This is a genomic window from Paenibacillus sp. LRG-1 (assembly GCF_057220305.1).
Window position 1 is genome coordinate 3,675,071 of record NZ_CM170126.1, and the last position, 57,671, is coordinate 3,732,741.

Annotated in this window: 55 protein-coding genes and 1 pseudogene (2 of these 56 running past the window's edge); 14 read left to right on the top strand and 42 right to left on the bottom strand. The window is 44.5% G+C overall.

The window, feature by feature from the left end:
- From accC to ACUUJN_RS16430, 14 genes are all read right to left on the bottom strand, one after another.
- Positions 1–661, bottom strand: partial view of an acetyl-CoA carboxylase biotin carboxylase subunit gene (gene accC / locus ACUUJN_RS16365; protein ID WP_023989250.1) — the 5' end (the start) only. The gene continues 683 nt to the left of window position 1, outside the view; 661 of the gene's 1,344 nt are visible here — the first part of the coding sequence; its start codon is at positions 659–661; its stop codon lies beyond the left edge, outside the window.
- Between the two features lie 61 nt (positions 662–722).
- On the bottom strand, positions 723–1,214 hold the full coding sequence (gene accB / locus ACUUJN_RS16370) for an acetyl-CoA carboxylase biotin carboxyl carrier protein (RefSeq protein ID WP_023989251.1): 492 nt from the start codon (positions 1,212–1,214) through the stop codon (positions 723–725).
- Between the two features lie 138 nt (positions 1,215–1,352).
- Positions 1,353–2,177, bottom strand: a complete 825-nt coding sequence (locus ACUUJN_RS16375; protein WP_053325695.1) for a SpoIIIAH-like family protein — start codon at positions 2,175–2,177, stop codon at positions 1,353–1,355.
- A 62-nt stretch (positions 2,178–2,239) separates the two neighbouring features.
- Positions 2,240–2,881, bottom strand: a complete 642-nt coding sequence (gene spoIIIAG, locus ACUUJN_RS16380) for a stage III sporulation protein AG (protein ID WP_023989253.1) — start codon at positions 2,879–2,881, stop codon at positions 2,240–2,242.
- A 16-nt stretch (positions 2,882–2,897) separates the two neighbouring features.
- Positions 2,898–3,668, bottom strand: coding sequence for a stage III sporulation protein AF (spoIIIAF, locus tag ACUUJN_RS16385; RefSeq protein ID WP_023989254.1), 771 nt, complete (start codon positions 3,666–3,668; stop codon positions 2,898–2,900).
- Positions 3,669–3,707: 39 nt separating this feature from the next.
- Positions 3,708–4,898, bottom strand: coding sequence for a stage III sporulation protein AE (spoIIIAE, locus tag ACUUJN_RS16390; RefSeq protein WP_023989255.1), 1,191 nt, complete (start codon positions 4,896–4,898; stop codon positions 3,708–3,710).
- 12 nt (positions 4,899–4,910) lie between these two features.
- On the bottom strand, positions 4,911–5,300 hold the full coding sequence (gene spoIIIAD / locus ACUUJN_RS16395; RefSeq protein ID WP_013310826.1) for a stage III sporulation protein AD: 390 nt from the start codon (positions 5,298–5,300) through the stop codon (positions 4,911–4,913).
- 8 nt (positions 5,301–5,308) lie between these two features.
- Positions 5,309–5,512: a stage III sporulation protein AC gene (gene spoIIIAC / locus ACUUJN_RS16400; protein WP_010345636.1), complete on the bottom strand. Its 204-nt coding sequence runs from the start codon at positions 5,510–5,512 to the stop codon at positions 5,309–5,311.
- Between the two features lie 12 nt (positions 5,513–5,524).
- Positions 5,525–6,043, bottom strand: coding sequence for a stage III sporulation protein SpoIIIAB (gene spoIIIAB, locus ACUUJN_RS16405; RefSeq protein ID WP_023989256.1), 519 nt, complete (start codon positions 6,041–6,043; stop codon positions 5,525–5,527).
- Positions 6,036–7,031, bottom strand: coding sequence for a stage III sporulation protein AA (gene spoIIIAA, locus ACUUJN_RS16410; RefSeq protein ID WP_023989257.1), 996 nt, complete (start codon positions 7,029–7,031; stop codon positions 6,036–6,038). Before spoIIIAA ends, spoIIIAB begins: the two co-directional genes overlap by 8 nt.
- Before the next feature lie 410 nt (positions 7,032–7,441).
- A complete protein-coding gene (locus tag ACUUJN_RS16415) occupies positions 7,442–8,695 on the bottom strand; it encodes an aspartate kinase (protein ID WP_071558530.1) in 1,254 nt (417 codons plus the stop codon).
- Positions 8,696–8,892: 197 nt separating this feature from the next.
- Positions 8,893–9,450 (bottom strand): elongation factor P, encoded by a 558-nt coding sequence (gene efp / locus ACUUJN_RS16420; RefSeq protein WP_023989259.1) that lies wholly within the window; start codon positions 9,448–9,450, stop codon positions 8,893–8,895.
- Between the two features lie 33 nt (positions 9,451–9,483).
- Positions 9,484–10,557, bottom strand: a complete 1,074-nt coding sequence (locus ACUUJN_RS16425) for a M24 family metallopeptidase (protein WP_023989260.1) — start codon at positions 10,555–10,557, stop codon at positions 9,484–9,486.
- Positions 10,558–10,638: 81 nt separating this feature from the next.
- Positions 10,639–11,220 (bottom strand): YqhR family membrane protein, encoded by a 582-nt coding sequence (locus ACUUJN_RS16430; protein WP_023989261.1) that lies wholly within the window; start codon positions 11,218–11,220, stop codon positions 10,639–10,641.
- 286 nt (positions 11,221–11,506) lie between these two features.
- On the opposite strand from ACUUJN_RS16430, the gene ACUUJN_RS16435 reads away from it, so the two are divergent.
- The 3 genes from ACUUJN_RS16435 (at position 11,507) to ACUUJN_RS16445 (ending at position 14,079) form a co-directional block, all read left to right on the top strand.
- On the top strand, positions 11,507–12,508 hold the full coding sequence (locus tag ACUUJN_RS16435; RefSeq protein ID WP_484668710.1) for an ABC transporter substrate-binding protein: 1,002 nt from the start codon (positions 11,507–11,509) through the stop codon (positions 12,506–12,508).
- Between the two features lie 250 nt (positions 12,509–12,758).
- On the top strand, positions 12,759–13,751 hold the full coding sequence (locus tag ACUUJN_RS16440; RefSeq protein WP_053325700.1) for a DUF1385 domain-containing protein: 993 nt from the start codon (positions 12,759–12,761) through the stop codon (positions 13,749–13,751).
- Between the two features lie 7 nt (positions 13,752–13,758).
- Complete coding sequence (locus tag ACUUJN_RS16445; protein ID WP_023989265.1) at positions 13,759–14,079, top strand: hypothetical protein; 321 nt, start codon at positions 13,759–13,761, stop codon at positions 14,077–14,079.
- A 117-nt stretch (positions 14,080–14,196) separates the two neighbouring features.
- Here ACUUJN_RS16445 and ACUUJN_RS16450 read toward each other — a convergent pair whose 3' ends face one another.
- The 3 genes from ACUUJN_RS16450 to mntR all read right to left on the bottom strand — a co-directional run bounded on the left by ACUUJN_RS16450 (position 14,197) and on the right by mntR (position 17,586).
- On the bottom strand, positions 14,197–15,186 hold the full coding sequence (locus ACUUJN_RS16450) for a patatin-like phospholipase family protein (protein ID WP_023989266.1): 990 nt from the start codon (positions 15,184–15,186) through the stop codon (positions 14,197–14,199).
- A 95-nt stretch (positions 15,187–15,281) separates the two neighbouring features.
- Positions 15,282–17,024, bottom strand: a complete 1,743-nt coding sequence (locus tag ACUUJN_RS16455; RefSeq protein ID WP_484668711.1) for a family 10 glycosylhydrolase — start codon at positions 17,022–17,024, stop codon at positions 15,282–15,284.
- Between the two features lie 136 nt (positions 17,025–17,160).
- On the bottom strand, positions 17,161–17,586 hold the full coding sequence (gene mntR / locus ACUUJN_RS16460) for a transcriptional regulator MntR (RefSeq protein ID WP_484668712.1): 426 nt from the start codon (positions 17,584–17,586) through the stop codon (positions 17,161–17,163).
- A gap of 252 nt (positions 17,587–17,838) precedes the next feature.
- On the opposite strand from mntR, the gene splB reads away from it, so the two are divergent.
- The gene (splB, locus tag ACUUJN_RS16465) at positions 17,839–18,903 is read left to right on the top strand and encodes a spore photoproduct lyase (protein ID WP_484668713.1); all 1,065 of its coding nucleotides are present in this window, start codon (positions 17,839–17,841) and stop codon (positions 18,901–18,903) included.
- On the opposite strand, the gene ACUUJN_RS16470 is transcribed toward splB, so the two are convergent.
- From ACUUJN_RS16470 to adhE, 9 genes are all read right to left on the bottom strand, one after another.
- Positions 18,896–19,612 (bottom strand): cytochrome c biogenesis CcdA family protein, encoded by a 717-nt coding sequence (locus ACUUJN_RS16470; protein WP_340958863.1) that lies wholly within the window; start codon positions 19,610–19,612, stop codon positions 18,896–18,898. The two genes, splB and ACUUJN_RS16470, sit on opposite strands and share 8 nt — an antisense overlap.
- Before the next feature lie 166 nt (positions 19,613–19,778).
- Positions 19,779–21,797: a methionine--tRNA ligase gene (gene metG / locus ACUUJN_RS16475; protein WP_023989270.1), complete on the bottom strand. Its 2,019-nt coding sequence runs from the start codon at positions 21,795–21,797 to the stop codon at positions 19,779–19,781.
- A 412-nt stretch (positions 21,798–22,209) separates the two neighbouring features.
- Positions 22,210–22,500, bottom strand: coding sequence for a membrane protein insertion efficiency factor YidD (yidD, locus tag ACUUJN_RS16480; protein ID WP_023989271.1), 291 nt, complete (start codon positions 22,498–22,500; stop codon positions 22,210–22,212).
- Between the two features lies 1 nt (position 22,501).
- On the bottom strand, positions 22,502–22,993 hold the full coding sequence (locus ACUUJN_RS16485) for a Fur family transcriptional regulator (RefSeq protein WP_013310843.1): 492 nt from the start codon (positions 22,991–22,993) through the stop codon (positions 22,502–22,504).
- A gap of 253 nt (positions 22,994–23,246) precedes the next feature.
- Complete coding sequence (locus tag ACUUJN_RS16490) at positions 23,247–25,469, bottom strand: copper amine oxidase N-terminal domain-containing protein (protein ID WP_068941536.1); 2,223 nt, start codon at positions 25,467–25,469, stop codon at positions 23,247–23,249.
- A 488-nt stretch (positions 25,470–25,957) separates the two neighbouring features.
- Complete coding sequence (locus ACUUJN_RS16495; protein WP_069079995.1) at positions 25,958–26,389, bottom strand: hypothetical protein; 432 nt, start codon at positions 26,387–26,389, stop codon at positions 25,958–25,960.
- A 723-nt stretch (positions 26,390–27,112) separates the two neighbouring features.
- Positions 27,113–27,871 carry a pyruvate formate-lyase-activating protein gene (gene pflA / locus ACUUJN_RS16500; protein WP_013310845.1) on the bottom strand — a complete coding sequence of 253 codons (759 nt, stop codon included), beginning with the start codon at positions 27,869–27,871 and terminating at the stop codon, positions 27,113–27,115.
- A 51-nt stretch (positions 27,872–27,922) separates the two neighbouring features.
- Positions 27,923–30,184, bottom strand: a complete 2,262-nt coding sequence (gene pflB / locus ACUUJN_RS16505) for a formate C-acetyltransferase (protein WP_025722256.1) — start codon at positions 30,182–30,184, stop codon at positions 27,923–27,925.
- A gap of 328 nt (positions 30,185–30,512) precedes the next feature.
- Entirely contained in the window at positions 30,513–33,125 is a 2,613-nt protein-coding gene (gene adhE, locus ACUUJN_RS16510) for a bifunctional acetaldehyde-CoA/alcohol dehydrogenase (RefSeq protein ID WP_023989274.1), read from the bottom strand.
- A gap of 258 nt (positions 33,126–33,383) precedes the next feature.
- Here adhE and ACUUJN_RS16515 point away from each other — a divergent pair, with 258 nt between their 5' ends.
- Complete coding sequence (locus ACUUJN_RS16515; RefSeq protein ID WP_013310849.1) at positions 33,384–34,100, top strand: Crp/Fnr family transcriptional regulator; 717 nt, start codon at positions 33,384–33,386, stop codon at positions 34,098–34,100.
- Between the two features lie 139 nt (positions 34,101–34,239).
- On the opposite strand, the gene ACUUJN_RS16520 is transcribed toward ACUUJN_RS16515, so the two are convergent.
- The gene (locus ACUUJN_RS16520) at positions 34,240–35,007 is read right to left on the bottom strand and encodes a DODA-type extradiol aromatic ring-opening family dioxygenase (protein ID WP_075154407.1); all 768 of its coding nucleotides are present in this window, start codon (positions 35,005–35,007) and stop codon (positions 34,240–34,242) included.
- A gap of 317 nt (positions 35,008–35,324) precedes the next feature.
- On the opposite strand from ACUUJN_RS16520, the gene ACUUJN_RS16525 reads away from it, so the two are divergent.
- Complete coding sequence (locus ACUUJN_RS16525; RefSeq protein ID WP_226887755.1) at positions 35,325–35,624, top strand: hypothetical protein; 300 nt, start codon at positions 35,325–35,327, stop codon at positions 35,622–35,624.
- Positions 35,625–35,749: 125 nt separating this feature from the next.
- Here the strand turns inward: ACUUJN_RS16525 and ACUUJN_RS16530 are convergent, their stop codons facing one another.
- From ACUUJN_RS16530 to ACUUJN_RS16555, 6 genes and pseudogenes are all read right to left on the bottom strand, one after another.
- A complete protein-coding gene (locus tag ACUUJN_RS16530; RefSeq protein ID WP_013371810.1) occupies positions 35,750–36,094 on the bottom strand; it encodes a winged helix-turn-helix transcriptional regulator in 345 nt (114 codons plus the stop codon).
- Between the two features lie 246 nt (positions 36,095–36,340).
- Positions 36,341–37,072, bottom strand: coding sequence for a ThuA domain-containing protein (locus ACUUJN_RS16535; RefSeq protein ID WP_023989276.1), 732 nt, complete (start codon positions 37,070–37,072; stop codon positions 36,341–36,343).
- 20 nt (positions 37,073–37,092) lie between these two features.
- Positions 37,093–38,061, bottom strand: coding sequence for a sugar phosphate isomerase/epimerase family protein (locus ACUUJN_RS16540; RefSeq protein WP_013310854.1), 969 nt, complete (start codon positions 38,059–38,061; stop codon positions 37,093–37,095).
- Positions 38,062–38,138: 77 nt separating this feature from the next.
- On the bottom strand, positions 38,139–39,221 hold the full coding sequence (locus ACUUJN_RS16545; RefSeq protein WP_013310855.1) for a Gfo/Idh/MocA family protein: 1,083 nt from the start codon (positions 39,219–39,221) through the stop codon (positions 38,139–38,141).
- Positions 39,214–39,981, bottom strand: a complete 768-nt coding sequence (locus tag ACUUJN_RS16550; protein ID WP_484668714.1) for a sugar phosphate isomerase/epimerase family protein — start codon at positions 39,979–39,981, stop codon at positions 39,214–39,216. Before ACUUJN_RS16550 ends, ACUUJN_RS16545 begins: the two co-directional genes overlap by 8 nt.
- 191 nt (positions 39,982–40,172) lie before the next feature.
- Positions 40,173–40,466, bottom strand: a pseudogene (locus ACUUJN_RS16555) (Gfo/Idh/MocA family protein); the annotation flags it as partial.
- A 166-nt stretch (positions 40,467–40,632) separates the two neighbouring features.
- On the opposite strand from ACUUJN_RS16555, the gene ACUUJN_RS16560 reads away from it, so the two are divergent.
- Complete coding sequence (locus tag ACUUJN_RS16560; protein ID WP_023989280.1) at positions 40,633–41,451, top strand: AraC family transcriptional regulator; 819 nt, start codon at positions 40,633–40,635, stop codon at positions 41,449–41,451.
- 85 nt (positions 41,452–41,536) lie between these two features.
- On the opposite strand, the gene ACUUJN_RS16565 is transcribed toward ACUUJN_RS16560, so the two are convergent.
- The 5 genes from ACUUJN_RS16565 to ACUUJN_RS16585 form a co-directional block, all read right to left on the bottom strand.
- The gene (locus ACUUJN_RS16565; RefSeq protein ID WP_484668715.1) at positions 41,537–43,021 is read right to left on the bottom strand and encodes an alpha-N-arabinofuranosidase; all 1,485 of its coding nucleotides are present in this window, start codon (positions 43,019–43,021) and stop codon (positions 41,537–41,539) included.
- 320 nt (positions 43,022–43,341) lie between these two features.
- Positions 43,342–43,620: a DUF6171 family protein gene (locus tag ACUUJN_RS16570; RefSeq protein ID WP_023989282.1), complete on the bottom strand. Its 279-nt coding sequence runs from the start codon at positions 43,618–43,620 to the stop codon at positions 43,342–43,344.
- A 96-nt stretch (positions 43,621–43,716) separates the two neighbouring features.
- Positions 43,717–44,037 (bottom strand): hypothetical protein, encoded by a 321-nt coding sequence (locus tag ACUUJN_RS16575; RefSeq protein ID WP_023989283.1) that lies wholly within the window; start codon positions 44,035–44,037, stop codon positions 43,717–43,719.
- A gap of 72 nt (positions 44,038–44,109) precedes the next feature.
- Positions 44,110–45,054 carry a Gfo/Idh/MocA family protein gene (locus tag ACUUJN_RS16580; RefSeq protein WP_484668716.1) on the bottom strand — a complete coding sequence of 315 codons (945 nt, stop codon included), beginning with the start codon at positions 45,052–45,054 and terminating at the stop codon, positions 44,110–44,112.
- Positions 45,055–45,217: 163 nt separating this feature from the next.
- Positions 45,218–45,907, bottom strand: coding sequence for a TerC family protein (locus ACUUJN_RS16585; protein WP_023989285.1), 690 nt, complete (start codon positions 45,905–45,907; stop codon positions 45,218–45,220).
- A gap of 351 nt (positions 45,908–46,258) precedes the next feature.
- On the opposite strand from ACUUJN_RS16585, the gene ACUUJN_RS16590 reads away from it, so the two are divergent.
- Together ACUUJN_RS16590 and msrA are read left to right on the top strand one after the other, a co-directional pair.
- Positions 46,259–46,876, top strand: a complete 618-nt coding sequence (locus ACUUJN_RS16590; protein ID WP_484668717.1) for a TVP38/TMEM64 family protein — start codon at positions 46,259–46,261, stop codon at positions 46,874–46,876.
- 179 nt (positions 46,877–47,055) lie between these two features.
- A complete protein-coding gene (gene msrA / locus ACUUJN_RS16595) occupies positions 47,056–48,027 on the top strand; it encodes a peptide-methionine (S)-S-oxide reductase MsrA (protein WP_028540577.1) in 972 nt (323 codons plus the stop codon).
- A gap of 105 nt (positions 48,028–48,132) precedes the next feature.
- Here the strand turns inward: msrA and ACUUJN_RS16600 are convergent, their stop codons facing one another.
- Positions 48,133–48,936, bottom strand: a complete 804-nt coding sequence (locus ACUUJN_RS16600) for a lipid II flippase Amj family protein (protein ID WP_028540576.1) — start codon at positions 48,934–48,936, stop codon at positions 48,133–48,135.
- A 151-nt stretch (positions 48,937–49,087) separates the two neighbouring features.
- Here ACUUJN_RS16600 and ACUUJN_RS16605 point away from each other — a divergent pair, with 151 nt between their 5' ends.
- On the top strand, positions 49,088–49,537 hold the full coding sequence (locus tag ACUUJN_RS16605) for a DUF2188 domain-containing protein (RefSeq protein WP_075154409.1): 450 nt from the start codon (positions 49,088–49,090) through the stop codon (positions 49,535–49,537).
- A gap of 66 nt (positions 49,538–49,603) precedes the next feature.
- On the opposite strand, the gene ACUUJN_RS16610 is transcribed toward ACUUJN_RS16605, so the two are convergent.
- Positions 49,604–50,308, bottom strand: a complete 705-nt coding sequence (locus ACUUJN_RS16610; protein WP_013310869.1) for a YitT family protein — start codon at positions 50,306–50,308, stop codon at positions 49,604–49,606.
- A 462-nt stretch (positions 50,309–50,770) separates the two neighbouring features.
- The gene (locus ACUUJN_RS16615; protein WP_069079999.1) at positions 50,771–51,661 is read right to left on the bottom strand and encodes a DMT family transporter; all 891 of its coding nucleotides are present in this window, start codon (positions 51,659–51,661) and stop codon (positions 50,771–50,773) included.
- A gap of 307 nt (positions 51,662–51,968) precedes the next feature.
- On the opposite strand from ACUUJN_RS16615, the gene ACUUJN_RS16620 reads away from it, so the two are divergent.
- The 4 genes from ACUUJN_RS16620 to ACUUJN_RS16635 all read left to right on the top strand — a co-directional run bounded on the left by ACUUJN_RS16620 (position 51,969) and on the right by ACUUJN_RS16635 (position 56,259).
- Complete coding sequence (locus ACUUJN_RS16620) at positions 51,969–52,370, top strand: YhjD family protein (protein WP_028540573.1); 402 nt, start codon at positions 51,969–51,971, stop codon at positions 52,368–52,370.
- Between the two features lie 223 nt (positions 52,371–52,593).
- The gene (locus tag ACUUJN_RS16625; protein ID WP_028540572.1) at positions 52,594–54,057 is read left to right on the top strand and encodes a spore germination protein; all 1,464 of its coding nucleotides are present in this window, start codon (positions 52,594–52,596) and stop codon (positions 54,055–54,057) included.
- Positions 54,050–55,141 (top strand): GerAB/ArcD/ProY family transporter, encoded by a 1,092-nt coding sequence (locus ACUUJN_RS16630; protein ID WP_028540571.1) that lies wholly within the window; start codon positions 54,050–54,052, stop codon positions 55,139–55,141. The genes ACUUJN_RS16625 and ACUUJN_RS16630 overlap by 8 nt, the downstream gene beginning before the upstream one ends.
- Positions 55,138–56,259, top strand: a complete 1,122-nt coding sequence (locus ACUUJN_RS16635; RefSeq protein WP_023989293.1) for a Ger(x)C family spore germination protein — start codon at positions 55,138–55,140, stop codon at positions 56,257–56,259. Before ACUUJN_RS16630 ends, ACUUJN_RS16635 begins: the two co-directional genes overlap by 4 nt.
- 14 nt (positions 56,260–56,273) lie before the next feature.
- On the opposite strand, the gene ACUUJN_RS16640 is transcribed toward ACUUJN_RS16635, so the two are convergent.
- Positions 56,274–57,671, bottom strand: the 3' portion of a protein-coding gene (locus ACUUJN_RS16640; RefSeq protein WP_023989294.1) for a transglycosylase domain-containing protein. Its footprint extends 1,128 nt past the window's final position; the window shows 1,398 of its 2,526 coding nt (coding positions 1,129–2,526); its start codon lies beyond the right edge, outside the window; its stop codon occupies positions 56,274–56,276.

The window sequence follows — 57,671 nt, forward strand, 5'->3', positions numbered from 1 at the left end:
TACCATGCTTGTCCGCTATGATCTGTATTTCCACGTGTTTCATACCGGTCAAGTATTTTTCTAGGTAGACACCCGCATTGCCAAATGCTTTTTGCGCCTCCTGCTGAGCGGTAGTGATTTGCTGAATGAGGTTATCCTCATCTTCGGCGATACGAATACCTTTACCTCCGCCACCTGCTGTGGCCTTGATAATTACCGGATATCCGATATCACGTGCGATGCTGATCGCATCCTGCAAATCCTCAACCAGCCCGTCTGAACCCGGAATAACCGGAACTCCGGCATCCTTCATGGTCTGCTTGGCTACGGCCTTATCTCCCATTTTGTTAATGGCTTCAGGAGAAGGACCAATAAACGTAATATTACACGATTCGCAAATTTCAGCGAAGTCTGCGTTTTCCGCCAAAAATCCGTAACCTGGATGAATGGCATCACATTCAGTCAATGTAGCAACGCTCATCAGATTCGTAAAATTAAGGTAGCTGTCCTTAGATAGTGTCGGTCCGATACAGTAAGCCTCATCTGCGAGACGCACATGTAACGAATCCTTGTCAGCTTCCGAATATACGGCAACTGTCGAAATATTCATTTCGCGGCAAGCGCGAATGATACGAACCGCAATTTCTCCACGATTCGCAATCAATACTTTTTGAAATGTCATGACTTTATCCTCCCTGGGAGTAGTCTTGCCGAACCCTCAAAAGAGGGTTCAAACAAGCTTTTTACTCCGGTTTCACAAGGAACAATGGCTGGCCATACTCGACCAACTGTCCGTTTTCGGCCAAAATTTCCACAATTTCGCCCTTCACTTCAGCTTCCAGCTCGTTCATCAGCTTCATCGCTTCAATGATACATACCGTTGTTTTTTCGCCCACTTTGCTGCCGATACTCACATACGGAGCCGTATCCGGAGATGAAGAACTATAGAAAGTGCCTACCATCGGAGATACGATTTTATGTAGATTGCTTGCATATTCCCTCGATTCCCCAGCAGTTGCAAGTCCAACATCGGACTGTACTTGTGGATTTGGAATAACAGCTTGTGGTGCCACTGCATAAGCAGGTGTTGCCACAGGAGCCTGTACCGTAACGATCTCGCTTTTGCCCGGTTTCCGGATCAACAGGCGAGTTCCTTCATTTTCAATTTCAAGCTCATGCACAGACGTTTCATCCACCAGCTTGATCAATTCCTTAATCTCGCTTAATTTAAACATCTCTATTAATCACTCCTTCAGCATTTTGCCGGTTGCTGATAACATTGTTGAAACAGCTTTATGTATTATATCACAATCATTAAAAATAGAAAGAGCCCGGAATAATGCAGAAATCCGGGCTTTTTCGCGTTTTTTGTCTTATTGTGTAACATACTGGACACTGATCTTATCCTGCGTTACATTCAGTTCCTTCATGACTTTATCGACAATTGTTACCGCTTGCTTAGCATCCAATTTTTCACTCAGAACCACTACTTTGTATTTATCAGCATCTTCCTCACGGACGACCGCATTGGCGAACTGCTGCTGAAGCTCTTCTTCAATTCCAGTAATTTTAGCCTGCTTATCTTCAAGTACATGTAATTCCTTTTGAGCCTCAGCAGCTTTCTTTGGTGTGCTGTCGTTCATTGCGGTAGTCAGTTCATCATTTTTCTTCTGATTTTCCACATCCCGTTCCAGCAAATAGTTGTCAATCACTGCTGCTGCTGTAGGTTGGGCAGCTTGATCGGTTGCCACTTGATCCAGTACCTGCTGGTCGGTTTTGGCTGTAGAGGTTGCTTTGTCGTCACTTTGTGCTGTCGCGTCCGTTTTAGTCGCAGTTGTGTTTTGATCGGATGTCGCCGGTTCAGTAGTAGGGGCAGCTGCCGTATCTTTATCGCCTTTTGAGTTTTCCGTTGCTGGGTCAGTTGTGGAAGCCGTATCCGATTTTGTGGAAGTTGCTGATGCTCCATCAGTTACTTCGCCATTCGTCACTACTTCATTTACCTTCAGTTCGTTCAATTGTTCCTCTGCCTTCGTCGTTGCTTCCTGTGCGGCATCCTGCTTAACCTTGCTCACTTGCTCACTATCGGCTACTGGTGGATTTGCAGGGCTCGAGTCCTCCGTAAACAAATAATACGCAGACAGCACGACCATTAAACTCAGCATGGACACCAGCCAAACGGTTTGTCTTTTATTATTCATGTTCCGTCCTCCATATTCATTAATGGTTTAAAATATAAACTTCTTTGTTCCTCAATTCCATATTATCCCTGCTTGCGCGGTACGACTGAAATTTTGTAGGAAGGTACATTTAGTCCCTTCTGTACAGCATCGACAATTAGCTGCTTCACTGTAGGGTTTTCTGCCCCCATAGCCACAACAAGCACTCCCCTCACCTGCGGTTTTACTTTTTTTGTCACAATCGGGGTGTGCTGACCACCTGATGACTCATAGGTGACAATCTCGCCATCACGTGTATATTGAGTAGTGTGCCGTTGTCCACCATTGGCGTCCGTCTCGTTGTTCTCTTCCTGCATATCTTTTACATTGCGTTGAACGATAACTTCTTCGGTGGAATCTACCGTAACCATGACATCGACGGTTCCTACGCCAACAATCTGCTCCAGCATCTGTTTCATATTGTCCTCAAAAACCTTCTCGATCCCGGCAAAGGAACTTTCTTCACCTGTTGTTGTCTCTAATGTAGGCTCATTTTTCATCACGCCAGGCGGCTCACGCCCTACGTTTTCTGGATCGACCTTTTTCACATTAACGAATGAATTAAAAAGCATGATCGCTACACCGATAAGGCCAAGTATAAGCAGCCAACGAAATGAGTTGAATCTTTTCGCCCCATCCGCCCCTCCACCCAGCCATCGCTCGAGCTTTTTCAGCCATTTGCTCATTTCTGCTCACCTCCTGTTACCATTCATGTGTTCCATCCTGCGAAGAAACCACCTGAACATTTTTGCTGTCTATCCCCCATTTTTCACGTAGAAGTCCTGTAATTAAGTCAAAAGCTTTCGTATCCGTTGGCTTTCCGTCCTCAGCAGTTTTATCAGGATTACGATCATCTTCTCGCGTTCCTTCATTAAAATCTGAAGTTTTTGTATGTGTCGGCTCCACACGAATATTCACTGTCTTTTCGGCCACAGGCTCCACCATAATCGGCTTAGCATCTGCACCAGGCGAGACGTCTGTGTTTTTCTTTTCTTTTTCTGGCTGCTGCTCCGCCAATTTGACCACTACCGACTGGACACCCGTTCCTGCCTCCAGCCCCGATTCCTTCTGTTGAATCTTTGCAAGGGTAACCTGGACCGACTGAATTGCTAACCCAGTATACTGTTCCAATTGTCCTTTCATTTCCTTAGCTACCTCTTTGCCAGCCCATTGCATGGAGCTTTGTTCTTGCTGTTGCTTTAACTGGCTGCCTTTTGCCAAAATCTCCTCCAATGTCGGTTCCCTCTTGCCTGTCTCAGCCTGACGTTGAAGATCCAATGCTCGCCCTAAAACCTCGGAGGGGCTGCTGCTCAGTAAGCGCACGACCGGAGACAGCAACGTCAGCAGAATAAGCAGGCTGAGAACGAGTTTGACATACCTTTCCATAGATCGGCTCGGTAAGATCATATCGACAAAAGAAGCCAGCAACACGATTAGCACCAGTTCCTTAAGCCAACCTCCCAGCCAGGTCACGTCACTCCCCTCCCCCCTTGTTGGTTTACGTGCATTGGTTCACCTCATCATGACCGTCATATTTCCTGCTGCGAGCATGATTGTAATCGCAAGGAAGGACATTAAACCCACTGCCGCCAGTGCCGCGAAAACATAAATCATGCTCTTGCCGATCGCATCGAGACATTCCACGATAGGCGTATCACCCAAAGGCTGCATGATCGCTGCTGTCACTTTATAAATGAGAGCCAGTGTCAGAATCTTGAGAGCAGGAAATGCGCACAGGAACAAAATAATAATGACTCCTACCAGACCAATGGCATTTTTAACGAGCAGCGAAGCCGAAATGACTGTATCTGTCGCATCTGCCAACGCCTTGCCGACCACCGGAACAAAGCTACCTGTAATATATTTGGCTGTGCGGATCGTTAATCCGTCAGTAACTGACGATGTCAAGCCTTGTACCGAAATGACTCCTAGAAATATGGTCAGCAACACTCCCAGCACTGCTACTCCAGCGTTCCGCAACAGATCGGCTAGCTGGGTCAGTTTGTATTTGCCTGTCAGCGAGTTGACCAAGTACAGCACAGCCGAGAAAAACAGTAGCGGGAAAACCAGCGTATGAATGACTGTTCCGACTGTGTTGATCATAAATACAATCAGCGGGTGGGTCACCGAAACTGTTACGACGTTACCCATCGAGGCTAACATGGTAAACAACAAAGGCAACATTGCCATCATGAAGTGAATCATACTATCAATCGCTTCTTTGGCATAACCAATCGCTACACTAAAGCTATTAATCGCCAGAATGATAATGACCATGTATACGATAGCGTAGGCCACTTTGCTGACCTGTTTGCTTTCAAAAGCACTTTGCAGCGTTTCCAGCACCATACTCATAATGCTGAGCATGACGATGGTGACGAGCAACTTGGCATTTACCCGGATTTCATGGATGAAAAAATCAGCTATAGCGCTCAATACACCCTTTATGCTGAACCCTTCACCGCCTGGAAGCAGCATGTCCATGAAGGAAGGCGTTTTCTGATCAGGGAAAAATCCGCCGTATTGCTGCATGAGCCCGTCCCAATAATGTTCTACTTCATCTTTGGGCATTTGCTCCGCCTGCTGTCTGATCCATTCGTTTGTCGGTGTATCTGCAAAGAGGACCGCAGCTGAGGCACACCAGAGACATAGCAGCAACATTGCAATTACTTTGAGATTCGGCATGCCCCCTAGCCTTTTCATGGCATCACCCCCTCAGGCGGGCATCAGCTTCAGAATGGTATCAATAATAATGCTGATAATCGGGATTGCTAGCACCATAATGAGTACCTTTCCGGTAAGCTCAATTTTGGAAGCAATCCCGTCTTGTCCTGCATCCCGAACGATTTGCGCTCCAAATTCAGCAATATAAGCGATACCGATTATTTTCAATACGGTTTTAAAATAGATCATATCCATGCCTGAAGACCGGGCCAGTCGCTCCAGTACAGCAACCACAGATCCGATCTTGCCAATCAGCAGCAAAAAAATGACGATTCCCGCAGCTGTTGCAATCAAAAAGGCAAACATCGGCTTCTGTTCCTTAATGACTAAAATGAGGACTGTGGCAATGAGGGCGAAGCCCACCACCTGAATGATTTCCATGTGTCCACCTACTGAAAAAGAAAGATAGATTTGATCTCTTGCAGAAGGTTATCCAGCATTCGCACCACCATGAACAGGACCACGACGAAACCAATGACCGTTACCCAGTGGGCCATGTCTTCTTTGCCCATTTGCTTTAATACGGTATGAATCATAGCGATAATAATGCCAATTCCGGCAATCTGGAAAATTGCGTTCACTTCTAAATTCATTCGAGCACCCCGCTAATAGATCAAAATGACGATCAATGCTCCGATCAGCAGTCCCAGGCTCCTGCTCATACGCTCGTACCTCACCTGATCTGCCTGCGCCTGCGCTTCCTCATGGGATAACTGTTGGATGGTCAGCGCAATGTGCTTGATCTGGTCTTCACGGTCGCTGGTTCCAAGACTGTAAGCAAGCTGCCGCATCGCTTCCTTCTCGGCTTGCTTCATAGAGGAACGGTTCCACGAGTCTTCAATAGCTTTATGCAAGCTTTCTCTGGCAGTCAAGCCAAAAGAGGGGTGCATCCAGCGTGAGGCTTGCTGAAACAGAGTGCGCAGCGGCTCTCGCAAGGGCTCTCCTGTCTTGGCGAAAGCATCTGGTAGCGGAGACACCCCGTAGGAAACCTCGGTGGTCAATCTTTGCAGCGCAAGAATCAACTCCCTGATTTGCCGCGGCCTCATCGCAAACTGTCTTGCCCGCTGCCAGCCTGCCAGCGTAGCGGCCAGTATAACCAAGGCTGCACCTAGCAGCTTAAGCATAGGAGATGCCCCCATTCTGCCCTTCTCCAGGCAGTGTAAGCCTGCGCTGCTTGGCATCTGCCAGCCGAAATGAGACGCCCCGGCTCGTCCGCTCCAGCATGACGTAGAGTTGAAACAGCTCTTGTCCTGTAGTTAATCCAGCAAACGCAGACCGGGTCGCCATTTCAGCCACATCGCGGCCATGTGCGGAAGCAATGACTGCAATGCCTGCATGAAGCGCTTCGCGCACCGCCTCCGCATCTTCCGGTCGTCCGATTTCATCAACAATGAGGACATCCGGTGACATCGAGCGGATCATCATCATCATGCCTTCTGCTTTCGGACATCCGTCCAATACATCGGTGCGAGGCCCGACATCAAAACCGGGGATACCTTTGTGACTACCAGCGATCTCAGAGCGTTCGTCTATAATGCCTACCTTGAGTCCATTCCGTCGCCCCCCGTTGCTTTCCATCCCTCCGTAACTGAGTTGCCGAGCCAAGTCCCTAAGCAGTGTCGTTTTGCCATGCTGAGGAGGGGACAAAATGAGGGTGTGCCGGATTTTCCCGGACATTCGATCTGCTACATAAGGCAATATCCGATCAGCTATGCCGGGAATTGCACGAGCAATTCTTACATTAAAGCTGCTTATATCCCTCAAATGCTCCACTCGTCCTCGGTTGAGCACGGTTCTCCCTGCCAAGCCAATACGATGACCGCCAGGGATCGTAATAAACCCTTTACGAAGCTCCTCTTCCATGGTATACAGGGAATGATTGCTGATAAAATCCAGCAGTCGGTGGGCATCCTCACGGTCAGGCTTATAGGCTTCCACATGGTTCAAAGTCAGCCGACCAGCAGACGTTACAAAATGATGATCACCATTTGCATTAATTTCCAACGGCCTTCCTTCCCTGACCCGGATTTCTTCCAGTTGCTTAAATACCGTTTCTGGAAGCCTTCCGAGTATACCGTGCAACGGTTCGGGAAATAATTCCAGCCATTCCATACCGATGCCGCCCCCTCACAGTTGTCCTTTTTCTTTAAGACAAGTCTATGGTTGACTCTCGCTTTTTATGCCGAAAATATATTGAAAACCTAGGCAAACTTTTGCTAACTCCTATCAACACTCAACAGACCTTTCTCCCGCTTGTTTAAGCACCATTCTCTAATTCGCACAATAAAAAAGGGCCTCTCAAAGCCTTGTCGGCTAAGGGATACCCTTGGGTAGAAAAGATAGATTCAGCAAAAAAAGAGGCTGCCCCTCAGTCTAACTCTCACTGATGGAACAACCTCTTAACCTACTGCTGTATTCTATGATTTATCAAACTATAAATAGAGGGCCTGTATCAACCTTTACCTATCATAAGCATCGTTCACATTAGACATATTCAGTGTCTAGATCTCACGTTGCAGTTATTAACGACGGTCCTGCGGTCCACCCACAAACGCTTGCTCCTCGGTGTCCAGGTTATAAGCTGTATGCAACGCCTGAATAACCTCATGAAGTTTACCCGCTTCAATTACACACGATACTTTGATCTCAGATGTGCTTACCATTTTAATGCTAACGCCTTGCTCTGCCAGTACGGCAAACATTTGCGCAGCAACACCCGGATGACTAACCATTCCTGCACCTACAATGGACACCTTCACCAGGTTTTCCTCAGACGTTACTTCACGGTACGGAAGCTCTCCACGAATACCTTCCAGCGTCTTCAGTGCTGCTTCACGATCCGTCAGAGCTACTGTAAAGGAGAAATCCGCTTTACCAGCTTCAACCCCGCTTTGTACAATAATGTCTACATCAATTTTGGCTGCCGCCAGTGTTCCAAATACTTTCGCCAGTACACCGGGGATATCGGCGACGCCCAAAATACTGATTCTTGCTACATTTTTATCATATGCAATCCCACTGACTACAACGCCTTGTTCCATTACTGCATCCTCCTTTACGACCGTTCCTTCATTATGGTTAAAACTGGACCGCACAATCAGCGGTACCCGGTTATGTTTGGCATATTCTACCGCACGAGGATGCAATACAGCTGCACCCAGATTAGCTAATTCCAGCATTTCATCATAAGAAATTTCTTTTAGCTTACGAGCAACCTTCACGATCCGTGGATCTGTTGAATATATGCCGTCCACATCCGTGTAAATTTCACAGGCGTCCGCTTGAATTGCCGCCGCCAGCGCAACCGCCGTCGTATCAGATCCACCACGTCCCAGCGTCGTAATGTCTCCCTCTGCAGACATCCCTTGGAAACCAGCTACAACAACGATCTTGTTGCTGCTCAGTGCATCCAGCACACGCTGAGGTTGAATATCCGTAATCCGTGCTCGACCAAAGTCAGATTCAGTACGGAAACCAGCCTGCCATCCCGTAAACGATACCGCTTCATGACCCAACTGCTGAATAGCCATCGACAACAAGGCGATTGAAATTTGTTCACCTGTCGTCATCAACATATCCAGCTCACGTGCAGGCAACTCCTCATTCAACAATTTGGCCTGGTCAATCAGTTCGTCTGTCGTGTCTCCCATTGCGGAAACGACCACTACACATTGATGCCCTTCACTCTGTTTCTCCACAACGCGTTTTGCCACGCGTTTCATGCGCTCCGTGTCACCGACGGAACTGCCTCCGAATTTCATGACATACAATGACAACGATATTCACTCCCTCAGACTCAACAGTATGTAACCTTGAGATGGCACCAAACGACTTGAACGTGACATCCTGCGGCATAACTTTAGTACAGTATAATACGAAAGTGCTGTACGGAGCCATTGTTTTTTAATATTAGTGCTTATAAAAATATCCCCTGCCCTTAACAAGGACAGAGGAAATCTAAAAGCTGCAAAATTTATGCGCGGGAAATGTATTTACCATCGCGTGTATCAATCAGCAATACGTCGTCCTGGTTGATAAACAATGGAACCTGAACGTTCAGTCCTGTTTCAACTTTTGCATTTTTAGTAGCACCTGTAGCGGTGTTACCTTTAATACCCGGCTCAGTGTCAATAACCTTCAGCTCTACGCTGTTAGGCAGGTTAATCCCGAGAATTTCACCATTATAGCTAATGATGTTTACATTCATGTTTTCTTGCAGGAAGTTAAGTTCCCATTTCAGTTGATCGCTGGAAAGTGTGAATTGATCATATGTTTCATTATCCATGAATGTATGCTCGTCTGCGCTCGCATAGAGGTAAGACACACCACGGTTTTCAATTTGCGCGCGGCCGATCGTTTCACCCGCACGGAATGTACGTTCAACAGTGTTGCCGTTACGCAGGTTTTTAAGCTTAGAGCGCACGAATGCCGCACCTTTACCCGGTTTTACGTGTTGGAAATCCAGCACCGTAAAAATATCTCCGTCTACCTCGACGGTCAATCCTGTTTTAAAATCATTAACGTTAATCACTAAAATACCCCTCCTACAGGACTGTTATCGTTATTAAACGACTGTAAATTCTTTGCTCGAATGTGTTAATACCTTGATGCCGCTATCTGTAATAACGATATCATCCTCGATCCGTACACCGCCCAATCCAGGCACATAAATACCTGGCTCGACCGTTACCACCATACCCGGCTCCAGAATATCATCGCTTACCTTAGACAGGCGTGTAGATTCATGTACTTCCAGACCCAGACCATGACCTGTGCTGTGACCGAAATTGTCTCCATAGCCATGGCCAGCAATAATATCCCGGGTCAGCGCATCCGCTTCACGGCCTGTCATGCCCGGCTTAATATGTTCGAGTGCGTGAAGTTGCGCCTTAAGCACAATATCGTAGATCTCACGCAACTGAGGCGCTAAATCCCCTTGTGTAGCCACTGTACGTGTCAAATCGGAGCAGTAGCCATCCAGCAACGCACCAAAATCAAACGTAATTAGCTCGCCTGCTTGTACTAACTTAGCACTGGCTACGCCATGAGGCAATGCCGAACGAACCCCGGAAGCCACAATTGTGTCAAATGAAGAGGATGTAGCTCCCTGCTTGCGCATGAAGAATTCCATTTCCAGATCCAGCTCACGCTCGCTGACCCCCGGCTTGATGTAAGGTAAAATGTGTGCAAATGTAGCATCTGCCAAATCCGCTGCCCGCTGCATCACTTCCAGCTCTTCTGCATCCTTGTACACCCGTAGCTTCTCCACAATGCCCGACACCGGAACCAGTGAAATAGGTGACAAATCTTCGCTATAAGCTTTATGCGTCGCAACAGTTACAGCGTCTTGCTCGAAGCCTGTTTCGCTGATCTGATGGGAAGACAGTAATTCTTTCACCGTTTCCATGACCTGTGCAGCGTGCTGCACCACCGTGAAGCCTTCGGCTTGTTCGGTCGCTTGTGTCATATAGCGAAAGTCAGTCAGCAAATAGCTATGGGATTCCGTAATCAGCACATAACCCGCCGAACCTGTGAAGCCTGTCAAATATCGACGATTGACAGGGCTAGTAATCAGCATAGCCCGCAGATTATGCTCGCCCAGCGCCTGCCGCAGCTTTAACACCCGGTCATTCTTCATCTTTCATTCCGCTCCCCTCTGTCAAATAACCAAATGCTATTTTAACACAGGGGATAGGCGCTTGAGAAGTTTTTGTTACGTTCAGCCCTCAGCTTTCTCAGGCTCGCGCTTTCTTTCATCCGTATACTCGACAGCAACGGTATATCCGATAAATAGTCCCCACAGTATAAACACACAAATTTCCGTATATAAGGAATTCCATGTTAACCGATCAGGAGCATTCATCATTCCTAGCTTAGGACCTGTTAATACAAATAAAACAACCCACCAAATCAGACCATACACAATTCCGGGTATAGGACCCTTAAATCTGCGCAGCAACAGAGTGTACACCAGTGAAGCTACGACGGATAATCCAATAAAAAAAAGTAGCCCTACCAGATGTCCCGCCATGGTGTTCATAAACGAATGCTTGAAAAAAGGCTCCGCGAGAAAGCCAGGCGCTACTACCGTAAAATGCAACTTATAAAACAGCCAGCGCAGCAATCCCCAGAGTAAACCCGCAAAAAAACCCAACTCAAGTGCAAAAGGAATGAGAGGCGTATGTATTTTGCCTGACTGCTGCCTGCCTCTACCACTGTCGTTATGATGACGTTGATCCTGAGATCCGCGAGACTGCTCCTGTTCATGTCCTATCTTGGGTATAGAGTAGGTTTCACTCATGTTGTTTAATCCCCTTTCAATATGCAAACTTTTTCCCATCGTAAAGACAATTGCAATCGGAAATGCATGTACGTCCATCGGATTCTGCATTCCATTTTGCTAGGTAGTATGCTCCAAGGGGGAATAGTTTAACAATGAACAGGAATGCTGAATAATGGCAGCTTTCCAATTGAGGGTACGGACCCGTTTTTTACATTGACAAAATTTCAATCCTCTATCATAATATAATGATGAAAATGATAATCATTATCATTTCCTAAAAACATATATACGGGAGAACGCTTCTATGAAAAAGGGATTAATCGGGATTTTATTGTTAATGGTTTTTACGCTCACTCTGGCAGGTTGCGGAGCAGCCGACAAAGCATCGGATAAAGATCAGACAGCCACGTCGGGTAGCAAACCGACTGACACAGCGACTGGTCCTGTGACGGTAAAGCATAATCGTGGTGAGGTCACGCTCAACAAGCCCGCACAGCGTGTCGTAGTGCTGGAATGGACATTTACAGAGGATTTGATTGCGCTGGGCGTTCAGCCGGTTGGTAATGCAGACAATGCCAACTACAAGGTGTACGTGACACCGGAGGCGGCTCTCGATAGTAGCGTGGTCGATGTTGGCACGCGTAACGAGCCGAATCTGGAAGCGATTGCTGCATTGAAGCCGGATCTGATCATTTCGAATGTTGATGGAAATGAAGCTATCTATGAGCAACTCAAGGCCATCGCTCCGACGATCGAATATAATCTGAACGATGGTAACGGCTACGATCATGATAAGATGGTAGAAATTTTTAATAGCATCGCAGTTGCTCTTGGAAAAGCAGACAAAGCTAAGCAGGTGCTTGCCGAACTGGATCAGCATTATGCTGAAGCCAAAGAAAAGCTCACCGCTGCTGGCAAGTCGGATTATCATTATATACTGACACAGGCTTTCACTTCGCAAAATGCGGCCAGCCTTCGTATGTTTTCAGATAACTCAGTCGTCGTGGCAACACTGGCGAAGATCGGCATGATTAACGATTGGAAACCGAGCAAAGTTGAACAGTATGGCTTTTCAACCGTAGGCATTGAAGCTCTGTCTGCCGTTCAGGACAGCAACTTTATCTATATTGTTCAGCCGGACGATAATGTTTTCGGCGCACCCATGAAAAATAATTCGGTCTGGAATGGTCTAAATTTCGTTAAAGAAAAACGTACCTATTCACTGAGCGGTACGACATGGACATTTGGCGGCCCCCTCTCTTCAAAAGGGCTGGTTGACCAGGTTGTCGGGGCAATTACGCAATAAGTTGTCTCCAAATATTCATTCGGTTTTATAATGAGTAGCATTTATGTGAGCAGTCTGAGCTCCATAAATGCTTTTTTTATAAGCCTGTGGCATGAGCTTTCTCCACGATAAGAATTTCTACCTTCTCCTTTAAAAGCAGAATCTTAGCTTGGAGTGGCCTAATTACTACACTCAGTTTCATCTAACTAGATATTCCCTTCCAAATTCGATACAATATACAAAAAAGCATGTATTAAGAGAGGTGAGACGGTTGTCACAAGCATCCAAGCCTGTGAGCTACGGCGGTCAGGCAGTCATTGAAGGTGTCATGTTCGGCGGCAAGCGTGTCAATGTCACGGCAGTTCGCCGCAAAACTGGCGAAATCACATATTTGGAAGTACCACGCAAGGAGCAATCCTGGGTATCCAAATTCCGCAGAATTCCTTTATTGCGGGGGATTGTAAGCATCATCGACTCCAGCGCCAAGGGTACCAAGCATTTAAACTATTCAGCCGATGCGTATGCTGATGATGAAGTAGATCCGGAAGAACGCGCTGAGCAAAAGAAAAAAGAAGAATCTCGCTGGAGTCTGAGTATGATGATCGGTGTGGCGGCAGTCGGTATTTTGTCATTCCTGTTTGGCAAAATTGTATTGACTCTCGTTCCGGTTATTGTAGAGAATTTCCTGTTCGGAAGCTTGTTTCACAGCCAAATTTTGCATAACCTCGCAGAAGGAGCTATTAAGCTGATTCTGCTACTGGCTTATTTGTGGAGTATTTCCCAAACTCCGTTAATTAAGCGACTGTTTCAATATCACGGCGCAGAGCATAAAGTAATTACAGCATTCGAAGCAGGGGAAGAACTAACCCCGGCCAATGTACAAAAATACAGCCGTCTGCATTACCGCTGCGGTAGTAGCTTTATTATGCTGACCGTGATCATCGGAGTACTTGTCTATTCCCTATTTACCTACGATAATCTGTGGGAGCGCATGGGGCAACGGCTTCTACTGCTTCCGATCGTACTGGGGCTTTCTTTTGAATTTCTCAAGCTGACCAATGCTCTTCGTGAAATTCCGTTACTTCGTTATTTAGGTTACCCCGGTCTGTGGCTGCAACTACTTACCACCAAAGAACCGACTGATGATCAAGTGGAGGTATCCATTGCCTCATTTAAGCGTATGCTTGAATTGGATGCTGAGTTGGAAAACGTACCTGTAAAGGAGACCTTCAACAGTCCGGTCCTTGATCCTGTGAAAGGATGAGTGAATAATGAACAGACATGCCGTTATTTTCTGGCTTACCCTTGCTTTGGGTGCATATGGGATTGTGGATATGCTATGGAGAGGAAGCTGGGGCTTTCTCATGAGTTTACTAATTCCCGTCCTTGTTTTTGCAGTTATATTTCTGCTATACAAATACCTGCCAGGGCAACGCAATCGTACTCCCAAAATCAAACCCTCTGTGCGCACCATGGCCAAAACAGCCAACGCACGTAAGCAGCAGACTACAGGCAAGCGCAAAGCGTATCCTTTTCATGTAATTGAAGGTTCCAAGGGCAAAAATGAAGAAGAACAACCTAAATATCATTAATGATAATCATCCTTTAAAATGTAGCACAAAGGAGCCATCACCCGCGTATTCAAATATGACCGGGAAGAGGCTCCTTTTTTACACCCTTTTAAATTAACTTTAACTGCGAGTTAGTGTTTATTTCATAGCGTACATGGTATCCTTCATCAATTGGTACTTGCTATACTGCTGCTGGTAAGAAGTGATGCTCCATTTGTGGAAAAAAGCATCCCCTGCCTGCACACCGGAAGCATACAACAAATCACTTTGCTCTGTAGAAATGTTAAATTGTGCAGTGCGGATACCCAATGTTGGAATTTTAATCGTCCGATACCGATTCTCCTGCTCAATATATCGTTCATCGTGTGCTGATAGCATGGTATCAAAAATAGCCTGCAGCATGGTCAATGGACCCCGTATATAAGAAACTTTGGTCTCCGTCCCCGTTTTGCCCACCATTTGAAACCCTACCGTTGGAATCGTTTTGGCCTCACGTTCATTTACAGGCTCATCAAAAAGCCACAACGGCAAATTGCTTAGTAAAGCCCCATCAACTACAAATACAAATTGCTGAGAAAAAGTCTTTCCCTTGGCAAGTGCAGAATCAAGCCTTAACATAACAGGATCAAAAAAATAAGGGATACTTGTGCTCATCCGAATGGCTTTAGCTACCTCCAGTGAAGAGGGATTGATACCAAAACGTTTGATATCCTCAGGAAGCACCAGAATGCGTCCATTCGTGATATCTGATGCAATAATGCGCAGTTTGCCAGGAGGTAAATCCGCGAACGTACGCACTCCCTTAGCTCGTAACAGCTCACGTACCCAGTGCTCCAGTGCCTCCCCTGAGTAGAGCCCTTTTTTAAGAAAGATACGAGCTGCTGGTCCAACCCACTTAATATTGAACACTGGAGAACGTCGTAACAACTTGACCAAGGGGGTTTTCTCAATTACGGCTTTCATTTCATCCGCAGAGTATCCCGCAGCCAATAAAGCAGCTACAATAGCACCTGATGATGTACCTGCCAAACGATTGAATACAATTCCATGCTCCTCCGCAGCCTTAACTGCACCCGCCAGCGAAATTCCCTTAACCCCTCCACCCTGGAACACAGCATTGATCAGCATAGATCAAAAAACCTCCGTTCTCTTGGGAGTAAGCAGTTCTACTGCTTATGTATGAGAACGGAGGCCCAAATAGAACCTATATGATCCAATTTATATCACATTTGATAATAATTTTGAAGAAGCTGAATGAGTCCGTATGGATTTTTACGCAAATGCTGTGCACTAAAGTAAATATCCCCTTTGACCTGTTTATAATCTTCGTTCAGTTCAAGCTGCTTAATTAGCTCTTGAGCCGTTTGCCAGCCCTTTTCAGGGGTGCCGATCTTATAAGGAGAATGACCGATATACAGCTTAACATCTGAGTTTTTTACCTCATTGGACCACCATGCGACAAGCTTGTCATATCCCGCCGCTGGGAAACCGATACTCCAGTAAATTTGTGGAGCTACATAATCAATCCATTCTTTGTTAATCCAGGTTCTTACATCCGCAAACGTCGTATCATACGCTGTAACGCCTGCCTTCGTGTCTGAACCCGTTAAGTCCTGAGATTTGTTACGCCATACCCCAAAAGGACTAATTCCGAATTGAACTTTAGACTTGCTGGCATGAATGCTTTTGCCCAAATCGCGAACAAAACTGTTCACATTATCTCTCCGCCAGTCGCCCTTGTTAGAGATTTTGTTGGCATTATATGCTTTAAAGGTCGCATCATCATCAAAAGTCCCGCTGTAAGGATAAAAATAATCGTCCAAATGGACGCCGTCAATATCATATCCGTTCACGACCTCCATAATCGCCGCAATGACATGCTGACGTGCAGCCGGAATTCCTGGATTGATGTACAATTGGCTACCATTCTTAACAATCCAGTCCGGATGTTGATTAGCCACATGGTTTGCAGCCAAACCGCTGGTTGTTCCTGTAGAATTCGCACGGAACGGATTAAACCAGGCATGGAATTCCATTCCTCGCTTATGCGATTCGCTAATCATAAATTTTAAGGGATCGTAGCCTGGATTTTTACCTTGGGTGTTGGTCAAATACTTGCTCCATGGTACAAGACTCGATGGATAGAGCGCATCACCGCTGGCACGAACCTGAACAAATACCGCATTGATGCCCATCCCCTGCAAATCATCGAGCATTTTAGTAAACTCCTGCTTTTGCTTCTCTGAGCTGCTTCGGGCAGCGGAAGAAGGCCAATCTCCGTTAATGGTAGAAATCCATGCTCCACGCATGGAAGTTGAAGTCTTTACCTGAACCACATTTGCCTGTGAAGAACTTGAACCGTCCTCACTAGTAGACGTTGACGGTGAAGCGACAACCGCCTGCTCATCATCGATGGCTCTCTGATCTGTACTTACACTGTCCTGATTGCCAGATGCAGACGTATCTGATATGGAGCCGCTGCTTCCCGCAGAAGTGTTCCCGCCAGTAGAGACACCTTCCTTACCACTGCTTAACGTAATGACTCGCTTTGAAGCTTGCCAATCCACTTTTAATCCCAACTCTTCCCCAACAAAACGCAGAGGCACCATGACTCTCCCGCTTGTCATACGGGCAGATGCATCCAGTCGAACTGACTTGCCATTCACCGTAGCGCTTTGTGCACCGTTCTCCATAGATATATTTTTGTTCTGTGCTGTAATCGTTACCGTAGCGGACGATTCCGACCAGTTGACCTGAGCGCCCAATCCCTCACTAATCACTCGCAAAGGAACCATCGTAACATTGGCTCCCTGTACAATATACGGTGACGCGTCACTTTGCAGGGACTGTCCGTCCAATATAATTTCAATATTACCAGTTGGAGCTGCTTGAACTCCAGGAACGATGGCAGTCTGCACTGCTAAGAGTAGGCCAGCAGCCAATGCCACTATTTTCTTTCGATTCATATTATTACAATCCTCCGCTAACCCTGTTAATTTTAACCCCTATCTTGTCCTGCTATATAATGGATAGACGCTAATAACCGGATATTTGTTGCGGTCGGGACAAATAAAAAAGCATCGTCCGTAAGGACAGATGCTTTTAGGAATCTCCACTCAATTCCTTGTGTATGTCATGAAGCTGGCGCAAGCGATCTTCATCCCGACGAAAATACTCAACCAATGTTTCGATACGGGTGATGGAATCCCAGCTCAAATGATGCTCAATACCTTCCACATCTTTATATATCAGGTCCTTGTCAACCCCAATCATATCCAGAAATTGCTCTAATAACTGATGGCGATCAACCAACCGTTTGCCGACATTTTTCCCTTTCGGTGTCAAAATCAGTCCCCGATATTTCTCATATACAAGATAATCGTCCTTATCCAACTTCTGAATCATTTTGGTGACGGACGAAGGATGCACCTCTAACCCCTCTGCGATATCCGAGACACGAGCATAACCCTTCTCATCAATCAGTTGGTAAATGCGTTCCAAATAATCTTCCATGCTTGGCGTTGGCACTTGTTTCCCTCTTTTCTGTTATTGAACGGGCGCTTACCGCCTTCATTTCCTGCGTTAAACCTACTATGTAATGATACATGTTATCATTGCCCATTGGCAAGTCTCATCCCTCCACTCACAGCTATTGCCACGATTTGTTCAATTTAAGCGGGGCACACTAATATCGTCGTCCCTGTATCGTTTATTTCTGCGGCAATATGTTAAAGTTGGACACCAGAGCACTGTGGATTTATTTCGAAAGGAGCGTTAGCCATGCCTACGCTTGAGCGTACTCCTGTCCAAACCAGAGGAACCAAGCCATTTTTGCCTGATCTGGTGTTTTTTGAGCCAGACGCACTGAATTATCCCAAGGGCCAGCGTATTATGGATTGGGTTAAAGCCAAGGATATTCCGTATCGGATGACTACCTCTCACAACCGAATTACCAATTTACCAGGTGAAACTGAAGTTGAAAAGTACCGAATGGCAAAAAAAACTTTGGTTGTCGGTATCCGTAAAACGTTAACTTTTGACCAATCCAAGCCCTCTGCCGAATACGCCATCCCCATTTCGACTGGTTGTATGGGGCACTGTCACTACTGTTATTTACAAACAACCTTGGGAGCAAAGCCGTATATTCGTGTATATGTCAACACTGACGATATCTTATCAGCAGCTAAAGCTTATATCGAGGAGCGTGCGCCTGAAATTACCCGTTTTGAAGCAGCTTGCACCTCCGATCCAGTTGGTTTGGAGCATATCACCGGAACGCTTGAAGACTTGATTCGTTTCATGGCAGATGAAGAATTTGGTCGTCTGCGTTTTGTTACTAAATATCATCATGTTGATCCATTGCTGGATATTAAACATAATGGTCATACTCGCATCCGCTTTAGCATTAATTCCGATTATGTTATTAAACAGTTTGAACCTGCAACTTCACGCTTCGAGGAACGTATTGAAGCCGCTGGCAAAATCGCACGAGCCGGTTATCCACTGGGGTTCATCATCGCACCCATCATCTGGTATGACGGCTGGGAAGAAGGTTACGGCGAGTTGCTGCGAAAATTGGGAGAAACCTTGCCACAGCATGCTACAAAAGATTTGACGTTCGAATTAATTCAGCATCGCTTCACCAAAACATCCAAAGCTGTCATCGAGAAACGTTATCCGAAAACCAAACTGGAGATGGACATAGAGAAACGCAAGAAAAAATGGGGCCGCTGGGGACAAAACAAATATGTTTATCCCGATGATCAGCAAAATGCACTGCGAGAGTTTATCACAGAGCGCATTTTTGAACATTTCCCTTTAAGTCGTATTGAATATTTCACATAACTAGCATCCAATCTGGGGTAATCTGTTGTAAAAATAACGTTACATCGGTCATATGATCCGTTACCAGTAAAATGCCCGTAATAACTAGTAGTATGCCACCTGTTTTGATGAGGATCGAGATATAGCGAGAGGATAGTCGAACAGAGCCTACCAGCAAAGCTAATACAAAAAATGGAATCGCAAAGCCAAGCGCATAGCCTGTAATTAGTTTGAACCAAATGTGATGCTCTACTGCCGCCAAAGCAATAATAGCTGTTAGCATGGGACCGATACAGGGCGACCAGCCTGCCGCAAATCCTATTCCGATTACAAAGGAACCGGCATACCCGGCAGGCTTCCATGTCCAGCGAAGCTTATGCTCCCTCATTAGAAACAAAGGACGCACCACACCAAGAGATACCAGCCCCATTAGTAAAATAAGTGATCCCGCTACCACTCTTAGCGCATCCCCATAATTGGCAAACCATTCTCCAAGCAACCCGACACTTGCACCCAGTGAATAGAAAACGACCGAAAAGCCCAATACAAAAGCAAGCGTATGTCCCATCGTACGATAACGAACCTCAGCCTTGTGCCGTCCTTCAGCCAGTTCACGCGCAGACATCCCTGTCATATACGATAAATAAGATGGATACAGCGGTAAACAACACGGTGAAAAAAAAGAAACCAGTCCGGCTATGATCGCCAACCCAGCGTTGATATTTGTCATCATCATTTCCTCCCACCTGTCTTAAGTGAACACAAGCAAACAAGCCCTGCCTACTAAAACATACGTATAGCGGGAGCAAAATATGATGCAAGCCAAAAAGCGCATGCCCAGGAAGAATAATTCCTGGACACACGCTCATTACGCTCTTTTATTTTTACATAGCGTTCTACTTTACAACCGCACCATTCGGCATACCTTCCGGTACGGTGGCCAGCGTAAGCTGATCTCCATGTGATGCTGCCAAAATCATACCTTGCGACAGCTCTCCCCGAAGTTTTACTGGCTTCAGATTGGTCACACAGATCACCTTGCGCCCAATGATATCTTCAGGTGTATAAAACTTCGCAATCCCTGATACTACTTGCCGCTGCTCATAACCAAGGTCAAGCTGAAGCTTCAATAGTTTATCGGCCTTCTTCACAGGCTCGCAGGCGACGACCTGAGCAACGCGCAGTTCCACCTTGGCAAAATCCTCAATGCCAATCTCTTCCTTTGCCTCCGGTGCTTCCTGGCTCGTCTCAGATGCATTCTGCGGTTGAGCTTGTGTCGTAGCTTCCTCCGGCTTCTTACCTCCAGTCATCGCTTCCACGATAAAAGCAACCTCTTGCTCTGAATCCAGACGCGGGAAGATCGGATTACCTTTGACCAGCTGCGTTCCTTCCGGAATACGACCGAACTGTTTGCCGCTATCCCATGTAGTCAACTCACCTTGGCTAATACCGAGCTGCTCCCAAATTTTATGAGGAGCACGGGTTAAGAATGGCTGGAGTAAGATGGAAGCGATGCGCAAGCTTTCTACCAAATGCAACATAACAGATGACAATTCGCGACGTTTTGCCTCATCCTTAGCCAAATTCCATGGTTGCGTCTCGTCAATATACTTGTTGCTACGGCTAATAAATTGGCTAATCGCCGTTAATGCCACGGAAAACTCCATGTTTTCCATGGCTTCTTCTACTTTACTATAAGTCGATGTTGCCATGTCTTCCAAAGCTCCGTCGAATGCTGTTACATTCGCTTCATAAGCTGGAACCTTACCATCAAAATATTTATCTACCATCGCCACGGTACGATTCAACAAGTTGCCCAGATCATTTGCCAAATCCGAATTAACTCGATCTACAAAACTTTCTGGTGTAAATGTTCCGTCTGCCCCAAAAGGCACCTCGCGCAGTAAGTAGTATCGTAGTTGGTCCAGACCATAACGGTCAATCAACGTCACTGGGTCTACAACATTGCCTTTAGATTTCGACATTTTACCGTCTTTCATGAGCAGCCAACCATGTGCAAATACTTTTTTAGGCAACGGAAGATCCAGCGCCATCAGCATAATCGGCCAATATATCGTGTGGAACCGTACAATCTCTTTACCTACGATATGCACATTTGCAGGCCAGAATTTATCATACAGCTCGGTATTGGAAGAGCCATAACCCAAGGCTGTGATGTAGTTGGAAAGTGCATCAATCCACACATACACGACATGCTTCGGATCCCCCTTCACCTTAATGCCCCAATCGAAGGTAGTACGGGATACAGCCAAATCCTCCAGACCCGGCTTGATGAAGTTATTGATCATCTCTTTTTTACGTGATTCCGGCTGGATAAACTGCGGATTCTCTTCATAAAATTGCAGCAACCGATCAGCATACTTGCTCATACGGAAAAAGTAACACTCTTCCTTGACCAGTTCTACAGGGTGTCCACTATCCGGGCTTTTTCCTCCAGCCACATTGCCTTCGGCGTCCTTCACCACGTCAACCAGCTGAGTTTCTGTGTAGTACGTCTCGTCAGGGATGCTGTACCAGCCTTCGTATTCTCCCTTGTAAATATCGCCTTGCTTCAGCAAACGATCAAAAATTTCTTGTACAACAGCCTTATGACGTTCCTCCGTAGTACGGATAAAATCGTCATTGGAAATGTCGAGCTTCCGCCACAGTTCTTGAATACCTGCCACAATATCATCTACGAAACGTTGCGGCGTTTTGCCTGCTGCACTTGCTTTCTGCTCAATCTTCTGACCATGCTCATCCGTTCCTGTCAAATAGCGCACTTCATAACCGCGTAGCCGCTTGTAACGGGCCATTGCATCTCCCGCAACCGTCGTGTAAGCATGACCTATATGTAGCTTGTCGCTCGGATAATAGATCGGTGTCGTAATATAAAATGTGTTCTCATTGGACATGTGTGTTGCCTCCTGTTTTGTTCACGGCAGCTATAAGACCTGCTGACATGATGGTACTCCAATTCATGTATTTGGCACAAATTGGGCACAAAAAAGACCCCCGCCCCTATGGGACGAGAGTCACCTCACGCGTTACCACCCAATTTTCCTGTATCCTCGCAGACTACAGGCTTCACCGGTCACATCTGACCGCCCATTAACGCTGGAACACGCCTCCCCCTTACGATTGCCTCCCAAGCACTAATAATTGTGGCAAATACGCTCGAAAAAGGTTCCTCCAGGACCATATTCAGGCTTCGCTCCAGACCGGTTTGCAGCTAACCCCGGCTCTCTGTACTGGGCGTTTTACCCTACTCATCCCTTCGCAGGAAAACAATATTAACCAAAATATAACCAAATCCGCATAGCGCTGTCAAGTCAGACCCTTTTCAGAGTGGGTAGCCAAACGATCTTCGCTAGACCTATCTGTTCCCTTTTTTGCAGGAGGGACCAAATCTACGCCGCCCGGATGAAAGGGATGGCACTTGGCTATACGCTTAGCAGCAAGCCATGAACCTTTGAGCGCACCATGCATCTCTACCGCCTCCAACGCGTACGCCGAACACGTTGGATAGAATCGGCAGGTAGCCGGCTTTAACGGTGAAATATAGGAACGATAAAACTTAATCGGAGCCTGTACCACTCTGCGTGTGGTGATTTTCATTTCAGTAGCCCCCGTGGCTGTGAGTGTGACTGCTCGTCTGTCTGAATCCCCCATCCGAATTACTGTCAGTATGCCCATTCTTCTGTTGACAATCTTTGCAATAACCAAAAATTTCAAACTTGTGCTCGACGATTTGGAATTGATCCGTTGTATCCGTCATTTGCATTGGGCAAAAAGAAATCGGTAATGTTTTCTGACAGCTCAAGCAAATCATATGGTGATGGTGATGATGCTCATTACAGCTCACCTTGAACTTCATTCCATCCTCAAAAGATACCTGTTCCAGTACACCCAATTCCTGCATTACACGCAGATTACGATAAACCGTATCAAAACTAAGTCCACTGTACTTCTTACCCATATATTCATAAACGTCTTTGGGGGACAGATACCCTTCATTCTCGGAAAATAACGTGGCCAACGTCTTGCGCTGATCTGTAATACGCAGCCCCTGAGCGGACATTGTTGCAATAATTTCATCCTTTGTCAGCATGCGTTTCACCCTCCCCTGTCTGTAGTTTCAGGTTTTCTGATGCAGGCTTAGGCTTGCATCTATTTATTATACCACGATTAAAGTCAATATTATAAGAGATATTCGTATCTATACATAAGAAAAAGACGCTCTCCGGCGCTACGATTAAATTCGCAGCAGGAGAACGCCTATATTCTGCAAGTGACATCGACTTTTAAACGGTGAATGACGAGACCCAAGGTCTAAGCCGGTAAACAGCACCGGTTAATTCATATTAATTTTTAATAGCTGGTAAAGGCATAACTACTACGGAAACCGGCAAGTTACTTCCTGCTGCAGCAGTGAAATACATCTCTACACTTTCCTCGATATGCCCTGTGCGATACAGCACACTCATCTCATTTGGAGCCCATACCGCGCCGTTCGTCGGGATACCCACAACCTGATTGTTTACCATCGCATAACCGGAATATTCGCCTCCACGCGGGTTGAAGGTAATCAGTGAATACGGCGCTACATGATCCAATTTAACTTTATATACAACACCAAAATTACCGGCATTGGAAGCAGAAGAGCCATCCAGACCGTCCGTACCAATCAGGTTCGGATCTACCTTATTATCACCAAGAACGATACGTTGAGCTGTTTTACCAACCTCTTCGGTATAATTGAGCGAGATATCAGCATTAGCGTACGTTCCACGGTTGTGAATTCCGTCTTTCGGAAGTTTTGCCAGCGTGGGCAGTACGGTCATAGGATCTGCATTCGCATCCACCATAATGACCGTATATTGGATTGGTTGATCCGTGTATAGATCGGACAATAGAGAAATGACCTGCTTTTGCTTCATTTTTTTCTCGTTCAAATCCTGCAAAATAATACGGCTTTCACCCGGATTCAGAACTGTACTAGAACGCTTGCTTCCATCTATCATAGATTGAAAATATTTTTGAATTGAAACTTTACCCGCAGCCGTGGCAAAATCAGATGGACCGGCAAAACCGGAATTTTCGACATTTATATTGGCAGGAGTGATATTGTTGTTGGTCGCAATCACGTACATCTTCACATCTCTACCCGTTTCATTGACATGATGGACGAGTATGCGCGTGCTGCCTGATCCGGTTTCCTGATACACAATTCCGTCCTGAAATACACGTTCCGGGCTGTTAGCACGGATCAAAAGACGCGGTGAAGATGTACTAGTCAAAGGAATGGTAGCCATGGTAGGCACCTGACTGCCGTCTACTGTATATTTATCACCATATGGTGTGAAGATTTTATTGAAATCATCTTCGTTGTACAGCAATTCATTCGTAATTTTAATTGTTTCACTTTTGGTACCTGTTGCGCCGTGCTTATCAGTCACGGTGAGTGTGATTGTTACATCACCTGGTTGGAAGAAGGCAAGTTTCTTATTCTCCCAATCACGCTTAGTGATAGCATTCTCATCATCTGTACTCAGGTCGGTAATGGTGATTTTCTCACCCATTTTGTACTCTTTTTTATCAGTTGTAAACAGAGCCACTGGCGGCTGATTTGGTGGTCTTACTGTAAGTGTAACTGAGTAAGGATCACTCCAGTTCCCAGCAGAGTCAAGAACAGAATAGGTAACTACATATGTACCTGGCTCCTGAAATACGTCCTGCTTCCCTTCCCAACGTTGGTTCACAATCGGAAGACCTGTAGGAGAAGATTCCTTCGTCAAATACGTAACTTGGGTTTCGCCCGCATAGATATCTTTTTGTTGAACCGTGAAGGAAGCTTTAGGCTTCTGATTCAAATCCATGATAACTTGTTTAGTCGTATTATTCACAGTATAAGGAATATTTAAGGCCTGTGTAATCGAGGTCAATGGCACCATAAATACGTTCTTTTGCTGAAAAGCCGGTCCCTTCATTTGTCTGGCTTCACCGTTAACCGTATAAACCTTGCTGTCTGTTTTGAAGCGCATGACATTTGTTCCTTGTGTGATTACGGTTTCTTTGGTGGCAGTGTCATAACTAAACTGCAATCCGACACGGCTGACAAGAGAACGGATAGCTACATAGGAAACTCCGTCCTTAACAGTCATCGGCTGAGTTGCTGTGTACACCTGTCCGTTTTGTTCCATTTTCGCGCTGTTTAAGTACAAAATCAATTGATTAGCACCCATGGATGTTGGAGCTCCACCAGGATTGGTGATCGTTCCGTCTCCACCGTATACATCATTGGATACGTTCGATCCGTTGGTTGTATTCGTAGGCAGGCCAGTCAGTGGATCATTGGATACGCCTGTATTATTAGGTGTCACCGTGTCATTTTGTGTGCTAGTTCCATCTTGATCTCCGATGCTATTCTGAACGCCTGAATCAGCAACATTGGCCTGAGCCTGCTGTGCGCTAACCGAATCGGTGGATTGAACGGTTGTTGATGCTGCTTCTGCTCCTACAGGGGCTACTGCGGCCACCTGAGCCACCGCAAGAGCGGTGAGCATGGTCCATTTCTTGAAATTCATTGTCTGTCTCCTTCTATCACCAAATTATTATCATTCCCGTAAAAAGTCATACTATTAGACGCATCAGTTGTTAAAAAGTTTCTGGAAATTTTGCTGATCATGAAAAAAAGGGAACTTTCTCCTGTGACTGCAAAAACTAAAATAAATAGAATAATCCCCTGATACGCTAATAATCTATTAAATAAGCAAGCTATCAGGTAGCATTAGGGATTTTTTCAGTGTTTAATTTATTTCATCAAAAAAACTCTCAATTGAGATGAAGCCCTTATTATATACTAAAATCATTTTCATAACAGTACTTATATTAAAAAGCTATGTATAAAAATTCAGGCATGGATGATGGAAATAAAACTATGAAAAATAAAGAAAAACGAAGTGAAAAAGTTACTTTATCGTTAAAGCAACATATCCCTTTTTGTTTACTTGAAAAAGAAAAGGGTGTCCAAGTCATCAAATCGACTTTAGACACCCAATAAATAATTTATATATTAAGGCCAAGTTAGAGAAAAAGTTCCGTTATTATTATAAGTTTGTACACGAACTGTATGATACCCATATAAACCACTCACATGAAAACTAGTTCCTTCACTTGGATTTCTATCACGCTGGTAGACATGTCTACCGTTACTATCATAAATGTCAATACTGTACAAATCTGAATTGCTAAGAGTCGTATAAATCTGAATATCCAGAGACCCATTCAAATAAATAGATGCAGAAGTTTGACCAAGTTGATATGATCTTGATCCTTGAGGTGTAACTGCACTCTCATTTATTAATGTTTGTTCAATAAATGATTGCGGACTTGAATTTGAGTTAACCACATTTTCTTCAGCATAGGTTTGTTGAGTAGGTATTAAACTTAAAGATAAAGTGAGAGCTGAGAGAGCAGTTAAACCTAACAACTTAGATTTTTCCATTGTTTCTTGTCTCCTTTACTTTTTTATATTTCACAAATTTATAGTATAATATTTAGGCGAAAAAGTAAACAAATTTTTCCTTATTCATATATATTTGTGTTTTTGATATAATGATTTTATAAATATAGAAATAATTTTAAAATATAAAACAATTGAAATCCGAACTCCTCATTTTATTAACTAATAAAAAAATATATTGTTTACAGAGCGAAATTTCTACATTGTTCATTTTCTATGTATCTTAACCAAATTGCAGTGTAATATATCTTTAAGACTAAATTAGTAGATACTTACGGAAGTAACTTTGTATCTATCAATCGTTAGTATCTAAAGCCTATTTAATAAGTGAAATGTAACTATACAATTATATAATTATTTCATTTAAGGCTGTCTAAGATGCTAATCTTCGACTAGTCAGAACTCAAAGCATATGCATCTTAAAAAAAGTGATTAGATAACACTAGGTTACAGCCTTCTTTTACACATCTCAATACTAAAAAGTAGTACTTTTACCAGAGTAAGAACAAGCTGATTCAAGCCAGCCAAAGATATATCTATTCTATAAACTCAATATTTCAAGATAAATTAAAACAGCGCGCACCGTTTTAATATTGGTACACGCTGATTACTTATCTTTTTTTATTTTTATCTACTTAACAGAGTTAATAAACATTATTAACAGTTCTTACGCTATCTTTTTATTTAGTATAAACTGGTCCCAAATTATGATGGACGACAGACAGCATTCTTTCCTGCAGTCTCCAGACGACCCTCTTCAATGAGTCGGTAAGCACGTTGAACTTCTTCATCTGTAGGAGATGGAACTCCCTCCAACGGATACTCCTTACCGAGCATTTCCCACTTGTAAACACCCATTTGATGGTAAGGTAATATTTCGAATTTCTCGACTCCGTTCAACGTTCCGATAAACCGTCCCAAATTCAATAAATCTTGCTCGTCATCATGAATACCCGGTACAAATACGTGTCTAATCCACATTTTGCGCCCTTGCTCAGACAACCAGCGAGCCGTACTTAGCATACGGTCATTAGACTTGCCTGTAAGCTTAATATGTTTGTCATTGTCAATATGCTTAATATCCAGTAGCACCAAGTCTGTTACGTCCAGCAGTTCATGGATACGGCCCGCGTCATTAAAGCCGTTACTGTCCAGTGTCGTGTGCAAATTCCACCGACGTTTCACTTCTTTGAACAGCTCTGCGACAAAATGAGCTTGCAGCGTCGGTTCTCCACCGGATACGGTCAATCCGCCTCCTGAAGAACGGTAATAGGCTAAATACGGCTCAATCTCAGCCAATACCTCCTCTAACGTCATCGGATTACCTTCATTCAAGGCCCAAGTGTCCGGGTTATGGCAATATTGACATTTCAACAAGCATCCTTGCATAAAGAGCACGAAGCGGATGCCGGGACCATCGACGGTCCCGAAGGTTTCCAATGAGTGTATGTGACCTTTCAACATGTTGCATCATCCTTCCCGCATCCGCTATGCGTGCGTCATTGTAATACTTATTTACATTGTACCGTGGAAAGTACGGTTAATAACATCCAATTGTTGTTCACGAGTCAGCTTGATAAAGTTAACGGCATAGCCGGAAACACGAATCGTCAGCTGTGGATAGTTTTCTGGGTGCTCCATTGCATCCAACAGTTGTTCACGAGCAAACACATTGACATTCAGATGATGTGCGTGGCTTCCAAAGTAGCCATCCATCATCGAAACAAGGTTTGTTTTGCGTGTTTCTTCTTCTTTACCCAGTGCTTTAGGCACGATGGAGAAGGTGTTCGAGATACCATCCAGACTGTGTTCATAAGGCAATTTGGCTACGGAACTCAGAGATGCCAAAGCACCTTTTTTATCACGGCCGTGCATTGGGTTTGCCCCTGGTGCAAACGGTTCGCCTGCTTTACGTCCATCCGGTGTTGTACCTGTTTTCTTACCGTAAACCACGTTGGAAGTAATAGTCAGTACAGATTGAGTAGGAACCGCATTACGATAAGCTTTATGCTTGCGAATCATGCTCATGAAGCTTTCTACCAGTTCCACAGCGATGTTATCTACACGGTCATCGTTGTTACCGTAGCAAGGGTATTCGCCTTCGATTTCAAAGTCAACAGCAATCCCTTTTTCGTTACGGATTGGTTTAACTTTTGCAAATTTAATGGCACTCAAGGAGTCGGTAGCAACTGACAGACCCGCAATACCACAAGCCATGGTGCGGAGAATATCACGATCATGCAACGCCATTTCAATGCGTTCGTAGCTATATTTATCATGCATGTAGTGAATAACATTCAAAGTGTTCATGTACAGTTTTGCCAACCATTCCATCATAGGTTTGAAGCGGCTCAACACTTCTTCATATTCCAGAACTTCGCCTGTAATGGCTGGGAATTCAGGCCCTACTTGGACGCCAGATTTTTCATCTTTACCACCGTTAATTGCATACAGCAGAGCTTTAGCCAAGTTGGCACGAGCACCAAAGAATTGCATTTGTTTACCGATTTTCATTGCCGATACACAACAAGCAATACCATAATCGTCTCCATAAATCGGACGCATCAGATCGTCATTCTCGTACTGAATGGAGCTAGTTTCAATAGAAACTTTCGCACAATATTTTTTGAAGCCTTCAGGCAATTTTTCCGACCACAGTACAGTCAGGTTCGGCTCCGGTGCAGGTCCCAGATTGTAGAGGGTGTGCAGGAAACGGAAGCTGTTTTTAGTTACCCGAGTTTCTCCAGTTACGGACATACCACCAATGGACTCAGTAACCCAAGTTGGATCTCCACTGAATAGTTCATTATAGTCAGGTGTGCGCAAGAACTTAACAATACGCAATTTCATAACAAAATGATCGACCAGTTCTTGAGCTTGTTCTTCTGTCATTGTACCCTCTTCCATATCACGTTGAGAGTAAATATCAAGGAAGGAAGATACACGTCCTAAGGACATTGCTGCACCATTTTGTTCTTTGATTGCTGCAAGATATCCAAAATATACCCATTGGAAAGCTTCTTTCGCATTGTTAGCAGGTTTTGAAATATCAAAACCGTGCTCAGCAGCCATTTGTTTCAGTTCATTCAAAGCACGAATTTGTTCGGAAATTTCCTCACGCAGACGAATTACGTCTTCTTCCATGGAATCAACTTCAAGGCTTTTCAGTTGCAGCTTTTTATCTTGGATCAAGAAGTCTGCACCATACAAAGCTACACGACGATAGTCACCGATAATACGACCACGACCGTATGCATCTGGCAGACCAGTAATGATACCAGCTTTACGAGCTGCTCTCATTTCATCTGTATAAGCGTCAAATACACCTTGGTTGTGAGTTTTACGAATATGAGTGAAAATATCAATAATACTTTCTGGTACTTCAAAACCATAGGCTTTACAAGCGTCGATCATCATTCGAATTCCACCAAACGGCTGCAAAGAGCGTTTGAATGGAGCATCTGTTTGTACACCGACAATTTGCTCTTTATCCCGGTCTAGATAACCCGGTTTATGTGAAATAATAGTGGATGGCGTATTCACGTCTACATCAAGCACGCCGCCGTTTGCCAACTCTTTTTTGGTAAGATCGGATACAATATCCCACAATGCAGTTGTGTTGGCGGTAGGACCAACCAAAAATTCTTCATTGCCAACATAAGGTAAGATATTAGTTTCAATAAAATCGTTGACGTTGACTTCTTTAGTCCATTTGCCTTTTTTAAAACCTCTCCAGCCAGATTGTTGCTCTTGTAATTCTCTCTCAATCACCGACATGTAAATCCCTCCAAATTGTTTGGTCTTCCGGACTTGTGATTTTTTTCACGATAAAGCTATTTCTTGAGCCCGGCCTGTTCACCGATGCCTTACGCTCAGTGTCGGGACCTTTCTTACACCCTTATTGTAGAATAATGATAGAGTGTAGTATGTGATAAAAATCACAATATGAGTGATTTTTATCACTTTATTTTCCCTAGCTTCACGCCTATATCCTTAGCCTTGCCGTTCACCTCCCTTCCCAAACCAACAGGCCCTCTATATAGAGAGCCTGCATCGGTATTGAACGAGAAAATGCTTTTTCACAAGCCTCTTCGTACCTATTATATTATTGGTCAAAACGTCCGTAGAAGGCATTGCGATAGACATCAGCCAACTCAGTAACCAGCGGCAACTTCGGATTCGCAGTTGTACATTGATCTTCAAATGCGCGGTCAGCCAGATAGTCTACACGTGATTCGAAATCCTTCGCATCGAAACCGATTTGTTGGAACGATTCCTCGATACCGAGTGTTTTGTTCATCTTACGGATTGCTTCGATCAAGCTGTTAACCCCTTCTTCGGTGGTGCGTGCAGGCAGTCCCAGTATGCGCGCGATTTCTGCATAACGCTCATCCGCAACAAAGTGCGAATATTTAGGGAACGAAGCAAATTTTGTCGGTTTTTTCGCATTATAGCGAATAACGTGCGGCAGCAAAATGGCATTCGTGCGGCCATGCGCTGTATGGTATTGTCCACCCCATTTATGTGCAAGACTGTGGTTAATACCCAAGAATGCATTAGCAAACGCCATACCAGCAAGTGTGGAAGCATTATGCATTTTTTCACGAGCCAGCTTATCACCGATCAGAGCCGATTGTTCTAGGTATTGGAATACCAATTGAATGGCTTTAATTGCCAGACCATCTGTGTAATCATTAGCCATTACGGACACGTAAGCCTCGATAGCATGTGTCAGAACGTCCATACCTGTGTCCGCTACAGCTGTTTTAGGCAGCGAATATACAAACACTGGGTCAATAATTGCCACATCAGGAGTCAACTCATAGTCAGCCAGCGGGTACTTCGTGTTACCCAGGTTTTTGTCCGTAATTACTGCAAACGATGTAACTTCGGAACCTGTACCCGAGGTTGTAGGGATAGCTACAAATTGTGCTTTTTGGCCCAGACGTGGGTACTTGTAAATCCGTTTACGGATATCCATGAATTTTTGTTTTAAGTTATTGAAATCAGTATCTGGATATTCATAGAACATCCACATGCCTTTAGCCGCATCCATTGGCGAACCGCCGCCCAGTGCGATGATGCAATCCGGTTGGAAACGTCTCATCATTTCTGTACCACGTTCTACCGTAACTGTCGATGGATCTGGCTCTACTTCAGAGAACACTTCGATAGCTACCGGTGTTTGGCGTTGATGCAGATAATGAATAACACGATCCACATATCCCAGTTTTACCATCATAGGGTCCGTGATAATGGCTACACGTGTGATATCAGGCATTTTAGCAAGATACTGTGTCGAATTTTTTTCAAAATAGATTTTGGAAGGTACTTTGAACCATTGCATATTCACCGTCCGTTTCGCCACCCTTTTCACATTAATCAAATTGACTGCCGATACGTTCGACGAAGTCGAGTTACGACCGTACGAACCGCAACCGAGTGTCAACGAAGGAAGATTGGTGTTGTAAATGTCGCCAATCGCACCATGTGTGGAAGGTGCATTTACAATGATACGTCCTGTTTGCAGACGGTTTGCGAAGCGAGCGATAACGTCCTCATCGTTCGAATGAATAGCGGACGAGTGGCCCATGCCCCCGAATTCCACGACTTCAGCAGCGCGTTGAATACCTTGTTCCGCATTTTTCACTTTATAGCAAGCCAATACAGGACTCAATTTTTCCGCAGACAATGGGAATTTTGTTCCTACCCCTTCAATCTCAGCGACCAAAATTTTAGTTCCTGCTGGTACTGTGATACCACTCATTTCAGCAATTTTCACAGCAGACTGCCCGACGATTGCTGGGTTCACTGCACATTTCTCGACATTCATAGCTCCTTGAGTGAGCTTAGCTGCTTCTTCTTTATTTACAAAATAGCAGCCGTTAGCGATCATCAATTTTTTCACTTGTTCGAAGATTGGCTCTTCGATAATAACCGCTTGCTCGGAAGCACAAATCATACCGTTGTCAAAAGATTTAGAGAGGATAAGATCGTTCACGGCCTGCTTGATGTCTGCTGTTTTTTCAATAAAGCAAGGCACGTTACCTGGGCCTACACCCAGAGCAGGTTTACCGCAGCTATATGCCGCCTTAACCATGCCTGATCCACCAGTTGCCAGAATCAGAGCCACATCCGGGTGATTCATGAGTGAATTTGTCTTATCCATCGATGGAGCTTCAATCCATTGAATACAATCAGCTGGAGCACCATGTTTGACGGCTGCTTCGAGCAAGACGCGGGCTGCTTCCGCACTACACGATTGAGCAGATGGATGGAAACCGAAAATGATTGGGTTACGTGTTTTAATGGCAATCAACGCTTTGAACATCGTAGTCGAAGTCGGGTTTGTCACTGGAGTGATCCCCATGATAATGCCGACTGGCTCTGCTATCTTTTGAAAACTGTCAAAATCATTGTCTTCAATGACACCGACGGTTTTTTCATTTTTGATACTATGATAGACATATTCTGTTGCAAACATGTTTTTGGTGATTTTGTCCTCGTACACACCGCGTCCTGTTTCTTCAACAGCCAACTTCGCCAGGTACATGTGTTTATCCATCCCTGCGAGTGCCATAGCTTGTACGATTTCGTCAATCTGTTCCTGATTCATACTCATGAAAGCTTGCTGTGCCCGGTTCCCCCGGTCAATCAGCGTTTGAATATACTGCTCTGCGCTTTGCTCTTTTTGGATAACCTCGTTTTTAACAGCCATTTCCCTCATCCTCCTGTTATCTCGTGTACTATCTCTTGTTCACGCACTGATCGTAACACAGCTTTTCAAGATATATTGTGATTTTTTTCACAATCTATTTAAAATTTTATTTTATGAAGTGAATTAAATCACAAAGTTTGGAATTCTGCCACTTTTACCCCCTCTTCTTGCCCCAAAAACGCATTGCGCAGGTATATAATGAATTTGAATTGATCAAGTTGCAGATAAAAAACATAGGATACAAAGGGGAAATGGACGATGAGAAACCCTACAAATGTAATGGAAGCCCGCGGCAACACCTGTTGCTTCTCGGAGGCCAGCTTCAACCGGTTGCAAGTGATGATGAAAGATCGAGTTATGCCAGAAAGCTCGCATCTGTTCTGGGAAGGAGATACAGCGGATAAGCTGTTTTATATTAAGCGCGGACGCGTGAAAGTAACCAAAACAACGGATGAGGGTAAGGAACTTATTCTATATATGTATCAAAGCGGCGATCTTGTTGGTCAAGCCGATCCATTTTTCGGTACTAAGCATTCCTTTTCTGCTGAGGTTCTGGAAGACAGTGATATTGGCGTAATCGATCATACAGATCTGGAGCTACTTATTTGCCAGCATTGTGATTTTGCGATTGACTTTATGAAATGGATGGGTTCGCATCATCGCATTACTCAGACTAAGTTCCGCGATTTGATGATGTACGGCAAGCCTGGCGCTTTATGTTCAACACTCATCCGTCTATGCAATACCTATGGTGAGCCTCACGGCGAACATATCCTGATTCATAAAAAAATTACTCATACTGACTTATCAAATATGATCGGTGCGACTCGGGAAAGCGTAAACCGGATGCTTAGTGATCTACGTAAGAAAAATGCAGTTGAATATGATAATGGCATGATTGTTGTCAAGGATTTGGAAATGCTGCAAGGCGTATGTCATTGTGAATTGTGCCCTCGTGAGATTTGCCGCATATAATAAATCGTTTTTTATGTAAAAGGGAGTGTTATAAGCCATTATAGCTTATAACACTCCCTAATTTATTTCCACTCCTCTACTTATACAGAAGCAGTTGCGAAGCATTTTAACACTAGTCCTTCTTCTGGCAACACACTTTTTAAAACTGTAAGCATAGATAACTTAAATTCCCCATCTCATAGCTTCTATGGATGACCTTGGCTTTGTTTGCAGGATTGCCACTCCCCATTGCAATAAACAACGGTACAAAGTGCTCTGCTCTTGGTACGGCCTGGCGAGCATACGGTGCTTCGCTTTCATAGTGATCCAAAGCCTCTATATCTCTACTTTGAACTTTTTCAATAATCCAATCATCAAAATCTATAGCCCAAGGTTCTGTTTTCGTTTCCCCCCATTTGACGATACGCAGATTATGAACAGTCACTCCACTGCCAATGACCAGAATATCTTGTTCTCCCAGTCCACGCAGCACTTCACCAATGGCATATTGTGCTTTGGGCGAAAGATATGGATTTACTGAGATCTGAACTACCGGAATGTCTGCCTCAGGATACATACGATGCAACAATGTCCAGGATCCATGATCCAGTCCCCTCACCCGGTCAGTTTGTACGTCAATGCCCTTTTCTTCATATAATTTTTCCAGCTTATTGGCCAGTTCCACAGAACCATGTGCTGGATATTTCACCGTGTACAGTTCCGGTGGGAAACCGCCAAAATCATAAATGGTATCGTACACGTCATCCATCGAACTGATCGTCAACGTTTGCGCTTCCCAATGAGCAGTAAAGATAACAACCGCTTTAGGGCGAATGCTTTTCCCCAGTTGCTCTAAAAATGAAGTATAGTCCGTCTGTTCAATAGCAAGCATCGGTGAGCCGTGGGCCAAAAATAAAGATGGCATCATATAAAGATCCCCTTATCAGTAATAGTTTATTTTATTCATTAAGTAACTTTATGTAAGTGATAATACATAAGTAACAAAGTAATGTCAACACAGATTTCAACATACACTTAAAGATCAGAGATTCCATAAATAAAGATTGATATAGGTATAAGGTCATAGTAATATGTAACTAATAAATTTAAAATTTCACTATGTTTCGATACAAAGGACTGGTTTCTATGGAGATACATACTTCTAATTGCCCAAAATGCGGTTCCGTTTTTCGTCAAAACCTTAGAAACCTGTGTAGTTCTTGTATTCAGGAAGAAAATATATTCTTGGACCGCTGTTCTAACTATCTATGGAAGCATCCTTCTACTCATACTCGTCAGCTCAGTGACGTAACCGGCACACCTATAGAATTGCTCACAGATTGGGTAAGAGCAGGCAAGTTTCCCTCCACATACAGTCAGCTTGATTATCCTTGTGAATCCTGCCGTTCCCCCATTTATGCAGGAAGACTTTGCCATTCCTGCTTGGGTACATTCCGTTCGGCCGCGCTGGATATTCAAACCCGTGTGCCCCGCCGTGCAACAGCAGGATTATTCTCAGTTGCAGGGCGCGTCAAAGGCTATTAAGCCGTCCTGCCTATGCAGATCATTTCTGTAAAATGGATAAGTAGTCCTATACACAAAATAAAAAAACAGCCTTTTTCCTAGGAAAAGGCTGTTTTGCTATGAGAAACGCTTATTTAGTTTGGTGCTCATCTAATCCATTCCTCAGCCCAAAATTGAATCTGTTCCATAACCGGCTGAAGCGCACGGCCTTTGGTTGTTAGCTCGTATTCAATGCGGACAGGAGTTTCCGGATATACATGACGTGTAAGTATTCCTTCATTTTCCAAATCTTTCATCCGCTCTGATAACATTTTGTCACTCATTGTGGGAATCAGATTGGAAATATCCTTAAACCGCTTAGGACCGCTCATCATGGATTGAATAATTAATCCATTCCAACGCTTACCCAAACATGAAAAGGCGGTTTCAAAACGCGGACACATTTTTGTAAATTGCGGTTGACTCTCCAAATTTTTCACCTTCTTTTGCATTTCGGTTTGATAAAGCTTTCCTTTTGTTAGTATATATCATTTTAGCATACTTTATCCCGAAAGAAAACACTTTCTTCTTAAATTAAATACCTGCGCTGATAAAGTTGCCATGACCAAAACTGATTATACAACAAACCAACACAGCAGGTATATGTCTAAATCGTTAAATACAAAAAGGCGGAATCCCTAGAGGTTCCGCCTATCAATCTGTTCATTATACAGCTCATCAAAATGTGATGATTGTTATTATACCAACACTCCACCGAGAGGTCTTACAGGTTCACTTCTTCCATATATTGGTTTGTTAATATTTGTCGGAGAAGTCCAACGAATGCTGTTGGCGATAACTTTCAAAATATCAGGCTGGTAATAAGTCGGATAGGTCTCATGACCTGGGCGGAAATAGAATATCTTACCGCTACCTCGGCGGAAAGTACATCCGGTTCTAAATACTTCGCCGCCTTCAAAGTTACTAACAAATACCAATTCATCCGGCGCTGGAATATCAAAGAACTCGCCATACATCTCTTCCTGCTTCAACAAAATTTTGGCGTCTATGCCTTCTGCAATAGGATGTGACGGATTCACCGACCAAATAATCTCCTGTTCACCTGCCACCCTCCATTTCAGATCACAGCTAGTGCCCATTAGGGCTTTGAATGGCTTTGAAAAATGGCCCGAGTGTAGCACGATCAAGCCCATTCCTCCCTGCACTCGCTTTACAACACGCGCCGTAACTTCATCGCTCACCTGATCGTGGGCTTTATGCCCCCACCACAGCAGCACATCTGTGGAATTCAGGATCTCTTCTCCCAAACCATGCTCGGCATCATCACGAAGAGTAGCTGTTCGAATGGCAAATCCCTCTCCTGCCAGGCCGTCAGCCAACGCTTTGTGTATCCCGTCAGGATATATCTGTTTGGCTTCATCATTCAACTTTTCGTTCAAAAATTCATTCCAAATGGTGACGTTAATCATCAACATTTCCCCCTATTAGGTTAGACCCACCACATCTCGCTCAGCGGTTCTTCAATCAATACCTGGCGAAGATTGTGGACAGCCTTAGTAAAGCCTTCCTCCACGGACATCAGACCATCTTCATGCTCAATACTCACTACATAATCGTATCCCACCAGACGCAGAGCACTGATAATATCTGCCCACGTTTTTACATCATGTCCATAACCCACAGTACGGAACTGCCAAGCGCGATCTAGCATTTTCGTATATTCCTGCATATCGGTAAGTCCATATTTATTTACATTGACCGGATCAATCGTCGTATCCTTGGCATGAAAATGGTGAATGGCTCCCTCTCGGCCCAAAATTTGAACCGCCTGCACTGGGTCAATTCCCTGCCACCACATATGACTCGGATCCAGATTAGCACCAATGACCTCTCCCGCAGCTTCACGCAAACGAAGCAAGGTCGCTGGTGTATGAACGGAGAAGCCTCCGTGTAGCTCCAGCCCAATTTTAACATGATGATCTGCTGCAAATTTTCCCGTCTCAGTCCAGTAAGGAATAATTTTATTCTCCCATTGCCACTTCAACACTTCCTGAAAATCATTAGGCCACGGAGCCACAGGCCAATTTGGATATTTCGCATCCTCATGATCACCCGGACAGCCAGAGAAAGTGTTCACAACTGGAACTTCCAGCTTTTCTGCCAATCGAACGGTTTTAAGAAACGTTTCATGATCAGCTTGGGCTAAATGCTTTTGCGGATGAAGAGGATTGCCGTGACAGCTAAGCGCACTAATCGTTAGTCCACGGGACTCTACCGCCTTTTTAAAATTTTTGAGCGCTGTATCATTCTCCAGCAACTCATCCGGCTTACAATGCTTATCTCCTGGGTTGCCGCCTGTACCGATTTCTACAGCATCTAATCCTTGAGAAGCCACATAATCCAGCGCCTCCTCCAGCGAACGTCCGCCGAACAACACCATAAATACTCCAAGTTTCAAAAGAAATCCCTCCCTGTATCATATGTGAAAAAAGCTGCTTTCATTATAATGATGGTCTATTCGGGATAATTACGGGCTTAGTCAAAATAGACAGCTTTCCCGGTACGGGCCGATTCATAGATAGCTTCCAAAATTTCAGTAACAACCAGTGCCTGTTCCGGCTTCACAAGAGGTTCTTTGTCGTCCAGAATAGATTCGATCCACAGACGAGCTTCGCGGTCTGCTTCATTTTCCGTTTCTCCAGAGTAAAAGGCAACACCACCTGCATCCAGATCTATTTTCGTATCAAACAAGCGGCTGTTCTTTTCCCCGTTAATGCGCAATCCATCCTGCATATCAGCTCCGCCTTCGGTTCCGCATAACAGCGTCTTCGCTTCGCCAAACTCTACAACGTTCAATGCCCAGCTGGATTCCAGTACAATCGTAGCTCCATTTTGCATCGTAATAAAACCAAAAGCTGAGTCCTCTACCTTAAATTCCTCAGGATTCCAAGGCCCAAAGGCATTTGCCGCATCTTTACGATCCCCTAGCTTATGGAAGGTTGAACCTAGTACACTTTTAGGCTTGTAATTATCCATCAGCCAGAGTGTCAGGTCGAGTGCATGCGTGCCAATATCAATAAGAGGACCACCGCCCTGCTTCTCTTCATCCAAGAATACTCCCCAAGTCGGAACCGCGCGACGGCGTAGAGCAATGGCTTTGCCCAGATAAATGTCTCCAAGCTCTCCTTGCTCAACCAATTGCTTCAGATACAAACTGTCATCACGATATCGGTTTTGATACGCAATAGACAGCTTCTTACCTGTACGGTTGGCTGCATCGAGCATCTCCCGTGCTTGCTCAGCAGTTTTAGCCATCGGCTTTTCACACAGCACATGCTTACCTGCCTCAAGCGCCGCTACGGTAATTTCTGAGTGCGAGTCATTGGGTGTACACACATGTACGACTTCAATGTCTTTATTTTCTAGCAACTGACGGTAATCACTATAAACTTGCGACCCTTCAACTCCAAACTTTTCTGCTGCCTCTTCAGCGCGCTCCTGAATGATGTCACAGAATGCAACGATTTCTGCACGCTTCTGCTTGGCAAGACTCGGCAAGTGTTTGCCGTTGGCAATGCCTCCACAACCAATAATCCCGATTTTGAGTGTTTTAGACATGAATATTTCCTCCCTGAGCTGCGTATTGTTGGAGCCATTTAATGCTGGTTTCAATGCTTTCGATTGGAGGGTTTGAGCAGAAATCCTGTTCCACGACGACCCAATCCACACCTGCCTGAATAGCGGCGTCTGTAATGGCCTGAAGCTGCACTTCGCCTTTGCCAAGCTCTACAGTCACTGCTTTTTGTTGCTCGTCACGTGCCATATCCTTTAAGTGAATGATAGGCAGGCGTCCATTATAACGTCCGATGTATTCCACTGGATCATAGCCCCCATAGTATACCCAACAAGTATCCATTTCGACCTGTAACAAATCATCGGAAACCGCATCATATAAAGCATCGAATACCGGGCGATCATTGATTTTTTCTGTCAATTCAAAATCATGATTATGATAAGCCAGTATCAAGCCCTGTTCTTTCACTTTTTCACCAATACGATTCAAATTAGCAAAAATTTCATCCCATTGTCGCTGTTCTTCGGTTAAATAAGGAACGATTAGGTACTTATTGCCCAATTCTTTGTGGTATGCAATCTCCTCATCCAAATGATCCAACAAACGAGAATATTGTATATGAGTTCCGACAACATCCAGATTTAGCTCATCCAAAAGCGCTCTGACATCCTTGGCGTTGCGTCCGAAAAAGGTATGAAATTCTACCCCTTTATAGCCAAGCTCAGCTACCTTGCGCAATGTACCTTCAAAATCCTGTTCAAGCTCTTCCCTTACTGTGTACAATTGCAATCCTACTTTAGCCATTACCCTTCACCTCTTTAATTAGGATGAATTTTCCATTATATCTGTTCCATAATACAAATCCTCGTCCCGCTTAAACGTGCTTTCCATCGTAATGTGATTGCCTTCCAATGATGAGCGCTGAAAAGCATGCATGGCTTCTAACACATGGTAGGCCAGCTCAGCATTAGCACGATGGTCCGTGAATTTCAATGCGCCAAAGGCTTTTCACTGTACACATGCTTGCCTGCCTCTAGTATCGCCACATCTGTCAGTGCATGGCTGCCAGGCACGGTCAGATTAAATACAAGCTCAATCTCAGGCTGACGAAGCAATTCATCCACCTTGTATACGTTTTCAATGTTGAATTCATCGGCCCTCTCCTTGGCCCTCTCATCTAGTAAATCAGCGACGGCCACCACTTCAATAAGTGGGCTCTTTTGGAGATTTTCAAGATATACCGAGCTAATAGTACCGCATCCGATAATCCCGGCCTTCATTCGTTCCACGTCGTCACACTCCTTGGCCTCCAACATGTACTTTCTCATCTAACATGTAAGCTTTACAGTTCACATAGTATTCTATTTCTGTTTCGTTTAAAATGAATAATATGATTAAAACATGAACAATCTGGTCAATATTTGAAACAGCCATATGCCCAAAGGAGTCATCATCATGTCTATCGTCGAGCCTTGTCAGGTTCTTACCGCAGGCTATTCCTTCCATCGAAAGCCCTTTTATTCGAACCAGCCTGATGGGATCAAAAATTATTTATTCCGTTTGCAAACAGATGGACGCTGCCAGGCCCGCATTAACGGGGAAATGACACGGATTGAGGCGGGTGACCTACTGCTATTCAATCCTACCGAGCCTTATGAACTGGATATTCATAGTGAGTTGAATCCCATGGGAGATCTGGTCGTGGAAAGTGGAGATTATCACATTTTTTTCGGTGGTTCCTGGGTAGATGAGTGGTGGAACCATCATAAACGACCCAACAGAATTAAGGTTCAGCTCACAGAAGCCCTGCTTGGCCTATTTCGTCAGCTTGTGATGGAGCAACGACGTATTTCTAATCCTTACCCGGAAATATCAAGCTATTACATGCGCATTTTATGTTTGGAGTTTGACCGTATGCTATCCGATCATCCTATCGCTACCCATCATAACTATCTTGCTTATCAGATTAAAAATTATATTGAAGAAAATGCATCCTCTAACTTCAAGCTGGATGACGTGTCTTCACACGTAGGTATCAGCGTATCCCGAGCAGTACATCTGTTTAAGGAAACATTCGATACGAGCATTATGCAGTACACGCTGGACATCAGGCTTAACATGGCGAGAGAACGAATCATTTTCAGTCCCATGTCACTGGAACAAGCCGCCGAATCGTCAGGATTTGCAAATTACACGTATTTTCACCGTGTATTTCGTTCCCGCTTCGGTATGTCTCCCAAGGAATTCAGGGTGATTCACCGCGAGCAATTGTAGGTAAAAGAGAGCGTTCACCTGAACGCTCTCTTTGTTCATAACCAATAATAATGGAATTCTGCTTACATACCACAACCCAGCTTTTTTACGGAGCAAATGTCAGCATCACTACCGACATTGGTGGCAGTGTAACATCCAAATGCTGATCTTGCAGCTGATAGGATGTGAAAGCTTCCTTTTTCACACGCTCTGGCTGATCAAACGTATTATGTGCCTGCATATCGTCGCTGGCAAGAACAACACCGCTGATCTTTTTAACCTCTTCCAGTCCTCTTAGCTCCAAATTCAAGTTTGCCGACTCGCCCGGATGGACGTTGCAAAAGCTAATATGAATATTGTCATCCTGCGCCTTGGAGGCGGACACGCTTACTTGTGGGATGGAATCCCCATCATATTCATAATCGCCCACCTTTACATGAACAGCCAGTGCTTGTGCATCCTGATGCACCTTAAACATTTCAAATATATGGTATGTCGGCGTCAACAGCATAGCAGGGCCTTCGGTCAGAATCATGGCCTGTAAAACATTGACCATTTGAGCGATATTCGTCATCTGTACTCGGTCATGGTGATTATGGAAAATGTGTAGGTGCAGCCCAGCTACCAGCGCATCGCGCATCGTGTTTTGCTGATACAGGAAGCCCGGATTGGTCCCCGGCTCAGTCAGGAACCAGGTTCCCCATTCATCGACGATCAGTCCGACCCTTTTGTCAGGATCATATTGGTCCATAATGGCTGAATGACGAGTAATCAATTCATCCATATGCAATGATTTTTTCATCGTCTCGAACCATTCCGCTTCATCAAAGCCGAGTGCTTGCCGTTTCCCTTCCCAGTTTCCCGGGATCGTATAGTTATGCAGGCTCAAACCGTCCATAAGATGCCCAGCTTCACGCATCAACACTTCGGTCCAACGATAATCATCCACATTCGCCCCCCCTGCAATCCGATAAATGCGGTTCTCGCCATAGTTACGGACATATGTCTGATAGCGGCGATACAGGTCGGCATAATATTCTGGGCGCATGTTACCGCCACAACCCCAGTTTTCGTTACCCACTCCAAAATATTTGAGCTTCCATGGTTTCTCACGACCGTTTTCCTGACGCCATGCAGCCATAGGGGACTCTCCATCGAAGGTCATGTACTCTACCCACTCCGACATTTCCTGAACTGTACCACTGCCGACATTTCCACAAATATAAGGCTCTGCATCTAACAGTTCGCACAATTGAAAAAACTCATGTGTGCCAAAATGATTATTTTCAACCACACCGCCCCAATGCGTATTTACCATTCTCTTACGGTTTTCTTTTGGTCCGATACCATCTTTCCAATGATATTCATCGGCAAAACAGCCTCCCGGCCAGCGCAATACAGGAATGTTCAGCTTTTTCAGGGCTTCCACTACATCATTTCGAATTCCGTTTGTGTTTGGAATCGGTGAGTCCTCTCCAACCCATATGCCTTCATAAATGCAACGTCCAAGATGCTCAGCAAATTGTCCATAAATATTTTTATTAATAATGCCTTGTTTCCAATCGGTATTAACAACAATAGAACCCTTCACAACAAACCCTCCCCAAAATATTAAGATTGTTGGAACACCCTTACGAATGTTTGCGCTTTCATTTTTGGTCTAAATATCACTCATATTACCGATCTTCTTCCGATCTTAATTTTTACGCAACATCTCATCTAGAAAACATTAATATAAATATTAATAATTAAATAAAAACATTTCACGTGTTTAATATATTTTATTGCCTACTTTTTGTCAATCGTTAAGAAAAGGTCCAATCAAACCAAAAAGCCTGCCATTAGGGCAGACCAAGGTATGACTACTTTAACCCGTAATCCAAGTTCAGCCGAGCCTGAGCATTGTATCTTTTAGGCTGTTCCTATCCAGCGTGAACCATGGTAACTGGGACAATTTTGAGCTGCCGCCAAAGCACGTACACGAACAATACTTCCGCTGATGCCACATGTATGCCCGGACATTAACTCTTCACATTGTGAGCAGGCCAACAGTCTGGCTTCGTACACTTCATCGTTTACACATTCCATTTTGGGTCTCATGTTGGTTAGAATTCTGGTAATTTGCTCTTCCGATATCGAGATATCTCTTTCACAGCCTTTACAGGTACTTGGCATAGGTATATCTTCCATCGTAAGCTTACCCTCCCCATCAACAATGTCTTAAGTAAATACAGTGAGTCCATGATGCCATAAATGATAACTGTATATTGTTTATTCTGGCTAGCCCTATTTCCGTTCCGACGAAAGGCTGGCAGCCGCCTCAGATACGACCATCGCCAAGTCCTCATTTCCGAACATGGACAGTACCCCTAATACCGTATCCAGCGGAATATCACCCGCTTCTTCACGCGATACAGTCAACTTGCGTACTCGTAGCAGACGCTCGTTACTATCCTGATGCGGATACGCTACACGATATAATTCCTCTGGCTCCAACCCGTGATTGATACACCATTGCGCAAATACAAGGATCATCATATCTTCTTCTTGCTTATAATTTTCAATGATGGCTTCTTCTAGCTGTTTACCACGGTTATCTTCTTCCATTCATTCATTTCTCCTTCAACCTAATTCTTGATGTCTGTCTGGACTGTTAAGATCACGTTCGGACGTTCCATATTAAACACTCAAACGGCTGATCAGTTCGTCAGCCAGCATATGGCTTTCCAATACTTTTCCAGCCCGTACAGCACACTCCTCCGGACGATGAATATGCTCCAGAAAATGATTCACGACTCCGGTGAATCCCCGTCTTTCCAAAATCGTATCCCAGCTTCCAAAAGTTTGCGTTAGTGGTGAATGATTTTTTTGCATAAAAACAGCCTGTTCCATATTTATTACTTCAACAGACCGTCCTGCCCCGTGAAGCTCCAGCTTCTCTATGTCAGCCCCTGCCTGTCTACTCATACTGTAGCTTCCGGTAGCATTTCCCAAACGTACGGTCCCGAACGCAGCATCCATATATCCATCACTCGTCGTATTCATACTACTATGCAGCAGCTCATAATCATCGCCACCCAGCCACAAAAGCAAATCAAGCATGTGAATTAAATCATCATAAACCGTCTGTGCCGCCGGTCTTCGATCATATCCAGTACGGTGTTTAATGGCCGCACATTGACTGATTCCACCTGCTTCCTCTAACCATGCTTTAGCAGCTACATAATGCGGGGCAAAACGTCGATTAAAGCCTACCGCCAGCAGCACGGCCTGCGCTTCCGCAAAAGCGGTCATTTCCAGATTCTGACGAACATCATAGGACAACGGTTTATCCACATACACAGCAATCCCTTTTTCAATACATGCCATAACTAGATCAAAATGAGCTTCGGTCGCGGCATGTATAAATACAGCTTCCGGTTCCCATGCTAGCACCTCCTTCACATCAGTCGTTCCTCTTGGCAACCTATATTGCTCCATAATGGAACTCACCGGCTCCTGTGAACGGTTCATGACACCTACAATGTCTACACCTTGGTGTGCTGCCAGTAACGGTAAGTATACTTTTCGAGCAATACCACCCAGTCCTGCAATAGCTACCCTTGTCTTCGTTTGCTTGTCCATTTCGCTCCCACCTTTAATCACTCATTCATCTGTTGTCTAGTTTACATGGAAGTCTGCTGACAAGCAAAGAAAAGAGACTGCTCCGGGTCCAGTTGGACCTAACAGAACAGCCTCTACGGCATGAATGTTCAGCTTCAGCTAAGTTTACTTAATGTAAGTTAGCTTAGGCGTGCTGCGCTTGCTTTCTTGTTTTTTCACTTTTAATTTTTTTAACACGCATCCCAATGGCTACAACCAGAACCACAACCAGAACCTCAAAGCCGTATTTAATGACCCCGTTCATAAACCAGTGTGCAATCAGCGGTTCCGCCACCACCATTTTGGCGGCAGTGTAAGCCAGTACAGCAGCACCAATCGTAATAACTACTGGGTAACGTTCAGTCAGCTTCAAGATAATCGTACTTCCCCACACCATGATTGGAACGGAGATTGCCAGACCCAGTATAACAAGCAGCATGTTTCCATGAGCTGCTCCCGCAACAGCAAGTACATTGTCGAGGCCCATCATCGTATCCGCGATAATAATCGTGCGGATCGCTGCCCACATTTGATTCGTAGCTGAAATTTCATGTTTTTTCTCTTCGACCAGCAGCTTATAGGCAATATAGATAAGTGCGAGTCCCCCAATCAAACGCAATCCATAAATTTGCAATAAATACGTGACCAGCACTGTAGCAATCACACGAATGATGACCGCTCCGACCGTCCCCCAAATAATGACCTTCTTTTGATTGGCCTTATCAACATTGCGAGCCGCCAAACCGATTACGATGGCATTGTCACCAGCTAGCACCAGATCAATGATAATGATGGATACTAATGCGGTTAAAAACTCAATTGACAAAAAATCCATACGTTTCTCCCACCTTTTTTATTTATTTGTTATACTGTACATAGTTCAGCGCTTTATACTAAAAAAGCGCCATTTCACGGAATCCGGAAACGGCGCTTGACCCAAATTTGGCATCAAAAAAAGACCATTTACCCGGATTCCTAAAATCCTGGCAAAGGTCTCGCTTACAACATTACGTTGCCAATAAAGCCGGGGATTAAAAATCCCGTAATGACGACTTTACTCGTTGAGCTACTCCCCTTTGGGAACTATTCTATTAGTGGCAGTATAGCACACATTATTGGGAATGTGAACCCTATTTTTTTCTGTATAAGCGATAAGCCGAACAGGGATATTGAAAGAGGTATGTAAATGAAAAAATGGCTACTCGTCGCGGCTTATGTTTCGCTGCTTTGCATCGCGTTTATCTACAGATATGATTGGCTCGTCTGGGCGGACAAGCAAACCTCCTTTCCAGTTCTGCTACTGCTCGCATTTTTATTCGCGTTAATACCGTTTGTGCCGTACAAGCTGATTATCGCTTCTATTGCTTATGCCGCAGGCCCCTGGCAAGGTGCTCTGATCTGCTGGCTGGGCACTACCTTGGCTGCGCTGGTCGTTTATAGTGCCGTACGTACCCTGTTCCGTGACAAAGGACGTGCCTATTTGGAGCGGGTTCCCGCATTGGAGCGCTTCAATCGGGTCATGGAGAGGGAGCCTTTTGCTGCTGTGCTGCTGGCTCGCCTGATTCCGGTCATCCCCCAGGCAGCGGTAAATGTATACGCTGGAGTAGCAGGGTTTCCGTTCTGGAGCTTTATCCTAGGTACAGCTATTGGCAAGCTTCCCGCAATTGCGGTGTATGCTTATGCAGGCGGCACCTTTGCAGAACATCCAATCACCGGTTTGCTCATTTTGGTGCTATATACTGCACTGGTGGGCGGCGGCTTTATACTCTACCGAAAAAGGCTTCAACGCGCCAATAGAATATAATGCGATAGTTTGCCACCGTCTCTGTAGGATGTTTCGTTGCGATTTTTGAGGACAGAGCCAGTTACACTGCTGTTTGGTTTCTGACGTTTCGTTGGATTTTGCAAAAATCTCGTATATAATTTAATTGTAAGCTATTTAAATAACAACTAATTAAACATTCTCAGATTGGAGTGAAAAATATGAGCACCAACAATCCACACACAGTAGAAAAAGCAACTTTTGCAGGTGGCTGCTTCTGGTGCATGGTTTCCCCTTTTGAGGAATTACCCGGTATTTTGAAGGTTAGATCTGGATACACAGGGGGACATACCGAAAATCCTACCTATGAAGAGGTGTGTTCTGAAACAACGGGGCATGTGGAAGCCGTACAGATTACATTTGACCCACAAGTTTTCCCGTATGAAAAACTGTTGGAGCTATTCTGGCAGCAGATTGATCCGACGGATGAAGGTGGACAGTTCCACGATAGGGGTTCATCCTACCAAACGGCTATTTTCTATCATAATGAAGAGCAACGAATCAAGGCAGAAGCGTCTAAAGAAGCTTTGGCTCAAAGTGGCCGCTTCGACAAGCCCATTGCTACACCGATCCTGCCTGCGGCCACTTTTTATGAAGCAGAAGAATATCATCAGGACTATCATAAGAAGAACCCCGCTCATTACAAGCGCTACCGCAAAGGTTCGGGACGTGAAGATTTTATCGAGCAAAATTGGTCCGGCAAGATTGATAAATCCGATCTTAAAGATCGGCTGACGCCTATTCAATACGAAGTAACACAAAAAAACGCGACCGAGCGCCCTTTTCAAAATGAGTTTTGGGATCATGAGGGTGAAGGCATTTACGTGGATATCGTATCAGGAGAGCCTTTGTTCAGTTCATTGGACAAATTTGACGCAGGTTGCGGTTGGCCCAGCTTTACCCGTCCATTGCGCAGCTACAATGTCAAAGAAAAAACTGATCTCAGCCATTTTATGATCCGTACCGAGGTGCGAAGTCGTGAAGCTGACTCCCATTTAGGGCACGTATTCGATGATGGTCCTGGTCCAGATGGTTTGCGTTATTGCATAAATTCCGCCGCGCTCCGCTTTGTGCCTCAAGAAGACTTGGAACGTGAAGGATACGGAGCATATAAGTCATTATTTGAACAGTAAATAGCCATAGAATCATTGGGGCTGACCCGCGATCTATCTTTAATAGATGATCATGGGCCAGCCTTTTTTGGGATGTGGCAGCACATCATTACGTAAGCTAGCCATTTAACTCATTACCCATCCAAGCCAAATGGCTAGCGGTACTAGCAATAGCTGGGCTAATAAAGTACCTGCCAAGCGCGAGATGATCATCCAGCCGTACATGCTGTTCATCCGAGTTAAGGGTAGCTCCCCTCGTAGCGTTTTCTCCGACAGAACCGCCAATCTTGGATCAATTAACAAGGTTAATAATACCGTTGCGACGCCATTGATTAGACCTGACGACATTGACATTGCTGTACCTTGAGCAGGCCACAGGAATGATGCATATAAAGCAGATACTACTCCTGTTGTATAAATCGCAGTGACAGCTATATTCAGAATAATTAGACGCTTAGGTATCGCTCCACTAATCAGTGAAGTAAGCATTGACCAGGTGGGGCGCTTTATGTAGTAGCCTGCATGTTTCCAGCGACTTCGCAGCATTAAATGACGCACCAAAGCCGGAATAGATCCGGTATGCTCCAAATGCACAATCCATCTGGCTGACATGCGTACCACTGTTGGATACAGTAATATAGCAAGCATGGTTCCAACGGTTGCTGCCAGCAGTACCCCATGCATATATAGTTCCAGTCTAATATCCGTTCCGCCCACTTGTGTTGCAGCTTTAGCCTGATCGACCATCCCTCCAAGTAAAGGCCCCTGCGCCATGTTAGAGGTGCGTGAAACCAACAGCAGCATCCCCGCAACGGTTAACGCCAATCCAATCCGACTCGCTCGCAAACCACCAAGTCGAAGAGCATAGGACAAGCTATCTGTAGTATGAATGATGATAGTCAGCAAAAAAACAAAACCCCAGGCAAGCAAATGCTTCACTCCTTTTTCTGGTATTCTGCACACCATTATACGCTTTTTCTCAAGATACATTTTACAATATATTCATTTCTTTGATTTCCGTTTGTTTAAGCCGACAACGGGTAATACATAATACATCATCTGTTATAAGGAGTGTGCAACTATGCCTTGGAACAAACATGATTACCCTCCATCCATGAAAAACCTGGAGCCTCGTGTGCGAGAAAAAGCCGTCGATATTGCTAACGCCCTACTCCATGACGGCTATGAAGAAGGGCGCTCGATTGCGATTGCCACTTCCCAAGCCGAGGAATGGAACGATAATCATCCAGCCGAGCAAGATGAGAAACCGACAAAACATGAAAAACAGCATTCAAGCGAAAATCTGCACAACCATCATTCCGCTTCTTCCGATGCAAAGGAACCCATTCATGTGGTGCCGCACGAGGATCGCTGGGCAATCAAAGAAGAGGGACACAACCAGCCCATTTCAACCTTTAAACACAAAAATGAGGCGATTGACGAAGCTCAAAGTTTTGTAGAACACCAACAGATTTCTGCAATTATTCATGACCGGAATGGACGCATTCATTCAACTTTAAAGCCTTCCTGATAGAAGCTGAATACAGCGAAAGGGTGTTACGTAAGAAGATTTCTCTCCTGACGTAACACCCTTTCCTTATTGACGAAGGCTGTGGACGACCGGCACTGTTTTGGCAACCACCTTTTTAGCGGGAATAGCCGCTGGCAGTACCTTTTTCACAGGTCGGTGCAGTTGGAACGTGGTCGTCCATGTAATTATTTTTCCGGCAAGCCACACAGCCAGTATTGTAAACATTGTTTCCTTCATAGGCAGATACAACAATGATAATCCCAGTACGATGATGTCACTGACAATAAACACGTTGCCGATTTTCCACCCGCGCCACTCACTGATCAGCAGAGATAGGATATCATCGCCCCCGGTTGCTCCACCGAATCGCAGTACGATTCCGGCTCCCAAACCTGTAAGCACCCCACAAAGTAGAGCAGCTATCAGCAGATTTCCATGTAGATCTATAACCAGAGTCGAATACTTCTCAAATCCTGCATAAAACAGTGAAAAAGCGACGGCTCCGATTAACGCAAGCAGCATAAATCTTCTGCCCTTCAGTACCCATGCCAGCAATATGACGGGAATATCAAGCAACAACATACTCCATGCTGGAGATATGCCAAATGCGTAATGTCCCAGCAGGGCCAAACCTGCAAAGCCGCCTTCTGACAAATGATTTTGAGCATTAATGTGATAGTACGTAAAAGCTAAAATGCATGTTCCGAGCAACATGACAGCAATCTGTCTCAATGCTCCATTGTTCACGATAGATTCGTAAGTTTTCCTCATACAGGCTCCCTCGGTTTCTCGTAAGTTTGATGTGGATGAACCCACTCTTACGGAAGCTACCGGGTAAGATGTGCCTGGAGGACTTGGTCCTTCGCATGTACAATCCCCTCTTCCGCAGAGTTGGCTTTCGCAACTTGACGTTACTCCGCGGAAAAGCTAAGTATAAGACAGATCAAATCGTTTCCAAATCGTCCTTTGGGGAAGTATCCTTCGGGGACACATGGTATCCTGATCCTTTCTTTTGTGGAATAAAACTCCGACATTTCTGTGGTGCATATAATTCTATAATTTATTATACCACACCTTGTCACCTGCTAAACAGCTTGCTTTTTTGCTGCACCATATTTTATTTTATGTGTGAGCATGCTTTATTGTATGTGCGAATTAACGCATTATACCGAAGGTTTGGCGAATGCACATTTAATATAATAACCAAAGCGTATTTTATTTCTGTTTAGATTATTATTCACTTAATTTGGCGGTTCTACGCTGGTTGGCCATAAACACGCCTCCAAGTATAAGGACCAGCCCGGTCAGAACGTTCCAGCCGATATGTTCATTCAGGAGCAAAAAGCCCCATACAATGGCACTTACTGGTACAAAATACGTCACCGAAGAAGCAAATTCCGCACTCCCCCGCAAAATCATGTAGTTGAACAAAATATATGCTACTCCTGATCCCAAAACTCCCAGTCCTATAAGAGAACCCAATACACCTGGGTCAGAAACAATCGACAAATCAGGTCTCTCCACAATTGCCATCATAATGCCACCCCCTACCGCAGCACCAAACAGTGTCGAAAAAGTAGCCTGATACATGGAAAGATTGGAGAGAAAACGTTTGGAGAGCTGTGTTCCAAATCCGTAGCAGAGAGTCGCAAGCAGCATACATCCAAAACCCACAGGATCAACAGAAATAATAGATGCAGGATTAATACCCAATAAAATAATGATTCCTACAAAAGCGAGACCCATTCCTAACCACTGCATTCGATGAAAAATAGCCCCGAAAAAAACAAGCCCCACCAACATGGTCCATATTGGCGTGGTGGCATTCAATACAGAAGCCATGCTGCTAGCTATTCTGGTCTCGCTAAAACCGATCAGTGTCCATGGCAAAACCATGTTGACCAAAGCTACCAGAACAACCGATTTCCACGGAATGCTTTTGATTTCAAACGGCCTGCGCATAAGTAGCATTAATAAGACGATAAAAATAAATCCAAAGCTGGATCTGAGAAATACAATCGTCCACGGCCCTACTTGATGTAGCAACAACACCTTGATAAACATAAACGAACCGCCCCAAATGAGGCTCAACAATAATAAAGCTGCATATAACGAACGTGACAATATGTATACCTTCTTTCTCCACTTTCTTAAGTTAAATAGTAAAGGCTGACCGCAGCCAGAACGATCTCTCCTTTTATGTAAGTTTTTATCCAATAGCTTAACATGAACTCTGTTTGACTGTCATTGGCGATAAACGCATGAATTCTTTACACAATGGCACATAGGATATCGCTCCCTACCACTTTTCCAATAATTGATGATTGCTTTAGTAATGGAAAAATTCCTATGATGAGGGAGGTATAAACAGAACATACGTTCTATATACTGATTATATATTGTATTCTTACTCGGAGTAAAGGAGATTTTTATGCCAAACCAAAAGACACTAAACCACAAGAATAAAGCTCCTTTGCCTTCTGAAGAAGACGCAGGGCTGATCAAGATCTGTGTACTTCTAACTCTTGTGCTGGATGTGCTGGAACGAGACATTCGTATTATAAATACCTCTCCTCTAAAAATGCCCGATTTGTATGTTCGTAGCCTGACTGGAGTACAACAGCGCGTAGCTGTTCAATTAGCAGAGACAAAGGCGCGAATGAAAACACTAGGGGTTAAAATATACAGCGAAATCCGAAATCATGAAGGCGTAGAGGTTTTGTATGTATGCCGCGGCTATCAAAGGCGTTTTTTCATGCTTTCATCCTTTGCCCGCAGCGAGGTCCGACGGAAACTGGGACATTATCTGGGAATTGACCCCACCCAAGATTAAGCCCCCTTGTAATCTCGTCCCTAGTTCTTGCACGATTAATTTTCATTCCCTGCAAAATAACCAACCCACCTCCCATTTATCAACCTAAATTAAATTCTAGTATAAAACTATTGCGTTACGTGAAGTGAAGGTGATTCGAGAATGGATAAGTCACCATATCATGGATAAACTCAATCCATTTGACTCACATTATGCCTATCTCATCCAAAAAGGAGGTGCTCTCTTGGCTGGACATGACGCAGCTTCCGTTGAATTAAGTAGGAATGTTTCCTTTATTGAGCAAGCCCTTTTTTATACGGATGATTTAAAAAAGCAGGCGATTTCCGTTGACGGCAAAGACGGTATGCTGCTCTATATTGATTCGCTCGTAGATCAGGAGATGATTCAAACTCATATCCTGAGTGCCTTATATGAGAAAACCGATGCAGTCTCTCATCAAATGTTCACTACCTTAAGCAGTCAAAAAGACACCGACCTTCAAAATGCTGCTGATTCGCTTATTCAGGGATATTGCATTTTTATGATAAATGGAGCGGAGGAATTTTTTATCCTTTCTTCCGAAAAAACGTATGCTCGCAGTACGGACGAACCAGAAAACGAAGGGATTATTCGCGGACCGCACAATGGATTCATTGAGCAGTTATCCATCAATCTGAATCTGATTCGCAAACAAATTGTCACACCGTCACTGGTTGTACGCTACTTTTATGTGGGATCTAAAACCCGGACTAAAATCGCTATTGTCTATGTTCAAGACTTGGCTAATCCTGAGCTAGTGGAAGCAGTGAAAACGAGAATTAAAGCGATCTCCTCCGATATGGTGCTCCCCCCCGGTTTTATTCAAGAGTTTATTGAGGACAACCCTTTTTCCCTCTTCCCTCAACAACTCAGCACGGAACGACCGGATCGTGTGACCGCCAATCTAATGGAGGGACGCATAGCGATTTTGGCTGAAGGTAGCCCAACTGCTCTAATAGCTCCCGTCTCTTTTTTTGCATTTTACCAAAGCCCAGATGATTATCACGGTCGTTGGATTATTAGTTCATTTCTAAGAACGATTCGAATGATGAGCTTTTTGATCGCTTTTACGCTACCTGCCATTTACATTGCGACGATTGCTTTTCATCCAGCTATTTTGCCATTAGAGCTGGCGCATACCATCAAAAAATCACTGGAAAATGTTCCATTCCCAGCGATTGTGGAGGCTATGCTGCTTGAATTGATCTTTGAGGTGCTACGAGAAGCCGGGGTTCGTCTACCCAGTCGGGTTGGTCAAACTATTGGAATCGTTGGCGGTCTCGTCATCGGAGATGCTATCGTTCGGGCTGGTCTCGTGTCGTATACGATGATCATCGTCGTCTCGTTAACAGCCATTTCTTCTTTTTTAGTGCCTTCTCATGAAATGAGCTCAGCGGTTCGTATCCTTCGTTTTCCGATGATGATTGCTGCAGCCTTGTTTGGATACATTGGCATTGCTTTCGGTTTACTTTTTCTTACTATCCACCTTTGCAAGCTTGAGACCTTTGGTACGCCCTACTTTGCTCCTCTTGCACCATTCCGGCTCGGTGATATGAAAGATGTTTTTATCCGCTTTCCGATTTGGACATTCCATCAGCGACCATATGATTCCCAAGCCCAAAAATTGAAGCAGCAGAACGACTCTAGGAGCTGGAAAAGACGTGAATAAAGAAAGTACCATTGCATCGGGTCAACTGTTTTTTCTCATCATTAAGTTTGAGATTGGCGTAGATATTTTGTCACTTCCCTATCAGATGCACCTTTCAGCTAAAGGAGGGGGTTGGATATCTGTCATTATTGGTGGCCTTTTGATTCAACTCATTATTTTGATGTGCTGGCTCCTGCTAAGACGTTTTCCCTCCTCTTCGATTTATCAAATATTAACCCAGATTACTGGTTCCTGGATTGGAAAAGGATTGACTGTGGCTTACATTGCTTACTATCTGCTCATGGGTACCTCGGTTCTTGTGAACGCTTATGACGTCATTAATCGCTGGATGCTGCAATATACTCCCCGTTGGGCTATACTTGCCCTGTTTTTGTTCAGTAGCATATATCTGGTTCGCGAAAATTTAAGAACGATTGCCCGAGTACTTGTTTTAATTTCATTTCTGATTTTTCCCATGATGCTGTTAATTAGCTATGGTATAAAGCAGTCCAACCCGCTTTATCTGCTACCTCTGACTGAGGCGGGATGGCCCCGTATTATTGTCGGTTCAAAAGAAACGCTCCTAGCGATGTTTGGTTTTGAGTTCATTCTTGTCGTCTTTCCCATGGTTGAGGGCAAAAGTACAAGCAAGCTCAAGTCAATTCTGGCAGCTAACGCGATCGTGGTACTATTGTATTGTTTTACCGTATTTACCTGTACAACCGTATTCAGTCCCCAACAGCTTGAATTAATGCCGGAGCCAGTCATTTATTTGCTCAGATCCATTCCACTGGGGACGATGGATCGGGTCGATTTTATTTTTCTGCCGATTTGGCTCATTTCGATCTTTGGCGCTATAAGTGGATATTATTATGCGGCGTCTTACGGAATAAGCTATCTATTCAAGCAAAAAAGTCACAAAAAGGCGGTTCCCTTTGTTGTGCTCGCCTCATGTTGTATTGCCTATTTGCCTCAACGAAGAGAAGATTTCGAGCTTATTGGTTCCATAGCCAATAATTCTGCTTATTTTTTCCTAATTGTGTTCCCTTTTCTGCTGCTGATCCTATCCTATCTCTTCAAAAAAAAGGAGGGACCTGAAACATGAAAAAAAAGAGCAGAGCGCTTGGAATGCTAACTCTACTCATTTTTATAACAGGCTGCTGGGATCAGGACAATTTGAAGGATGCCCGATTGGCAAATGCATCGGCTTATGATCTCACTCCTGAAGGCATGTTGTTGCAAACGCTAGAGGTTGTAGACGATTCTCAAAGCAATCAAGGTAAAAGCACCAATGAAATTCATTCAGGCACCGGCCACTCCGTTCGGCAAAGTACAGACAAAATCCGAGCCAAAGTAACCGGGGATATCCGCTTTTTCAAATACGGAGTTATTCTGTATGGTACAAGCTTGGCCCGAAAAGATTTATATCCCTATCTGGATGTGCTGTATCGTGAGCCTGACCATCCGACTTCCCATGTCAAGGTAGCTATTGTAGATGGATTAGCTGGGGAAATAATAGATCAAAAAAGCATAGGTAGCCTCTTGATTGGCGAATTTATAACCAAAAAAATCAGAAGCCTTGAGGAAATGTGTATGTTCCCGGAAATGACACTGGAGACACTGCTCCCCCCAATGCTTGATCCGGGTCAAGATTTTGTACTCCCCTATCTTTCCAAAGAAGGAGAAGATATTACAGCACGTGGAATTGCCTTATTTCACGGACAAAAATTCACAGGAAGCCTAAGTAGTGAGCAAGGTGTTTTATATGTCTTAATGACTGGAAAGTGGAAAAATACAGCTCGCTTTGTAAAAAGGATACATCCCGGACCTGTCGGTGATGTGCAAAACTTTATTACGTATCAGGCTAAAATCCAGAATGTCAAACGTAGCCTTAAAGTGAACGTTCAGCGCGATGGACAAATTGATGTGGAGCTTAACCTAAAATTGCCTGTCGATATTGTTGAATATGCACGAAACCATCTTCAAGATAAAGCTAACGTACAGCGTCTGAACCGTCAACTTTCCGAAATCATGACCCAGGATGCGGAACAAATTATCCGTACACTTCAGGAAAATGGATGTGATGCCTTTGGCGTAGGCAGACAGTTGATCGCTCATTATCCAGCAGTATGGAAAAGTGTAGATTGGAATAAAGAATACCCCAATATCCGTTTTCATCCGCAGGTCACTGTAGACATTGTCGGGAACGGCATTTTAAACTAGGCCGTTCCTGCCGTTTAATTTTTGGGTTGATCAGATATTATTTCAGGATAAATAACTTCGTCAGATTTGGTTTTTGGAGTCTCACTCTGGCTTTGTGATTCAGAAGGAGTCACCTGCTCGTTCTCAACAGAAGGTTGCGGAGTATCTGTAGATGGCAAATCTTTATTCTCATCAGGCATATCTATCTCTGTGTCTGCGTCAGGAACAGTAGGATCCGTTTCCTCTGGTGGAATTTTCTCTTGATCTATTGCAGGTACCTCAACCTCTGGGACTTCTTTTTCCTTGATATCTGGTTTAGATGGGACCACTGGTCTAGCAGAACGCGGAAGCTGTTCTCTTCCAACTTCGGTAGGCACATACTTTTGATTAAACCAGTCAGTCACGAGTTGACCCGATTGACGGGAATAACGCCCTGGCAGCTTACCTGTAAGGCTAGAAACCGTAACTCTTACAACACCTTCCGGCCGTATAAAGTGCTTATTCTTAAAAAGCTCAGGCTGGTCCTTGACCGCCTCATTCATGATCAGTGCCCACACTGACTGTGCTCTGGAATGGCCTTCTTGAGATAATGTATTAACCTGTTGGCGGTAACCAGCCCAGACGCCTAGTGTAACGTCAGGTGTGTACCCCATAAACCACACATCACCAAAGTTTTGTGTCGTACCGGTTTTACCAGCGATATCAATGGCACCGTAGCTTTTAAAAGCATTTTGCAGGCGTTTGCCGGTTCCCCTCGGATCTGATATAACCGTTTTGAGCATATCCGTCATCAAAAATGCGGTTTGCTGCGAATATACACGCTTCGTCTGCGGTTTAAATTCATATACGATCTTCCCGTTGGCATCCGTAATTTTGCTGATCAGATGAGGTGCATTATATACACCCATATTGGGAATCGTTCCATATGCTGCGGTCAGTTCCTCGACGGATACCCCTTTGCTTAGTCCACCCAAAACCCCTGTCTGAGCATGTTCATCCTGCGGCTGAATCGTCGTAATTCCAAGAGAACGCACAAAATTCCAAGCATTTGGAATTTTAACTTCATATAGGAACAGCCTCAGCGCAGGGATGTTGATTGACCGATTGAGTGCTTCACGGGCTGTCATAAGCCCCTCGTACCGTCTGTTATAATTTTTAGGAATATGATAACCTTTACGCCCGTCTTTCAATATGATTTGTGAATCATCAATAAGACCGGCTGGCTGAGTGTAGCCCTTTTCCAAAGCAGGTAAATAAGCAGCAATAGGCTTCATGGCAGAACCGGGCTGACGTGTCATTTGAGTTGCATAGTTCATTTGCTCGGTATTAAAATCCCTGCCCTCGATCATACCGAGTATAGCCCCTGTTTTATGATCAATCATGATTGCTGCAATCTGCTCTAATCCCTTCTTCTTACTGTATGGAGAAAAATT

What these genes read in the sequence shown, in the direction of transcription:
- accB (WP_023989251.1), bottom strand. Translation starts at nt 1,214, where the DNA reads ATGTTTAAATTAAGCGAGATTAAGGAATTGATCAAGCTGGTGGATGAA.
- ACUUJN_RS16375 (WP_053325695.1), bottom strand. Translation starts at nt 2,177, where the DNA reads ATGAATAATAAAAGACAAACCGTTTGGCTGGTGTCCATGCTGAGTTTA.
- spoIIIAG (WP_023989253.1), bottom strand. Translation starts at nt 2,881, where the DNA reads ATGAGCAAATGGCTGAAAAAGCTCGAGCGATGGCTGGGTGGAGGGGCG.
- spoIIIAE (WP_023989255.1), bottom strand. Translation starts at nt 4,898, where the DNA reads ATGAAAAGGCTAGGGGGCATGCCGAATCTCAAAGTAATTGCAATGTTG.
- spoIIIAD (WP_013310826.1), bottom strand. Translation starts at nt 5,300, where the DNA reads ATGGAAATCATTCAGGTGGTGGGCTTCGCCCTCATTGCCACAGTCCTC.
- spoIIIAC (WP_010345636.1), bottom strand. Translation starts at nt 5,512, where the DNA reads ATGAATTTAGAAGTGAACGCAATTTTCCAGATTGCCGGAATTGGCATT.
- spoIIIAB (WP_023989256.1), bottom strand. Translation starts at nt 6,043, where the DNA reads ATGCTTAAGCTGCTAGGTGCAGCCTTGGTTATACTGGCCGCTACGCTG.
- spoIIIAA (WP_023989257.1), bottom strand. Translation starts at nt 7,031, where the DNA reads ATGGAATGGCTGGAATTATTTCCCGAACCGTTGCACGGTATACTCGGA.
- ACUUJN_RS16425 (WP_023989260.1), bottom strand. Translation starts at nt 10,557, where the DNA reads ATGAAGAATGACCGGGTGTTAAAGCTGCGGCAGGCGCTGGGCGAGCAT.
- ACUUJN_RS16430 (WP_023989261.1), bottom strand. Translation starts at nt 11,220, where the DNA reads ATGAGTGAAACCTACTCTATACCCAAGATAGGACATGAACAGGAGCAG.
- ACUUJN_RS16435 (WP_484668710.1), top strand. Translation starts at nt 11,507, where the DNA reads ATGAAAAAGGGATTAATCGGGATTTTATTGTTAATGGTTTTTACGCTC.
- ACUUJN_RS16445 (WP_023989265.1), top strand. Translation starts at nt 13,759, where the DNA reads ATGAACAGACATGCCGTTATTTTCTGGCTTACCCTTGCTTTGGGTGCA.
- ACUUJN_RS16450 (WP_023989266.1), bottom strand. Translation starts at nt 15,186, where the DNA reads ATGCTGATCAATGCTGTGTTCCAGGGTGGAGGGGTTAAGGGAATTTCG.
- ACUUJN_RS16455 (WP_484668711.1), bottom strand. Translation starts at nt 17,024, where the DNA reads ATGAATCGAAAGAAAATAGTGGCATTGGCTGCTGGCCTACTCTTAGCA.
- splB (WP_484668713.1), top strand. Translation starts at nt 17,839, where the DNA reads ATGCCTACGCTTGAGCGTACTCCTGTCCAAACCAGAGGAACCAAGCCA.
- ACUUJN_RS16470 (WP_340958863.1), bottom strand. Translation starts at nt 19,612, where the DNA reads ATGACAAATATCAACGCTGGGTTGGCGATCATAGCCGGACTGGTTTCT.
- metG (WP_023989270.1), bottom strand. Translation starts at nt 21,797, where the DNA reads ATGTCCAATGAGAACACATTTTATATTACGACACCGATCTATTATCCG.
- yidD (WP_023989271.1), bottom strand. Translation starts at nt 22,500, where the DNA reads ATGAAAATCACCACACGCAGAGTGGTACAGGCTCCGATTAAGTTTTAT.
- ACUUJN_RS16485 (WP_013310843.1), bottom strand. Translation starts at nt 22,993, where the DNA reads ATGCTGACAAAGGATGAAATTATTGCAACAATGTCCGCTCAGGGGCTG.
- ACUUJN_RS16490 (WP_068941536.1), bottom strand. Translation starts at nt 25,469, where the DNA reads ATGAATTTCAAGAAATGGACCATGCTCACCGCTCTTGCGGTGGCTCAG.
- ACUUJN_RS16495 (WP_069079995.1), bottom strand. Translation starts at nt 26,389, where the DNA reads ATGGAAAAATCTAAGTTGTTAGGTTTAACTGCTCTCTCAGCTCTCACT.
- pflA (WP_013310845.1), bottom strand. Translation starts at nt 27,871, where the DNA reads ATGTTGAAAGGTCACATACACTCATTGGAAACCTTCGGGACCGTCGAT.
- pflB (WP_025722256.1), bottom strand. Translation starts at nt 30,184, where the DNA reads ATGTCGGTGATTGAGAGAGAATTACAAGAGCAACAATCTGGCTGGAGA.
- adhE (WP_023989274.1), bottom strand. Translation starts at nt 33,125, where the DNA reads ATGGCTGTTAAAAACGAGGTTATCCAAAAAGAGCAAAGCGCAGAGCAG.
- ACUUJN_RS16515 (WP_013310849.1), top strand. Translation starts at nt 33,384, where the DNA reads ATGAGAAACCCTACAAATGTAATGGAAGCCCGCGGCAACACCTGTTGC.
- ACUUJN_RS16520 (WP_075154407.1), bottom strand. Translation starts at nt 35,007, where the DNA reads ATGATGCCATCTTTATTTTTGGCCCACGGCTCACCGATGCTTGCTATT.
- ACUUJN_RS16530 (WP_013371810.1), bottom strand. Translation starts at nt 36,094, where the DNA reads ATGCAAAAGAAGGTGAAAAATTTGGAGAGTCAACCGCAATTTACAAAA.
- ACUUJN_RS16535 (WP_023989276.1), bottom strand. Translation starts at nt 37,072, where the DNA reads ATGATTAACGTCACCATTTGGAATGAATTTTTGAACGAAAAGTTGAAT.
- ACUUJN_RS16545 (WP_013310855.1), bottom strand. Translation starts at nt 39,221, where the DNA reads ATGTCTAAAACACTCAAAATCGGGATTATTGGTTGTGGAGGCATTGCC.
- ACUUJN_RS16550 (WP_484668714.1), bottom strand. Translation starts at nt 39,981, where the DNA reads ATGGCTAAAGTAGGATTGCAATTGTACACAGTAAGGGAAGAGCTTGAA.
- ACUUJN_RS16560 (WP_023989280.1), top strand. Translation starts at nt 40,633, where the DNA reads ATGTCTATCGTCGAGCCTTGTCAGGTTCTTACCGCAGGCTATTCCTTC.
- ACUUJN_RS16570 (WP_023989282.1), bottom strand. Translation starts at nt 43,620, where the DNA reads ATGGAAGATATACCTATGCCAAGTACCTGTAAAGGCTGTGAAAGAGAT.
- ACUUJN_RS16575 (WP_023989283.1), bottom strand. Translation starts at nt 44,037, where the DNA reads ATGGAAGAAGATAACCGTGGTAAACAGCTAGAAGAAGCCATCATTGAA.
- ACUUJN_RS16580 (WP_484668716.1), bottom strand. Translation starts at nt 45,054, where the DNA reads ATGGACAAGCAAACGAAGACAAGGGTAGCTATTGCAGGACTGGGTGGT.
- ACUUJN_RS16585 (WP_023989285.1), bottom strand. Translation starts at nt 45,907, where the DNA reads ATGGATTTTTTGTCAATTGAGTTTTTAACCGCATTAGTATCCATCATT.
- ACUUJN_RS16590 (WP_484668717.1), top strand. Translation starts at nt 46,259, where the DNA reads ATGAAAAAATGGCTACTCGTCGCGGCTTATGTTTCGCTGCTTTGCATC.
- msrA (WP_028540577.1), top strand. Translation starts at nt 47,056, where the DNA reads ATGAGCACCAACAATCCACACACAGTAGAAAAAGCAACTTTTGCAGGT.
- ACUUJN_RS16605 (WP_075154409.1), top strand. Translation starts at nt 49,088, where the DNA reads ATGCCTTGGAACAAACATGATTACCCTCCATCCATGAAAAACCTGGAG.
- ACUUJN_RS16610 (WP_013310869.1), bottom strand. Translation starts at nt 50,308, where the DNA reads ATGAGGAAAACTTACGAATCTATCGTGAACAATGGAGCATTGAGACAG.
- ACUUJN_RS16620 (WP_028540573.1), top strand. Translation starts at nt 51,969, where the DNA reads ATGCCAAACCAAAAGACACTAAACCACAAGAATAAAGCTCCTTTGCCT.
- ACUUJN_RS16635 (WP_023989293.1), top strand. Translation starts at nt 55,138, where the DNA reads ATGAAAAAAAAGAGCAGAGCGCTTGGAATGCTAACTCTACTCATTTTT.